Source organism: Terrimonas sp. (assembly GCF_003075435.1).
Taxonomy (GTDB): domain Bacteria; phylum Bacteroidota; class Bacteroidia; order Chitinophagales; family Chitinophagaceae; genus Agriterribacter.
The window spans coordinates 1-57,671 of record NZ_QCZJ01000026.1 but is presented as its reverse complement, the minus strand read 5'-3'; the positions used below and the strand labels follow the sequence as shown (position 1 = coordinate 57,671).

The window sequence follows — 57,671 nt, the reverse complement described above, 5'->3', positions numbered from 1 at the left end:
CAGCAAACTGCAGGCGGCAAATCACATGTTGCTTTACAGGGATATTTTTATCGGCTGAACTATATCTACAAGGATAAATACCTGCTGGAAACTAATGGCAGGTATGATGGCACATTCCGTTTTCCGAAGGACAGCCGTTTTGGATTCTTCCCTTCCATATCTGCAGGGTGGAGGATCTCGGAGGAAGGTTTTATGAGCAACACCCGCAGTTGGCTGGACAACCTGAAATTACGCGCATCTTACGGAACCCTGGGTAACCAGACATTGACGGACGCCAACGGCAACGATATCTATTATCCCTATATCCCTACCATGGGCACAGGATCAGCTCCTTACATTATGTCAAGCGGTTTCATTCCTTATGTTTCTCCGGCCGGACTGGTAAGCCCTACACTAACCTGGGAAAAGGTAATTGCAAAAAACCTGGGCATTGATTTTACCACGCTTAACCAGCGCCTCGACATAACATTTGATATCTATACAAGAGATACAAAAGATATGCTGATGAATGTAAGCTACCCGGATATCCTGGGAACCTCGGCTCCAAAGTCAAATGCTGCAGATCTGAGAACAAAAGGATGGGAACTGTCTGCTTCATGGCGTGATAAAGTGGGTAACGACTGGGGCTATGGTTTAACGTTAGCCTTAGCTGATAATACATCCAAAATCACCAAATACAATAATCCGACCGGCGCCATTGACAATTACTATGTGGGTAAGGATATTGGCGAGATATGGGGCTATGAGACCGTAGGGATATTTCAAACCGATGATGAGGTTGCTGCTGCTGCGAACCAGGACCAACTGGGCGCCGCCTGGAAAGCCGGTGATATTCAATATGCTGATCTGGATCACAGCAGCAGAATTGATCCGGGAGTAAGAACGCTGGATAATCATGGCGATTTGAGAATTATTGGAAATACTACCCCGCGGTACAGCTTTGGATTGAATGGGGATGTGAGCTTTAAGGGGATAGCGCTGAATGTTTTTTTCCAGGGCATTTTAAAAAGGGATTACCTCCCCGACAATGGAAACTGGAATGCCTTCTATCCATATAATGACGGGCATCTTGAAAAATATGCGATCACGGAATCATGGAGCGAAACCAACCGGGATGCTTACTTTGCAGCCCCCACGTTTGGATACAATACCAAAAAGAATATTCAGCCACAATCGCGCTACGTGCAAAACGCAAGTTATATCCGGTTAAAGAATATCAGTGTAAGCTATAACTTTCCCGAGAAGCTGATCTCTAAAATAAAATTGACCCGTGCGCAGATCTATTTTGCCGGCATGAATTTATGGGAGTATACCAAAATGCATAAGCCGCTTGACCCTGAAAGCGTGTTTACGGTAACACAGGAATATTATTTGCAACGAATATTCACCCTGGGAGCGAAAGTAAGTTTCTAAGAGAAGCTAAAACAAAAAATTAAAGACATGAAAAAAGCAATAATAAAGGTTGGGGTATTTCTTTTTGCAGCGTTGCTTCTGAACAGTTGTAAAAGAGATTTCCTGGAAAGATATCCTCTTGATCAAATTAGTAATGTCACCTTCTGGCATACAGAAAACGACCTGATGATCTACAACAATGGCTTGTATAATATGGCAAGGAACAGTCAGAATGTTCCCATACTGCTGGGCTGTGATGATGGTTTCGAGAGCAATTGGTGCGGTTCATGGTATCTTGATCAATATTCAGACAATATTGCTCCAACCCACTCGCGGGAAGCATTTTATGCACGGACCCGCTCCGGCAAACATGCTGTTCCTTCGAGCCCGCAAGAGTATGGCTGGATCGGATGGGATTTCGTCCGCTCCATTAATGTCGGACTTGATCATTATTTTACTGCAGATATTCCCGTGGAAACTATTAATAAATATGCAGCAGAAGCCAGGCTTTTCCGTGGCTGGTTTTATGGTGACAAGGTGTCTAAGTTTGGGGATGTGCCCTGGGTAGGGCATGAGCTCAATGTAGATTCGGATGAATTGTTTGCTGCCCGCACGTCACGTGAGCAGGCAATGGATAGCGTTTTGGCTGATCTTACCTTTGCCTGCGAAAATCTTCCTGCAGACTGGGGCGACGGGAATGCTCCGGGCAGGCTCAACAGGTGGGTGGCTTTGCTGGTCAAATCAAGAATATGCCTGTTCGAAGGTACATGGCGTAAATATCACGGTGGTTCCGATGTCGAAAAATGGCTGCAGGAAGCTGCTGACGCTGCAGAGGATTTAATAGATAACGGACCATACCGGGTATTCAGCACAGGCGACCCGATGCATGATTATAATTCATATCAACGCCCTGCCTACGGAACGGACTTTACCGGGAATTCGGAGATAATCTATTGGAGAAAATTCCAGACAGGCGTTCTCACTAACCACCTGATCAATTACTGGAAAGGATATAATGGCGGCGCTACCAAGAGTATGGTGGAAGATTACCTGTGTACAGATGGTAAGCCTATTTCAATTTCACCCTTGTATAAGGGTGATGCGAAATATGAAGATGTATTTGAAAACAGGGATCCCCGTTTACGCCAGACCATTCTCTATCCCGACGATCAGGCGTATTACAATTATGAAAGAAGTCTTGCTTACAGTTATCCGCGCGTAACCGGTATGGCGGGTGGCAATGTCAGCACAACGGGCTACAGCATAATTAAAACTTATGAGTCAGTAGCCGCTGGCAATGCTTACAATATCTCCACTACCCCGGTCATTGTATTACGCTTAGGTGAAGGCCTGTTGAACTTTGCAGAGGCTAAAGCAGAACTGGGAACAATTACCCAGGCTGACCTGGATAAGTCGATCAATAAGCTGCGCGACAGGGTCGCTATGCCACATATGGAACTGGGCGATATCCCGGTTGACCCGAGATATACGAATGACGGGGTTTCTCCATTAATTGTGGAGATCAGGAGAGAGCGCAGGGTTGAGCTGTTTATGGAAGGATTCCGCTATGATGACCTGAGACGCTGGAAACAAGGCAAAAGACTCGAGATCAAATCTATGGGAATACTTTGGGATGCGGCAGCTATTGCCCGTTATCCCGGTGCAACACCAAAATCTTCAGTTGATCCGGTTTCGGGCAAGACCTATATTGATGTGTATAAAGATTCAGATTGGGACAATCCGGTGTTTGATGAGGGTAAGCACTATTTGTGGCCATTGCCTTTAAGCGCATTATCTCAAAATCCTGAATTAGGGCAAAACCCTGGTTGGGAATAAGTTTTATTATTCCGCGCAGTATTAGTTACTGTGCGGAATTTTCTGTGTTTAGAAGTAAGAGTAATTAAGTTCCCTCTTAATTTTCTTATTGCTTAATGATTAATTATACGCTGGTTATTAAATAAAAAGCATGAAAATAACGATTAAAGTGCCGCTGTTATCCGTAAGTGTATTGCTGTTTTTTTTACAGATCAATGCACAACAGGCAACAGATAATGAAATTATCAAATTGAATAATCCGATATCGGTTCCGTATATTAAAAGCCATCTTAAAAAAGCATCTCCGCGATTGGTATTGACGCCTGTGAATGAAAAAAATCTCCTGAAAAAAATCAAGAACGATCCTGTTGTTAAAAATTATTATGAAGCTGTTAAGCTGAATGCTGAGCAAATACTTAAACAACCTTTTCTTGAAAGAAAACTGGAAGGGAGAAGATTACTGGGGGTTTCAAGGGAAATGCTATACAGGATGAATATTCTCTCGATGGTATACCATATAGAAAAAGACCCTGTTATACTTAAAAGGATCAATGATGAACTGGCAGCTGTTTGCCGGTTTACTGACTGGAACCCATCTCATTTTCTTGACGTAGCAGAAATGTCGCTTGCGGTGGCTATAGGCATTGACTGGGCAGGGAACAAACTTCCGAAGGCTACTGTAGTATCAGCAAAAAGCGCACTTATTGAAAAAGGCATCAATGCAAGTTTTGCAGGAAATGAACCCTGGTGGGTTAATGGAACCAATAACTGGAACCAGGTGTGCAATGGTGGTATGATTGCGGCTGCTATTACAATCGCTGATATCAATCCTGAGCTTGCCGCTAAAACAATTAAACGGTCTTTAGATGGAATGCCAAATGCATTGAAGCAATATGCACCCGAAGGTGTGTATCCCGAAGGGGCCACATACTGGGGATATGGCACCAGTTTTTCCGTAGTTACCTCATCCTTTCTCCGTAGTGCCTTTGGTACTGATTTTGGTATAGCGGCTTACCCTGCCTTTATACCAAGCGCTGATTTCAGGATGCAATGTGTTGCACCTTCAGGCATGTATTTCAACTTTGCTGATTGCGGTGATAGTGCAGGAACAAACGGCGACATTACACTTGCCTGGTTTGCTAAAGAAACAGGTAACGGCGCTTATTTTGAAAAGGAAAAATTTATGCAGCCTCCTGCATCAATGGGAAAACTGCCAAGGCTTGCAGGCGCAGGATTAGTGTGGTTGTCTGAATTTGAAGGAGGAACCAGCAGCAAGCTTTCTGCAGTTTATAAAGGAGACGGGCTTAACCCGGTAGTGATATTCAGGGGAGAAGGAAACGATCCTCATTCTTATTATTTTGGAGGAAAGGGCGGACGAGCTTCGCTTAGTCACGGTAATATGGATGCCGGCAGTTTTGTTTTTGAGCTTGATGGTGTACGTTGGGTATTAGACCCTGGGGTGCAGGATTACAATACCCTTGAGCAGACAGGATTTAACTTGTGGGGAATGTGCCAGGATTGTGAGAGATGGGCATTGCTGACCAAAGGAAATTTTGGACACAGCACTATCTCTATAAATAATGCAAGGTTTAATGTAGCGGGACAGGCAACACTTGCTGATTTTAAAAGCAGCGGTAAACCCGAAGCCACATTTAATATGACCGAAATTTTTCCGGGGCTTGTTGAAAAAGCAGAAAGGAAATTCGTGAAAGATTCAGATCATTCTATAACTATAGTGGATGAACTTGTAATGACTGATTCAGCAAAAACAATAAATTGGGCAATAATGACTACTGCTGAAGTAATACCAACAAAAAATGGGGCTATACTTAAACAGGATGGAAGATCGCTCAATTTGTCTGTTGCTTCGCCGGCAGGCATACAGGTTTCCACGATTATGATGGATCCTCCGCCGATGGCACTCGACAGGAAGATAACGCATTTGAAAAAAGTAGTATTGAATATTCCGGCTTATATTTTTAATAATAAAAAAGCAACCATAACAGTACGCTTGTTTTCACCGGAATAAATGTTTGGAAAAACAGATTAAGATGAATGTTGCAGAGATTAAACTATGAAACAGGATCAGGCTTTCAATATATATAACTATTGCCTAAAAATAATAATTCAATGTTACTGTTTGCTTGTATTGAATAATGCCGTTGCGCAAAATGCAAAAGCTGATGGTTATCGCGGTATCTGGTTTACATTAGGACAGGTTTCAGCATACGGTGATAAATATTCAGGTGGGCTCGGTACTTATACTTCCAGCCATGTGCCGGTAGGGGTATATGCCAAACAAGTGCACAAAACTTTTTTTGTATATGGCGGAACTACACAGCAGGATGAGAAACACCTGCTCATTATGATCGGTTATTTTGATCATAAAAAGAAATCAGTGCCTAAACCTGTTATTGTTTACGATAAAAAAAACGTAGATGATCCGCATGATAATGCTTCACTTTCGATAGATGAGGATGGTTTTATCTGGGTGTTTGTAAGTGGGAGAGGTACCAGTCGCCCGGGACTGATTTTTAAAAGTAATGAACCTTACAGCATTGACGCGTTTGAAGAAATACTGCAAGGCGAGATGACATATCCTCAACCCTGGTCAGTAAAAGGAAAAGGATTTTTATATCTCTTTACAAAATATACAAAAGGAAGAGAATTGTATTGGAAAACAAGTGAAGATGGAAGGAACTGGACAGAAGACAAAAAGCTGGCCGGCATGGGTGGTCATTACCAGGTAACCAACCTGTATAATAAAAAACTGGCTTCTGTTTTTAATTATCATCCTGGTGGAAATGTAGATAAAAGAACCAATATTTATCTCGTTCAGTCTGTTGATATGGGAAAAACCTGGGCAACAGTAAACGGGAAAACCATACAAACGCCGTTAACTGATCCTGTGAACGATGCGCTTATAAAAAATTATGAAGCGGAAGGGAAGCTTGTATACATCAATGATCTGAATTTCGATAAAAACGGCAACCCGGTAATTCTTGCAGTGATCAGTAAAGGTTTTCAACCCGGCCCTGCCGGCGATCCACGTGTGTGGACCATTATGCATTGGATGGGGAATAACTGGCGGTTTGATTCAGTATGTACTTCTACGCATAACTATGATATGGGCTCATTATATATTGAACAGGATAAGTGGCAGATCATAGGTCCTACAGAAACCGGGCCACAGCAGTATGGCACAGGCGGGGAGATGGCATTGTGGGAAAGTACAAACGAAGGAAAGACCTGGAAGAAGCAGGTTGCTCTCACGGCAAACAGTACCCGAAATCATTCCTATGCAAGAAGGCCGCTGAATGCACATCCTGGTTTCTATTCATTCTGGGCTGATGGCAATGCAGATACTTTATCAGTATCGAACTTATATTTCTGCAATAAAAAAGGGAAAGTTTGGAAACTGCCCTATAACATGCAAAATGATGTAGAAAAACCTGAACTTTTATTAAGCACCGGTAAACCATGATCAATATATTCAAAATACAATATTGCTTATGCTAAAACCACAAAAGATTCTAAAAACTATAATTGAATATATTGTTGTACAGCGCTGTCAAAATTGATTACCAAATATGAATAAAGGATGCTGCATCTATTCTCTGCTATCACAAATAAAACAGGCATATATGAAAATATTGGTTTTTAGTTTTTTGTTGATGTTTGCTGTGCAGGTCAGTGCACAGCAAAATGTGTTAAGCGGCAAATATTCAGCGCAGGAGCTTCGGCAACTACTTATCCCGCAAAAGGAGTGGATGCCTTTTCCCCATTTGTCCGACCGGGAAGCCTGGTATAAAGCTGATGAAACGATAATGAAAGCTTACCTGGCAAAAGCTGAATCGTACATTAATTATGAATGGCCTGCCATACCTGCCACTACTTCATTATTGATTGAGCGAACCGGCGAAAGGGCGGGTTATGAAAAAATAAGCTTTGAAAAGAGAAGTGTACTCGGAACATTGGTTTTAGGTGAAGTGTATGAAAATAAAGGACGCTTTATTGATGCTATCATCAATGGCGTATGGTCTGTTTGTGAAGAATCTTTCTGGGGCGTTTCAGCGCATTTACCCCGAACAAAAGAATATGCCGGGCTGATGGATGTGTCAAAACCATTTGTTGATTTATTCAGCGCGGAAACCGCAACATTTTTATCATGGGTAGATTATTTTGTAGGTGATAAGCTTGACCAGGTTTCACCACAAATACGCAGGAGAATATACTTTGAAGTTAACAACAGGATCTTTGAGCCGTTAATGACAAAGCCGCATGGCTGGATGAAGGCTAACGCCAACGGCAGACCACCAAATAACTGGAACCCCTGGATATGCTCCAACTGGCTGAATACTGCACTGTTGCTGGAAAAAGATGATATAAAAAGGACGGAGATGGTAAATAAAATACTGCATGTGCTTGATGAGTTTTTAAATCCTTATCCTGAAGATGGCGGTTGCGATGAAGGACCGGGATATTGGGGAGCAGCGGCGGCTTCACTATACGATAATCTCGCCATGCTCAACCTTGCTACCCGCCAGGCGTTTAAATATGTATACGATAATGAGAAGATAAAAAATATGGCACGCTTTATTTACCGTGCACAGATTGGAAAGGAATATTTTATTGACTTTGCCGATGCTGATCCTAAACCGACAATGGCGGCAAGTATGATATATCGTTTTGGCAAAGATATCCGCGATACTGCCATGATGCAGTTTGGCGCGTTTTACAGGAAATCCGAAGACGGTACGATCGGGAGGTTTCAGTACTTCAGAAATCTTTTTGAATTATTTATGCAGGAGGAATACAGGAGCGTGCCCCAGGCTTTGCCATTGCCTGCTGATGTATGGTTGCCCGGCATTCAGGTAATGGTTGCCAGGGATAGGGAAGGCAGTACGAAGGGTTTTTTCGTGGCTGCAAAGGGAGGGCACAATGATGAAAGCCATAATCATAATGATGTTGGAAATTATATTGTATACTATGATGGACTGCCGGTATTGATTGATATAGGCCGGGGAACATATACCAGGAAAACTTTCAGCGATCAGCGGTATGAGATATGGAATAATTGCTCAGACTACCATAATCTCCCAACCATCAATGGGCACACACAGTCTACAGGCGCTGCTTTTAAAGCCAGGGATGTTTCTTATACAAAAAATAAAAAATTTTCTGAACTGGAACTGGATATCGTGAATGCCTATCCTGAAAATACAGGGATTGATCAATGGCAACGTACGATAAGGCTGAACAGATCAAAAAATGTAGAAATAATTGATAATGCTTCTTTAAAACAGCCGGGAGATTTTACACAGCATTTGATGACCTGTTACCCTGCTGAACTGAAAAAGAACGGGGAAGTTGTCATTCATTATAGAAATGAAAATGGAGAAACGAAAAATTTTATAGTACAATACAATCCTTCACAAATGAAAGCAGTGATTGAAAAAATACCACTTGTTACCATGGAAGATAAAGGTGTAAAAGATAAATGGGGAGATAATATTTACCGTATAAATCTTTCAGGGAATATTCATGAAAAAAATATAATGAAGTTTATAATTAAACCTGAATAAAAAAACTCAGGTCAATCTTTTTATTGGACCAGGATCATGGAAACACGGAAGAACAAAAAAAACGGTAAAAACTCGATACATGATATAGCAAAAGCGTTGCATTTATCACCGGCAACTATTTCAAGGGTACTTAATAATCATCCTCATGTTCATGAAGCAACGAGAAACAAGGTGATGATGATGATAAAGGAAAAAGGATATAAGCGTAATGTAATGGCATCAAGCCTTCGAACCAATAAAACGCATACTATAGGCTTGATCGTTCCCCGCATCTCTATGTTTTTTCATACAGAAGTCATTACCACCATACAAAACCAATTGCATGCCCAGGGGTATAATCTTATCATTTGCCAGTCGAATGATCAGCTTGAAATGGAAAAAGATCTTACACGAACACTATATGCTTCCAGGGTAGACGCAGTAATAGCTTCCTGCACTTTATTTACAACCAACTTTGATCATTTTGATATACTGACTCAAAACAATATCCCGGTAATTTTTTATGATCGTGTTCCAATGCAACCTTATCCTGCCTGTATTGTAAAAGGCGATGACTTCAGGGGAGCCTACCTTGCTGTTTCGCATTTGCTTGAGCTGGGTGCAAAAAGAATAGCCTTTATTAATGGACCGCTGGATTGTAATATTTATGAAGACAGGTATGCAGGTTTTGAAAAAGCAATGCAGCAGTATAATATTCCTGTGATAAATAAATATATTTTTTATCATGAACTTAATGAAGAAAATGCACGCAAGTCACTTCATGCCTTATTTAATAAATCACCTTATCCTGATGCCATTTTCGCAGCTAATGATCTTACTGCGCTAACGGCTTTGCAGTTTGCAAAGGAAGTAGGCATTGCTGTGCCTTCAGCGTTTCGTATCGTAGGATATTCCAATGATCCACGTACATCCATAACTTCACCCTCTATCACCACAATTGATCAGTTTCCGGCATATACCGGAAAAGTTATTGTAAGAGAATTATTGAAGCTATTAAAAAACAATCAACCAATAATGACAGATCAGGCGCCGATTATTACCCCGGTAGAACTAATACGGCGTATGTCAACATAAAAATTACATTTCAAACTTTTAAAGTGATTAATAATGATCAGATTCAAATTTAACCTTGCTGCTATTTGCATAATATTAGTATTATCTGCCGGGGCTCAAAAGAGCAGGCAATCTATGGGGCAATTGGTAGATGAAAATTTGCATTTTGCAGCGGAACAGTATAAGATGCTTATGAAAGATCTGGCGGCAGATGTTATGCCGCGATCTTATGATGATGATGCCAAAAAACTGGTTACCAGCAATACCAAATGGTGGTGCAGCGGTTTCTACCCGGGAACATTGTGGTTATTATACAAAGAAACCAAAGATAAAGCCTTGAAAACTGAAGCTGAAAAACGATTGCAGATACTTGAGGTGGAAAAGTTGAATACCGGAACGCATGATCTTGGTTTTATGATGTTCTGCAGTTTTGGAAATGCCTATGACGTCACGCATAACGAACATTATAAGGATGTAATATTCACTTCAGCCGGTTCCCTGTCGACACGTTTCCGTCCTTCTATTTCCTCTATACAATCGTGGAACAAAAGCGATAAATTTAATTGCCCGGTAATAATAGATAATATGATGAACCTTGAGTTGCTGGAATGGGTGGCAACAAATGGAGGTGATCAGAAATATGCACATATTGCCGCCGACCATGCCAATACCACTATAAAAAATCATTATCGCGCTGATCATAGCTCCTATCATGTTGTGGATTATAATACAGAAACAGGACAGATAATTAAGAAAGTGACGCACCAGGGTTATGCAGATGAGTCAGCGTGGGCAAGAGGGCAGGCATGGGGTTTATATGGATTTACAGTAATGTACAACGCCCGAAGAACCCGGGTCTCCGGCTGACAGCACCAATACCGTAAATGCCGATACCATTTCAAACCATCTTAGGTTTAAGAATGCCAGAAAAATAAACGGGATCATCCCCCAGGGTCCTACAGGCAGTTCTTTAAAAATATCATTTAAAGACACACTCTATCTTGTTGATAAATGGAAACTTCCAATAGAATTTCTGCATGAAGACACAACAAAAGACGTTGCAGGAGTATATATACAGGTACATGTTGGTTCGACCGGCGGAACTTTTTATTATGACGTGCCTGAAGTTCCTGATATTGCTGCCAACGATACCGTATCTATGATACTCGTGGGAATTGATCCGAAAGGATTGGAAGATGCTTCCGGTATACCTCCTGCAGGCGGTCTGCCTTCTTTTGAAATGACTTTTGTGCCTCATGATTCAACCGGTGAGGCGTTGGGCAAAATTACCGTACCTGTTGAAATAGCTGAACCAACAGCAGATATTACAGGTGAATGTGGCCTTATTACAAAAGAAGGGGAGGCCTGGTTTTGGAGTATGTCCTTTATACCTAATACCAGCGAACCCTTCGGGGAAGACCTGTTTTTTAATGCGCCTCATAAAGTGTGGGGTTCCGAAGGTCAGCGTATCTTTGGTTGTTGTCATGGTGGCGCTATCTCCGAATACACAGCGAATTGTGCAGATAAGGATAAAACGTCCTTAATGTTCAGGACTTTTTTTAACTGGACAAATGAATTGTATAAATTTTTTGAAGGTGGCACCTATGCAGGGCTTACAGAGTTTATTTCCGCTGATCCTTATCCTAAAGAAAGTAATTTTTGTGGTGTAGCTCCGGGCGTGGTAAAGGAAGATTTTGATCGCAACTTTTTGGAAGGAAACTGGACGCTCGGATCCAATGCAGTTCTTTCCACACTGGGAACTTCAACACCACAGGCTGGTAGTCTTGCTGCAAGACCGGATGGTATAATAGATATGGTGTCCTGCCGGTTGCTTATTATAGTCCAACCTGACCGCGAAGGGGGTAGCGGCGACCTGGTGAAATTTTATACCCGCGTTACACCGGGTTCATGGTATACATTAAATTAAACTATTGTTTAAGTCGTGTCAGATTCTCTGCAGTGCCTACCCACCATCACACTGCGCATTCCTTAACCCGGAGATTGCTTCAGACCAGCTTATATAGGTTGGCGATGCGCCGGAGAACCCGGCAGCCAGGCTGATGGAGAAAATATTTTCATTGCATTGAAAGGATATTATCGTAGTACAGGCAGAGTAGGAAACCTGGGGATAAAAACGCTCGCCTGTATACATTCTATATGAGAAACTACCCGGGCCAGCCGCGCTGGTATAACATAGACTGATGAAAAACCAGTAGCCTTCGCAAAAAAATGTTAGTGATCTGCGAATGTAATTCCCTGTGTTGTGCATCTTGCGTAGCACAGGGATTGCTATATTATATGATTGCTTGTGTGATGTTAGGCGTTTCGCCTAAAACAGTTTTCCTGTTGACGGTCGCAGTTAGAAAAATGTTCAGTTATAACGTTGATTAACATATATATTTAAAAGAATCCTTTTAATTTTAGCTATACTCACTACATTTAGTATATCTCTGTAAGCACAAACTATATAAACATGAAGAAAATATTTTTGATTACAGTACTTCTTTGTATTGTGGTTTTTACATACGCGCAGGATTTAAAGCCTGTTGTATATAGTGATGGTTCGCAAAAGTTCAATGGACTGGTAACAAAAAATTCAGGAAAAAAATTGCCGGGAGTACTGATATTACCGGCATGGAAAGGTATTGACCAGGAAGCAAAAGACGCGGCTATTGCGCTGGAAAAGCAGGGTTATATAGCTTTTATAGCAGATATATATGGAGAAGGAAATATCCCGGTTGATAACGCTTCTGCTGCAAAAGCAGCAGGTTCTTATCGGCAGAATTATGCTGCATATCAAAAGAGAATTGAGGAAGCATTGGAGCAATTGAAGAAAGCAGGCGCGGACGCTGATAAACTTGCTGTAATTGGTTATTGCTTTGGCGGCACCGGTGCATTGGAAACAGCAAGAGCTAATTTTCCTGTGAAGGGAGTAGTATCTATTCATGGCGGACTGGGTAAAGATAGTGCGAGAGCCAATGGCCTGTTACCGGTAAAAATATTAATTGAAAACCCTGCTGAAGACCGGAGTGTAACACCGGAGATAATGAACAATCTGATAAAAGAAATGAATGAAGGCAAAGCGGATTGGCAGGTGATTACTTATGCTTATTCAAAACATACCTTTACTGATCCTAAATCTCCTGACTATAACGAAGTAATGGCAAAGCGTGCATGGACACATACGCTGATGTTTTTAAAAGAAATATTACAATAACCGTTGAAATTTTTTACTATGCTTACCAGCATTAACCCAAAATTGCCTATGCGCAATAAGAATGTTACAAAGGATTATTATGTAAATCAGTTGGGGTTTACTGAATTTGGAAGTGCGGATTACGATGGATATCTTATGCTGCAAAAAGATAATATTCAAATCCATTTTTTTGAATTTGCAGCGCTTGATCCCAAAGAAAATTACGGGCAGGTATACATTCGCGTTGATAATATTGATTCATTTTATCAATTACTTCTTGATAAAAAAGTAGGCATACACCCTAACGGATATTTACAAATTAAACCCTGGGGACAAAAAGAGTTTTCTCTGCTCGATCCGGATAATAATTTATTAACCTTTGGACAGGGCATTGTGTAAATCATTTGCTTAATAATGAAGAAAATCAATATGTGCATTTTATTGATGGCAGGCTTAGTATTTTTACCCGATAAAATGTATTAACTGCATGAAAAGAATAATTTGTGTTCTCGCCTGCACTTTTATTGTAATGTCATTAATGGGACAGTCACCCAAAAAAGTATTAAAGAAATTAGGCAATAACCCGGTTTTCTTTATTGATAGTATAAATGTTGACAATACTGATTTACAGAAATATGATCCCAGGGAAATTGCCCAGGTTACAGTTTATAAAGGAAAAGAAGCCGAAGCCTTACTCGGAGAAGATGGTAAGGATGGAGTAGTGTATATTTTCACTGTAAAGTACTGCAGAAATAAGTATTGGAATTTTTTCAAATCAAAATCTGAAGAATATAGCAGGATAGTCAAAACCCCGGAAAGTGATAGCATTGTTCAATATATTCTCAATAAAAGAGTTCTTACCGATGATTTTGAAGGGGATCTCTTTTTAATTGATGATACAATCTTTAAAGGAATAAAATTCCTTGATGGCGAAACGCTTGAAAAAGAATTTAAAATAACCGGGAAAAAGTATGGATTTCATATTACTTCTGACGTTCCTGCAAACCTGTATAAGGGTAAAAAAAAGTTTTAGCAGTTGTTTGATAATGTAAGAAGTTGTGCTTCAGGAAGATTAAAATACTTAGCTTTAAAATAAAATTTTCATTTATGTTTCCAAGAGTAATGATATTGACCGTATCATTTTGCTTAACGATCAGCATGCTTAATGCACAACAAAAGCAGGAATTTTACGAAATAAAAGTGTATCACTTCAATACCACAGAACAGGAAAATATACTAGATACCTATTATGAAAAAGCATTCATACCTGCAGCCCATAAAGCAGGCCTTAAATATATAGGTGTGTTTAAACCGCTGAGTAATGATACTGCAGCGGATAAACGTTTATATGTAATCCTTCCATTTGCATCAACAGACCAGATGATCAACCTTACACCGCAAATGGAAAAAAGCCGGGAATATATTAGAGCCGGCAATGATTATATTAATGCTCCATACACAGCGCCGCCATATATAAGGTATGAATCAATTTTACTCAAAGCGTTTACTGCTGCACCGGTAATGCAGTTGCCTAAGCTTGGTTCTCCCAAAGCTGAACATGTATATGAGTTGAGGAGCTACGAAGGACATACTGAAAAAATATACCAAAATAAAGTACACATGTTTAACGAGGGTGGAGAAGTGCCACTGTTTAAACGACTGAACTTTAATGCTGTGTTTTATGGGGGCGTAATTGCAGGAAGCCGTATGCCAAACCTGATGTATATGACAAGCTTTGAAAACATGAAAGACAGGGACACGCATTGGGATACATTCAGAAATGATCCCGAATGGAAAGCGCTATCTGCAAGACCGGAATACCAGAAAAATGTTTCCAAATCAGATATCATATTGATGACAGCAACACCGTATTCGGATTATTAGTTTGTGCTATTTAATTATTGCAGATAAAAATAATTTCATTGTGAATATTAGCAGGTCGCGGGTTATTAATTTTCTTAAATATTTTCCATATTATATCATACTCATTTTATTTTACTTCATCCTGGACGGACTTACTTTTTTCGAACATCTAATCAATTATTCTGCTGCCTTTTACTTATTAGTACTGATTATTGTCATTTTTGGATTATTATTCGTGCTTATTTGGAAAAGAACAAAAAATATAAGAAAAGCTGCTATAATAACTTTTGTGTTAGAGATTGCATATCTTTTCTTCGCTCCAATTTATGACAATGTAAAAGCACTTTCTTTCAATTATATTTCTTATGTTTTTTTTCTTCCACTATATGTACTCGCCATCTTTTATCTCTGTCATAAATTGTATATAAAAAGAGTTTTCTATAGTCGTATCACAGCCTATTTAAACCTTACCATTCTATTAATCGTTATTTATCAATTGTGGCTTTTATGTCAAATTAGGCCGTTGCAAAATTTCGTTAATCCTCGCTATGCAGAAAAATTTGATACAACAAAAATTGCAATTAATAGCAAGCAAAAACCGGATATTTATTTAGTCGTTTTTGATGCTTATCTGAATTCTAAAGGTTTAAAAGAAGAATTCAAATATAATAGTGACCTGGATGATTTTTTAACAGCAAATGATTTTTTCGTATTCAGCAATACAAAGTCGGATTATGTTTTTACTCAATACTCCATGTCCTCAGTATTAAATATGAATTTAATTGATGTTGACAGGATCGAAGATAAAAAAAACTGGAACCAGGCTTATACCACATATCTCCGGATGATAAATAAAAACCCGGTAACAGAAGTACTTAAAAAAGAAAACTATTCATTCGTTAATCTTTCCCCGTTTGTACTTAATGATATTGCGCCTGCATATTATCAGCCTCTGCAGCCTTCAAATAAGAATTTGCTGCTTGAAAAAACGCTTTATAATAAATTAAAACAAGATCTGACAATAGAAGGATTTATTGAAAAATATAAATTGTATTTTCTGTATAATTTTTTTGAACATCCTTTAAAAACATACAATAATTCTACCTTAAAAAAATGTAAAGAAATAATAGAGCAAGTCCCCGGAGCTTCACCACAATTTGTTTATACACATTTTATAATGCCGCATATTCCATATTTTTATGACAGTACAGGCAGAGATGTAAGCCCACAAAATTTTCTTGATAATGATAAGTATTTAAGCTATTCTGTTTATTGTAAAAACAAAATAAAGGAAATAGTTACAATGCTGCGAGCAAAACCCAACACTATCATTATACTAATAAGTGATCATGGACCACATCTGCAACATAGTGGTTACAGAAGCATTAGGCGAAACCTTTTTTCAATATATCTCCCTAATAAACAATATTCCGGGCTAAATGATTCTTTATCAATCAGTAATTGCTTCAGAATTGTTTTTAATAAGTATTTTGGTCAAAATTTTACATTAATTCAATAAAGTTAGGATCAAACAAGTATCATTTTATGAGCCAGGCATTTGTAAAAGAAGGAGAAGAAGAATGGCTGCACGATATCCAGCCTACATTAACCGCTCTTATAAGTTATTTAACAAGAGAGAATAATGGTATTCGCGTGTATGAAAAAAGCAGTTATTTCAGCAGTAAGTATAACCGTGAGTTGCATGTAATGAGCAATGGCTTCAGCTATGCTAAAGACGATAACGGTAAATGGTATATTGCGGAGTAATACAGCCTCAGTGCTTCACTTCCTCACCGTTTTTCCATACCACTTCAATATTCCGCGTATTAAGAATGTTTTTTTCCGGATTGCCGGATAATACAATAAAGTCAGCTTTCCTGCCGGTTTCAATGGTGCCATAGTCTTTGTTACAACTCAAAAACTTAGCGGCATTTTTTGTTGAAATAGTGATGGCCTGCAATGGCGTAAGCCCGGCACTTACCATAAGTTCCAGTTCAAGATGTTCTGCAAAGCCCTCAGCTCTGGCAGGAGTTGCCCCGGAGTCTGTACCCATTACCACCATTATACCGGCTTCATATATTTTTTTAAGATTTTTAATAGCAATCTCAAGTCCTTTTTTATTTCTCACATATCCTGGTGAGTTCTTTATGTTGTTGATATATTCTGGCGAAGTAAGCATTTCATATACACCCGGCTCAAGCGCGGCTTTAAAAAAATCATCATTTATCCATGCAGGATTTTCCGCGTATATAAATTCAAATATCTCTCTTGTAAGTGTTGGGATATAAACAATATTTTTTTCTTTCATTTTTTTCAGCAAAGCATCATCCACCTCTTTATCTCTTACACTATGCGCTAAAACATCCACGCCTGCATCAATCAGCTTATGCGCATCTTCAAGATAATACACATGCGAAGCCACACGCAGCCCATGTTTGTGTGCTTCCTTTATAATTATCCTGTATATATCTTCCGGCATTTTTTTGTTTGATCCGCCAAAATCATCTACCCAGATTTTTACAAACGAAGGCTTAAGTTTAGCGAGTACAGCAACTTGTTTTTCAATTTCAGGATCGGTACCGGAAGTAAATGTGTGATTTATGCCAAATGCTGCGGCAGGCGGGTTGCCGGGCATACCAAATCCAAAACCTGCTGAATACATTCTTGCACCTGGTAATAAGCCTGCAACAGAGGAATCCCTGAACCCATTAAAAATAAGCGGACGGTCGGTGCCCATACATAATAAAGCACCAACACCATATTGCTCATAACGTTTTAAATGATGCAATAAATTATCTCTTGTATAATTAGCAGCATTGCTTTGTGTGCCGGTAATATTACCCGTATGACTATGTCCGCTGATTAAAGCCGGCATAATTGTTTTGCTGGTCATATCTTTTATAACAGCATTATCAGCTTCAAGATTTTTTCCTATTCCGGCAAAGCTGTCTCCTTTTATCAATACATCTGCATCAGCAAGCGGTTTGCCGCCATTGCCATCTATAATAGTTACATGCTTAAGTAAAATGGGTTTTTGTTGTGCATAATTAACAAAAAAGAAAAAACAAAACACAGTGGTTGCAAAAAGAACTTTCATTTTCATTGATTTTTCTTAAATAAAAAGTTTCAAACAGCAACAGGAGAAAACACTTTATCTACCTTAAAATTAAGCACATTCATCGAAAAAAATTGTCAACCTATGGGTATGTATATATTTTCGATATAAGTTTTTATGTACGGTAACCTATGAGCTATATTTTATACAGGAATAATATCGACCCGGCAGGACACTCTTTTCAATACGTAAAAAAGATAAGGAATGGAAAGATTTATTTTACCTCTCATGCGCCGGATGCCAAAAACTTTGTATTTGTGAAAGCTGTTTTTCTTTCACTCAAATTTAACCTGTTGTGGATTTCGCGCAGGTATATACGGTGATTATTTCACCTTATCTCTTCTTTCTTTTAATTCCCTCCATGTAGCTAATACAATGCCTTCTTTTTGCAGGGCTTTTTTAAACTCGGGATCCATCATTGCAAGTAAATCTCCTTTACGTGTGGGGCCTGAGTCGGATATGTGAGGAAAAACTTCAGTAATATGTGTGCAATGCATGATGATCATTGTTACACCAGGCTTAAGAGACTTTATAATATCAATGTATTTCTTTGTTTTCATTTTCCGGAGATTGTCATCAGTAGCGTCAACTCCTTCAGGCAATTTCCAGCTATAACTATCAGCATATAGATCATCAAGTACAGGTAAGCCTGCATTCCATAATACTGTACCGGCTTCCCGCGCTTTAGCCAACAGTTGTGGTGTGCTTTTCATTTCTTCAGTAATAAGCGTGTTATGTCCGCAGGGAAACATCACCGGTATTTTATAATCTATCCCCACTTTAATATACCGTTCTGCAAATGCAGGTGTTGCAAACAAAGTACCCATGTGAGAATCAAGGTGCGTAGGTTCAAAACCCATTGTCTTTGCACGTTCTACCTGCGCTCTTATTTCAGCCTCAACTTCATCCGGTGTTGCATGTTGCACTACATCACCTACACTGCGCCACATAGCGCCTTCAGTATCAACCAGCCCGGGAGAAGCGGGTTTGCCTGTAAGTGGTCCCCAGCGATAATCTTTCCACTCAGAAGTAAGCGTAAGGTGTAGCCCTGCATCTATGGCGGGATGTTCTTTCAGGTAATGCACAAAACCCGGAACCCAGGGGCATGGCATCATTACACTGCATGAATTAGCGACGCCTTTTGTCATAGCTTCTATGCCGCCTGTATTTGATTCGTAAGACATGCCCATATCATCTACATGCAGGATAACCACCTTAGCACCTTTCGGATAACCTAACTTTTCTGCATAGGTTGTTTGGGCATTAAGCTGCTGAAAGCAAAGCGTTAAGAATAGTAAGAAAGATATATTGTATTTCATTGTATGTAGGTATAAGGTGCCAGTACCAGGTATCAGCTATAAAACTGCATAATCATCAACAGCCGATAGCTGATAGCTGACTGCTGATAGCCAATAGCTAATATTTAAACGCTTTTCCTCCTGCCATAACTTCCTGCGTTTTTTCATCAAACGTAACTTTTTGCCCGGTTCTGAATGCCGCGTTCGACATAATTACCGCTTTGGCATGATTGTATCCTGCTTCTATCGGTGCATTGGGCTTCTTACGGTTGCGCACACATTCCATCCAGTTGCGTACATGCGATACTGTTAGGTCATCGCCCCCGGTATTGGCATCTGTGGTTACTTTGGTTGCCATTTCATTCAGCGACATTTCAGGCAGCAGGTTTGCCTGCATGTTCATTGCCTTCGCATACTTTTCTGTTAATCCGCCGTCCGGGGTTATTTTATTCGTATCGAGATTTAGTGTACCACCATTTGAATAATATATTTCTTTTACATCACCTGCGGCATTGTTCATGCGGGAACTGAATATAACCTGGAAACCGGATGAATGATCATTCAGAGGACCATAGTCAAAAACAGCAGTAAGTGTATCGGCATTTTTTCTGCCGTCATTCCAGGAGTATATGCCGCCATTTACTGCAACGCTTCTTGGGTGGGGCAGATTAGCAAACCAGTGTACGGTATCAATCTGGTGGCACATCCATTGCCCGGGTATGCCTGATGAATATGGCCAGAACAAACGGAATTCAAGATATTTTCTCGGGTCAAATTTTTCTACTGGCCTGTTCAGCAAAAATCTTTTCCAGTCAGTATCGCTTTCTTTCAATAAAGGCACCACATCTGGCCTACGCCAGCGGCCGGGCTGGTTTACATTCCATATCAGTTCAACCATTGTTATCGGGCCGAATTTTCCCTGGTTTATAAAATCATATGCCGCTTTATATGTAGCGCCGCTTCTTCTCTGCGAGCCTATCTGCACTATTTTACCACTTTCATTTACGGCTTTTAATACAGCACGCGCATCTTCCATTGTTTCTGCCAATGGTTTTTCTGTGTAGGCATCTTTGCCGGCTTTAACAGCGGCAACCGTATGCAGGGCATGCTGAAAATCAGCGGTGCTGATAAAAACTGCGTCAACATCTTTTGAGGCAAGCAATGCTTCATCGTTGGGATAAACTGCAATATCATGGTTAAGCTTTCCTTTTAAAAAAGCCTGCCCGTCTGCCCTTCTTTTGTTCCACAAATCAGCAAGGGCTATCATATCAAAATTCAATTCTTTCTGTAACTGTAAAAATGATGGCAGTAATGCTCCTCTGAAGCGGTCGGAATATCCTATAACACCAACGTTCACACGATCATTGGCGCCTATTATTCTGCGGTAACTCCGGGCGCTCAGTCCCAATGCTCCCATATAGGTAGCCACACCGGTCATGGCGCTTTTTTTAATAAATGCTCTTCTTGAATTTTTCATGACAAACTTCTTTTATTGAGTATTAATGAAAGAATAGTAGCTTTATCTATCCCGTTACTTTAAAGATATTTAATTAAGAGCGAAACTGAATAAAAGGATACTAATTTTATAAATGTTTAATTATGAGAAGAAACCATTTCTTTTTTAGCTTGTCTTTTCTTATGGCATTAATGTTTGCATCACATGAATTGTATGCCCAGTCAAAAAAAACGCTCCTAAATATTGAAATAACTCCTGTAGAGGCTGATAAAAGAATTACGGTTACTGTTAATGGTAAGCCGTTTACCGAATTAATATATACTGATACACTGGAAAAACATTTTTTATATCCCATATATGCGCCTGATGGCCAATTGGTAACCCGTGGCTTTCCTTTTAAACCACGCCCCAATGAACCTACAGATCATCCGCATCATATTGGCTTATGGCTGAATTATGAAAGCGTGAACGGGCTTGATTTCTGGAATAACTCCTATGCTATTCCTGCAGATAAAAAAGATAAATACGGCTGGATAAGAACCCAGAAAATACTGAAAGCTAAAGGTGGCAAGGAAGGGCAAATTAAAGTAGCTGCTACATGGGAGAATCAAAAAAAGCAGGTGTTGCTTGATGAAACTACCACTTATTTATTTAAAGCAGATGACAACAAAAGGATCATTGACAGAATTACTACACTTACCGCAAAAACCGCTGTAGCTATGCCGGATATTAAAGACGGCATGCTTGGTTTGCGTGTAGCACATGAACTGGAACTTCCTTCAAAAGAGAAGAAAACATTTAAAGATGATAAAGGCAATGTAACAGTTGTGGATGCCAGCGCGGATACAGCGCCTTCCGGCAATTATATAACCAGCGAAGGCATTACAGGCGATGATGTGTGGGCTACCCGTGCACAATGGTGTATGTTATATGGAAAGATTGGAGAAGATACTGCAAGTATTGTGATTATAGATCATCCCCGTAACCCTGGCTATCCTACTTACTGGCATGCCAGGGGTTATGGACTTTTTGCCGCTAACCCGCTTGGTCAAAAGGTGTTCAGTAAAGGAAAAGAAACACTTAACCTTTCTTTGAAACAAGGTCAGTCTGTTACATTCCGCTACAGGATAGTAATAGCATCAGGCAAAGAAAAATTATCAAAAGAAGAAATAGGGTTACTGGCAGGCGACTTCTTTCAGAATACAAAATAAGTTTTGCTAATGTGTGAGGTTATGTATTTTTACTAAAATTTAAAAGCTATACGTATGAAATCAAAAAGTATTGTTTTGATTGTAATTATTGGTGCAATATTATTACTGGGTGGTTGCGGCTGCTCGGGCTATAATAAAATGGTTGGCCTCGACCAGGATGTAAAAGGCAAATGGGGTAATGTGCAGAGTGAATACCAGCGCCGTGCAGACCTGATACCTAACCTGGTAAATACTGTAAAAGGTGCTGCTGATTTTGAGCAGGAAACGCTTACAAAAGTAATAGAAGCAAGGGCAAAAGCTACCTCAGTAAATATTGATGCCGGTGATCTTACTCCGGAAAAGCTGGCGCAGTTTCAGCAGGCACAGGGAGAACTAAGCGGTGCATTGAGCCGTTTGCTTGTTAGCGTGGAAAGATATCCTGAGCTAAAAGCCAATCAGAACTTCCTCAGCCTTCAGGCACAGCTGGAAGGAACAGAGAACAGGATTAAAGTATCCCGCAATGATTTTAACACGTCAGTGCAACAATACAATACTGTAGTTAAATCGTTCCCAAATGCGCTTTTTGCAGGCATGTTTGGCTTTAAAGAAAAAGGATACTTCGCTGCAGAACCAGGTTCAGATAAAGCTCCTGAAGTAAAATTTTAAATTGATCATCTACACCAGATGGGATTATTTTCTTCAAGAATAAAGCATTTTTTTTCTCCGGAAGAAAACCAGCGCATTGTTGCCGCAATACGGGAAGCTGAGCGGCTTACCAGCGGTGAAATACGTATTTACGTAGAAAGCCATTGCCGTTTTGTTAACCCGGTTGACCGCGCCGTAGAATTGTTTTATGGGCTTAAGATGGAAAAAACAGAGCTGCGCAATGGCGTGCTTTTATATGTAGCGATCAGGGATCATCAGCTGGCTATTTTCGGAGATGAAGGCATTCATAAAAAAGTGGGAGATAGGTTTTGGCGTGAAGAAGTGAATCATATATTGAGCGAATTTAACGCGGCACATTTTTGCGAAGGCATTATACAGATCGTTACTGAAGTAGGGGCAGCCCTCCGAGAACATTTCCCTTTTGACGCGCATACCGACAAAAATGAGCTGCCTGATGAAATAGTATTTGGAAAATAACAGGATGGGCATTATAAGATTGTAATGAAGAAATTTTTACTGGTCATATTAGTTTTTATTTCCCTTGGCAGCTATGCCCAGGTAGATAAAATTATTCCCGCCGTGCCCAATCCTCCCAAACTGGTAAATGATTTTACCGGCACGCTTACACAGTTGCAGCAGGAAATGCTGGAACATAAGCTTAAGGATTATGATGATACTACCTCTAACCAGATCGCTGTTGTTATTGTAAAAACGCTGAAAGATTATGATCCTTACGAATTCGCAACAGCATTAGGACGTAAATGGGGTGTTGGAAACAAGGAATTCAACAATGGTGTTGTTTTCCTGATTGCAAAAGACGACAGGAAAGTTTTTATTGCGCCTGGCTACGGGCTGGAAGGTGTGCTGCCTGATATCACCTGCAAACAGATTGTTGATAATGATATTCTCCCCAATTTCAGGGGTAATGATTTTTACCGGGGCATAGATGAAGGCACTACTTCAATAATGAAAGCTGCCGCAGGTGAATATACGCCTCCAGAAGGTTATGCAGACCGTGGAAACTCCGCCAAAGGCGTACCTGTATTTGTAGTACTTATTATCATCTTTATTATTGTAATGATCATTTCGCGAAGCGGTGGTGGAGGCGGTGGTTCTTTCATGAGCCGCCGTGGTTACAGGGATTCTGGTGTTCCGCCAATATGGTGGTTCCCTTCAGGAGGTGGCGGCTCCCGTGGTGGCGGTGGATGGAGCGGTGGCGGAAGCTCAGGTGGCGGCGGCTTTGGTGGTTTTGGCGGTGGTAGCTTTGGTGGCGGTGGCGCCGGAGGAAGCTGGTAAACCAATTTGCCTCTTTACATAAAGCCCTGTAAGGGCGGAGTTTTGGTAGAACCGTTATCTTTTTTACCAAAGCCTCATAGAGGCGGTATTATCTTTCATGTTCCGCAGCAAGGTTTCTATCAGCTCTAAAAATTCTTTGCACATTTAATTTATGACATTGCGGTAAAGAAATTACTTCAACGGCTCTCTTCCCTTTAATCATTTCTCTTTTATTACCCAGATATAAACAAGCGGTAACAATTTATCCGGGCGCATGATTATAGTACAGAGAGATGGTTCCTGGAATGCAGGAACCATATTCGACACTCTTAGAAGGAATAAAATTTCTGATACTAAACTTTAAAGCTATGTTATACCTGGATAAAAAGATCTTACTGCAGTTGTGCGCAGTAATGGCAATGCTTTCTTTATTTTCCTGTAAGCCTGACCCTGAAACGTTCGCTATACACACACCCATCTATCCTGGTTCAGGGGAAAATGTAACATTTTCATTAAAGAAAATAGATGGTAATGTTGAAAATGTAAAGCTGTATGAAACCGTGCAAGCCATTAATGCTTCGGGTGCTGTAACCGGCACATCTGCTACGGTATTACTGCAGGAATGGAATAATCCCGGCTTCCCTATACAGTTTGTGAAAAGCGGAGGATACGCGTCTAACAGGATCGTTAACTATCGCTTTGAAGTATATGGTAACGATAAGCATTATACGCATGATATTAAGTTTGCAACGCGTCCATACCCTGTAAGCAACCAGCCGGCACCCGTTTATATAGTGGGCGATATCAATAATGTTTTGAACCTGGTTTTTATACCAGACACAGATATGAATATCAATACCTTTTACAATGCCGTAAAAGTGGATATTGACGAAGTGTTTCACGGCGAGGATTATATCCGGAGGTTCAGGAACAGCTATAATTTCTTTATTAATCCTTTTACCGGTCATGCGCACGATTATGATACCGAAACAAGGGATCATGAAATACCATCAAACTGGGATCAGTTGAGTTTTGCCCAGGGTAAGGTTATTCTGCACAACAGAGATATCAGGGATTTTGCTGAGCCGGATAAATTGTTGTTTTCTGCCGAGCATTATGTAAAAGGTACTTTACTGCACGAAAGCGGCCATAATTTTTACAGGCTTGCTGATGAATATGGAGGCGGCGTACACTGGCAGGAAAGCGAATTGCCTAATAACTGGAGTAGCTTATCGGCTTGTCAAAGCGCGGCAGCCGGTCGTGGCATGAGTTCGGCAGATGCACACCAGATGGGCACGAGCGGGTGGTATAAACTTTGCCCTGCATCTTGTGTTATGGAGTCTTCAGGAACAGCTATGCACCCTTATGAAAGGCCTTGCCGCGACAGGATATTGTATTCTATTCTTCACAGGGCCGGTGGCGAATAATTGCAAACAAACTTAAATTTATTGTTATGAAATATATTTTCATTCTTCTGATGGTTTCCTGCTTTATTTTTTCATGCACAGGAAATAAGCAGTCTAAAACAAAAAATATTGATAAGGAACTGGCAAAGCTTGATAGTTTGAAGGGCAGTTTTAAACCCGATTATTTTAATGATTCAAATAATGCTCATGAATCAGTAACGATATCTTACAAAGATGGAGCGTTTAGTATAGTACCTGGCAGCCGCGCTATACGGCCTGGAAGAGTTCCTTTTGAGAACGGAGATAAAAGCAAGCCTTTTATTATCCAGTTTAAAGATGTAAATGGAAAAAATTTATTTGAGTACAGCTTTATTCACCCGGGCGTTTTAAGAGTATGTGAAGGTGAAAAACCTGAATACAGCATAAGAGATTCATTTACTTTCGAGATATTGTCGCCGGCAAAAATAAACGCAGCATCTGTGTCGCTGGTAAATAAAGAAAAGAATGTATTTGATTTCAGGTTGCCTCCTTACAGGGATAACCAGGATTCGGTAATAGTTAAATAAAAATTCCCCCGGAAAATAGCTGTACCAGTGATCGGTCAATTAATTGATGCCTGTATACTTTCGTGAGACGTGAGATGTGAAACGAACTTTCATATCTCACGTCTCATATAGTATTATTTAGCCGTATGGTAAACCACCTTGTTCGTCAGCGTTCCAATTTCATCTATTGAAATGCTTACACTGTCGCCGGGTTGCAAAGTAAAATCATTGTCGGGTACAAGGCAGGTGCCTGTCATCAGGAAACATCCAGTGGGAAAATCCATTTCCCTGAAAAGAAATCCTGCCAGCTCAGGCAATGTCCTTTTCATCTGGCTGATTTTAATAGTGCCTTCAAAAATTGGTTTGCCATTCCTGTTGATCACCATGTGAATATTAGTATCAGGATTAATGGGCTGTTCAGGAATATACAAGCATGGACCAAGGGCCGCGCTTCTTTCGTATGTTTTAGCCTGAGGAAGATAGAGTGGGTTTTCTCCTTCAATGCTTCTTGAGCTCATGTCATTGCCAACAGTATAAGCCTGTATACTTCCTTTTGAGTTGATGTATAAAGTAAGTTCCGGTTCCGGCACATCCCATTTGGAATCTTTTCTTATATATACTTCCTGTTCGTGGCCTGCTACGCGATGTGGAAGTGATTTAAAAAATAACTCAGGTCTTTCCGCAACATATACCTTATCATAAAATGTAGCGCCGCCGGATTCTTTGGATTCTTCCATACGTGCATCGCGGCTGCGTAAATAAGTTACGCCTGCTGCCCAAACTTCCTGTGTGCCGATAGGTGGCAGTAACGAGGATTGTATCAATTGCTTTGCATCTTCAGCGGCAATTGTTGCTGGCTTTCCGGGGGATGATAAGTAACCATACAAATTATCCCTGTTTACCAGGGTGTCAAAGTCTTCGTTTGTTGTATAGAATGTATTATTCATTTCTACAATAATTCCACCGGAAGTCTTATATAATCTCATTGGTATTTTATTTTCAGTAATGTATGTATGAGTGTTATTTCAAAGAGAGCGTTATTTCATTTTAATACTATCGAGCTTTACGCCCAGCAGTTGCTGTGCCAGTTGTTCCAATCCTTTATAGTCGCCCTCAAAATGGCAGGTTACCTGTTTGTATTGCTGTGTTTCACCTGGCTTTAAAGGTAAAGCTGAAGATGAAGACTCCAATTCATAGAAAGGTCCTAATTGTGATCCATCTTCCAATGGTCCGTCATTATAAGCATTGACCACATCTCCTTTATATGGTTCTTTTTGCTGCTCCCATTTGGAGTTTACATATGCGCCTTCAGTATTTACAGAAAAGAAAATAATGGTAAGGATATTCCTTTTGAAATCAAAGCTGCCCGCAACAGGCCTGGCAATTACAGGAGAGAGCCCGAGTTTGCTGCGGTGTCTGCCATCACAGCGCAATAGCAAGGCGCTATCACTAACAACTAAACGATCTTCCGGTATTTTACCGAAATAATTATCTGTAATATATTTTTTTGCATCAGGAATATTTTTGAAAGGCACAATGGTTATTGTTTCCTCAGAAGGGGTGAACATGCCGAGCAGCCAGATAGAGAGTAGCCCTGTTTCTTTTTTCCATTCACTGTCACCTGCATTTTTTACATTATTATTTGTTTCATAGGCTACCCATTTTACACCCGCGGGTACATCTGTTTTTAAATGTTCCAGCAATAAAGACTGGTCAAGCAATTGTATAGATCTTGTAATTTCAATGTTGAATGGAGTACCGCTAAAGTTATTTACCATAGCCTGCTGCGAAAATGTTATGCTGCTGCTGTCTTCAGTTACTACATTATAGGCAACAGTATCAATAACAGGCGGTACCTGCCATTGTTTAATAGTAAAGGCATCTCCATTTTTAAAGTAAAAGGAATATTGTCCGCCTTCAGGACCTATCCAAAAGCGTTCTTCACCGCCAACCGCGTGAAACTGCGGTTTAAATTTTTGCGAAGCAATAAGATCATAATTTAACCAGCCAAAACTATTGCCGGTATCATTATTTGCAGAACTGGTCATTACACGTGCCTGGTAATCTCCTGTTACTAAAACACGTGCGCCATCATTGTTTTTAAGCTCAACTATATGTTTCAGGTATTTTTTCAGGAATGCGGCATCGTAAGCGTAACTGCCTTTTTGCGGCACAGTGGTATCATCAGCTTTTTTTTGTTCGGGTTGGTTACATGACATAGACATAATTATTAGGAGAGACAAATAAAATGAAGATTCAGAGAATCGTTTCATACAGCAATAAATTCTATTTGGGGCGGTAAGATAATAACTTTATCAGGATGTTCAATTGAAGTGGAATAACATTTTGAATTAGTATGAAGCGATAATAATCTGCTCTATAGCTAATAAACAAGTATGACGAGACTGCACCGTTTTTTTTTATTGGCATTACTGGTATTGCTGACCTCAGTCGTAACAGCACAGCCTCAATTAGATAGTATTCTGAGTGATTTTCATAATCGTCCTGATAGAATACTGGTAGCCTCACACAGGGCACAGAGTGAAAACAATCCGGAAAATTCTGTGGCTGCAGTAAAAGAAATGATAGCAATGGGAGTAGATATTGTTGAACTGGATGTGCGGGAAACAAAAGATGGTGTGCTGATCATCATGCACGACAAAACAGTTGATCGCACCACTACCGGCAAAGGGCTTGTTGAAGCAATGACATGGAAGCAGCTTAAAAAACTTCACCTGTTGCATAATGGCAAACCTACGGAAGAAAAAATTCCCACATTTAAAGAGATGGTGAAACTGGTGAAAGGAAATGCTATGCTTGATATAGATTATAAAGCAGAAGGGGAGAGAGCGGCAAAATCAACATTAAAGATTATGAGAAAGAAAAAGATAGAACACCAGTGCCTTTTTTTCCTGTATGATTATAAAGACGCGGATCCACTGTTTAAAATGAACCCTCATCTGCAATTTATGACACGTGCATACAACAAAGCTGATGTGGATAGTATTTTTAAATTAACGATGTCCGTACCTGTTGTCCATGCAGATGATAAATTTTATTCAGATTCACTCATGAGTATTATCCGGGCTAAAGGAAAACGGCTTTGGATGAACGCGCTTAATAAATATGATAAAAAGGAATTGGAAAAAAGAGATACAGGTTTTGATGCGTTACTGCATTTAAGATATACCAATATCATTCAAACAGATTTGCCCTGGGCGTTGCTGGAGTACCTGAAGCGGAGAGGACTGCACAGGTAGAGAAATTGCTACGAACTTCATCATGGTTTCTCGCAATGGAGCAGCGCGGTAAATTAACTTTAACATTAAGCAATTAAGGATACCAATTAATTGGTCTTAATGTTTCTTAATTCCTTAATGGTTATACACCTAAATCATCCCACAGACTTGGAACGCAAAATCGGTGACTATCTTTTTCGCGGCATCCCAAACAAAAAGTCCCGGCAACAGCCAGGACCTTTTCTGATTTACTAACCGCAATTATTTTGAAAATTGTTTTCTTATCAGGTTTAATGCACCGCCTTCTTTAAACCATTGTATCTGCTGCTCATTATAGGTATGATTTACAGTAATGGTATCTGAAGTGCCATCTTTGTGATGAAGTACAACGGTTAATGGTTTACCGGGTGCGAAAGTTGTCAGTCCCAGTATATCAATGCTGTCGTCTTCCTGTACTTTTTCATAATCTTCCTTGTTGGCAAAAGTAAGCGCAAGCATACCCTGCTTTTTCAGGTTGGTTTCATGTATACGTGCAAAGCTTCTTACCAATATTGCTCTTACGCCCAGGTGGCGGGGTTCCATAGCCGCATGCTCACGACTTGAACCTTCACCATAGTTTTCATCACCCACCACTATACTGCCTACACTTGCTGCTTTATATGCTCTTGCAGTAGCGGGCACAGCTCCGTATTCTCCGGTCAACTGGTTCTTTACCGTATCGGTTTTATCATTGTAAAAATTGATAGCGCCAATCAGCATATTATTACTGATGTTGTCTAAGTGACCACGGAATTTTAACCAGGGACCTGCCATAGAAATATGGTCGGTAGTACATTTTCCTTTTGCTTTTATCAATAGTTTCAATCCTTTCAGATCTGTGCCTTCCCATGGGGTAAAGGGAGATAATAATTGCAAACGTTGTGAATCAGGATTAACAATTACCTGTACCTTGCTGCCATCTTTTGCAGGCGCCTGGTAACCCGGATCATCAACAGAAAATCCTTTGGGCGGTAATTCAACGCCGGTAGGTTCATCAAGCATTACTTCTTCGCCATTCTCGTTTTTCAGCTTGTCCTTTAAAGGATTGAAAGTAAGATCACCTGCTATGGCAAATGCGGTTACTATTTCAGGAGAAGCAACAAACGCGTGTGTGCTTGCCAAACCATCATTACGTTTTGCAAAGTTCCTGTTGAAAGAAGTGATGATAGAGTTTTTGCGGTTGGGGTCGTCTATATGTCTTGCCCATTGACCAATGCAAGGTCCGCAGGCATTTGCCAGTACAACACCACCTATTTTGTCGAAGGTTTTAAGGAAACCATCTTTTTCAATCGTATATCTTACCAGTTCACTTCCGGGAGTGATAGTGAATTCGGCTCTTGTTTTAAGATTTTTATCAACTGCCTGTTTGGCAAGAGAAGCTGAACGGCTGATGTCTTCATAAGAAGAGTTGGTACATGAACCTATCAATGCCACTTCCAGTCTTTCCGGCCATTGATTAGCTTTTACCGCTTCAGCAAATTTGCTGATGGGCCATGCCAGATCCGGTGTGAACGGACCATTTATATAAGGTTCCAGTTCATCCAGGTTTATTTCAATTAACTGATCGTAGTATTTTGCGGGGTTGGCATATACTTCAGCATCCGGACGAAGGTGTTCTTTAATACCATCAGCAAGTGCTGCCACTTCTGCTCTTTCTGTTGCCTTAAGATAAGCCGCCATCTTTTCATCGTATGCAAAAACAGAGCAGGTAGCACCTATTTCTGCACCCATATTACAAATGGTAGCCTTACCGGTAGCGCTTAAGCTATCCGCGCCTTCACCAAAATATTCAACAATAGCGCCGGTACCGCCTTTTACTGTAAGTATACCTGCCACTTTAAGAATTACATCTTTAGCAGACGCCCAGCCGCTAAGTTTACCTGTAAGTTTTACACCAATAAGTTTAGGCATTTTAAGTTCCCACGCAAGACCTGCCATTACATCCACAGCGTCGGCGCCACCAACACCAATGGCAACCATACCCAATCCGCCGGCATTGGGCGTATGTGAGTCAGTACCAATCATCATACCACCGGGAAAAGCATAGTTTTCCAAAACCACCTGGTGAATAATGCCGGCGCCGGCTTTCCAGAAACCGATGCCATATTTATTAGAGATAGAGGCGAGAAAGTCGTATACTTCTTTATTTACATCAACGGCAGTTGCCAGATCCTGCACAGCACCAACTTTTGCCTGTATAAGGTGATCACAATGTACTGTAGAAGGAACAGCCACTTTATCTCTGCCGGCTGTCATAAACTGTAAAAGTGCCATTTGCGCGGTAGCATCCTGCATGGCTACGCGGTCTGGCGCAAAATCAACATAATCTTTACCTCTTTCGTATGGTCTTGTAGCAGGTTCAAACAGGTGAGTATATAAAATTTTTTCTGCAAGCGTAAGGGGAGTACCGGTTAGTTTACGTGCAGCCTCAACTTTCGCAGGCATTGCTTCGTAGGTTTTTTTAATGAGATCAAGATCGAAAACCATAGATTATATTATTTAAGATTTATTGATTTAGTTGGACCTATCAATCGCCGTGTAGTGGGCAGGAATTGCATCCTGACGTGAAAATCCGTGCGAATTTATCGAAAAATAACGGCTTTAATAACATGCAGGTAATAAACCCGTTATTTATTTTTTATAATTTTGTGTTATGAACAGATTTAAGCAGTTTATCGAATGGCAGGTGTTTGGAGTATGCTCCTACATTGGTGAAAAGATAGGCATCGCCAATACTGTTATCCGCAAGCACTTTATCTATATTTCCCTGCTCACAATGGGCTCGCCTATTATTATATATATGTTTATTGCTTTTTGGATGAATGTGCGCAATTATATCTGGAAGCGAAGAAGAAACCCACTTCGATATTAATTATAATTACAGCCTGCTGATTATTGATTTTTTAAAGTGTAGAAGGATTTTTGACTTCTACAGATTTCAACCTGCGTTTTTAGGGGTATAACTCACCTTGCATATACGGTAACCATTACCTGAAAATTTGAAATATTATAATAAAACTCATTGTAAATCAAACTTTTTACAAAAAAAGATAAAGGCTTATGCAATTTATCGTAAGATATGCGTTATATATCTGCAATTAATATTGAGCAAATTTCAGATAGCTTATTGCTTTTAAACCTTATCTGATTGAAATATTTGAGCTATTTATTCTGTGGAAAACCTGAAAATCCAATCATCCTGTTGAAGAGCACGTTTTATCCAATTTCTATTGACTAACCATCCTATGAAAGCTCCTGATCCTCTATCCTAATGTACGAGCCGGGAGCTTTTCTTTTTTTTGCTATCAGCGGTCAGGTATCAGCTATCAGTCTTCAGCAAGCGTAAGGAGGAAGGTGTAGGATAGAAGGTGTAGGATAGAAGGTGTAAGGAAAATCCGAAACCACAAACTATAAACTTCCAACCTGCAATCTCAAATTTCAAATTTCCAATCTCACCACCCCAGCAAATCCAATTTTTCTTTCTGCTCATATTTTACCGGGCGGGTAATAAAAACGCCGGATCTACCCACTTTTACGTTCCCATCTAACCGTATCAAAACTGAATCTTTGAGCCCCAGGGCAAGGGCATTTCCCAAAACATTTCCCATGTTAAGGTTTACCGCAATAGGCACGGTAAATGTGTCTGATTTGGCTATATGAATGGTTGAGTCTAATTCCGTATGACCCAGTAAACGGTTGTCAACATAAATGTCGAGACTGCCCGATTTGAATGTGAGATTTGATTTATTGGGATTGTACAATTTCACATCTGCCGATAAAACCGTTTTCGAAAAACTTTCTCCGCCAAATTGAATATTATCTATGGCAACATACTCCGGTGCGACAATTTGTCTGCAAGAATAAAAGCTCATAACAAGCGAAAAGAGTAGGAGAGAAGATATTGTTTTTTTATTCATATAAATATTTAGAACTGCAATTTATAGCATCTGTTTAAAAGATGTAGAAAAGAGGAGGGTTAAATCTTCGCCAATTTGCCGCTAAAAATATTAGCTTTAGAGGAGTAAAAGTTACAAAATTTTAGAAAATTTGTTTACTCAAAAATTTAGTTCAATTATATATTTTAATATTTTGTAAACCAGTTTTTTAAAATAATTATTTATTATTTAATTATCAATTTTACAGCGTCTGTTTATATATAAATTGAACTTTTTGAAGCGATTTAGAAAATATTCTATTTAATTTAAAATAAAATAATGTTAATTATTGATTTACAATATTTTGGAAATGTTATTTACTATAAAAATTTAATAAATTCAAAGTATATAATAATAGAGCAATGTGAACGCTGGCAAAAAATGAGTTTCAGGAACCGTTGTTCTATTGCCGGGGGTAATGGGAGGATTGATTTGAGTATTCCCATAATTGGTGGGCGTAATTCAGACGAAATGATACGCCAGGTGAAAATTGACAATCTGCAAAAATGGCAGAAGGTCCACTGGCGTAGTATTACCTCTGCTTATAACCATTCTCCGTGGTTTGAATTTTATAAAGATGGCCTTGAAATTTTTTATAACAAGCATTATACTTTTTTGTGGGACTTTAATTTTGACCTGATGCAATGGGTGCTGAAACAATTAAAAGCACAGGTTGAAATTGCTTTCACAAATGAGTATAAAAAAATATATGATGAGCCGGGAATGATAGATATGCGGAACAAAATATTACCCGGAACCCTGGATAGTTTTGCGGGAGAATCTCCTGTTTACCGGCAGGTGTTTGAGGAAAAGCTGGGCTTTATACCCTGCCTCAGTATTTTGGATCTGCTGTTTTGCGAAGGCAATAATGCCCTACATTTACTTACCTGAAAAAACGCATATGGAATTTATCCAAAACGAAAATCTCAAAATAGCTGTTAATCCCCGGGGTGCAGAACTTACCAGTTTGTACGATAAAATTACAAATACCGAATATATGTGGGGCGGCGATCCGGCTTTTTGGGGCAAACATTCGCCGGTGCTTTTTCCTGTTGTAGGTACACTAAAAAATGACACTTATTATTATGAAGGGCAAGCATACCACCTCAGCAGGCATGGTTTTGCAAGAGAAATGCAGTTTACTGTTGCGGATAAAACGGGGAGCAGTATAACTTTTTCACTTGTCTCAGGTACCGAAACATTACAAAAATTTCCATTTTCTTTCAGGTTTTATATTACCTATGCGCTTCAAAGCAAAAGCCTGTCGGTTACTTATTATGTAATAAATGGAGGCCCCACTCCAATGTATTTTTCAGTTGGGGCCCACCCTGCGTTTAAAGTGCCTATTGCAGAAGGTACAAGATATGATGATTATTACCTTGAATTTGGCAAAGAAGAAGATGCCGGGCGCTGGCCAATCTCAAAAGACGGGTTGATTGAAGAACAACCGGCTCCGCTTTTATCCGGCAAAAAGCTGCCACTCACCAAATCATTATTTTATAAAGATGCGCTTGTGTTCAAACATTTAAGATCAGGTTCGGTTAGCCTGAAGTCTGATACAACAGATCGGGGCTTTAATTTTCAGTTTCCTGGTTTTCCTTTTATGGGTATTTGGGCGGCTAAAGATGCCGATTTTGTTTGTATAGAGCCCTGGTGCGGTATTGCCGACAGTGTGAATACCAGCCAGGATCTCACACAAAAAGAAGGTATTAACCGGCTGGAAGCAGGTGGCGTTTTTGAGCAGGGGTGGAAAGTAGAGGTGTTTTAGAATAAATCATTTAACAAAATATACCAGCGATATAAAATTTCAGGAATTATGTAGATTTGCTGTATGCCTAAGAAAAATATTATATTAAAATCTGCAAAAAAAAGTAAGGATGCTGTTACAAGGGCAAAGGCTAAGGAGGCTATTGCTTTTGTGAAAAAACAAGGAGCAACAAAATACAAAGCTTCTTCACAGGTTATCATTAGCCCAACAAAAGCTGCATAACGCTTATTCCAAATATAGCTTCTAACCTTATGCAATCACCAAAATATGAAGATTCGGTTTTTATCAATTGCCCATTTGATAAAAAATATCAGCCCATCCTTCATGCAATAATTTATTCCGTTTATCGCTGCGGATTTTACCCTCGCACAGCAACGGAGGAAGATGATGGCACAGATAGCCGCTTGCATAAAATAATGCGCATTATACGTTTTTGCAAATATGGTATTCATGATATCTCACGCATTCAGCTTACTGCTAATAAATTTCCCAGGTTTAATATGCCCTATGAATTAGGACTTTTCTTTGGGGCTAAATATTACGGAGTTGGCGAACAGAGAAAAAAACAAACGCTGGTATTTGAAAAAGATAAGTTTTCTTACCAAAAATTTATTTCTGATCTGAATGGAATTGATACCAAAGCGCACGAAGATAATCCGCATGAAGTTATTCTAAAAGTAAGAGATTGGCTTAAAACAAACTCCAGAAGGCCTTCTATTCCCGGCTCCGCCCTTATAAGCAAAGAATACAAAGAATTTTTAAAAGAACTACCCGTCATTGTCAAAAGAATGAATTTAAATCCCCGAAGCCTTTTAATGACAGACTATACCATCATTGTGGAAGAATTTATTGCGGATAAATTGAGGTGACCTTTTTCCCGGAAATTTCTGGATATCTGCCGGTAATTAGCATTATTATTAATAGGCAGGCTTAGGATATACTACCGAAGTTCTTTCATTGTTTCCAAAATTTTTCGGGTGTGAACTGTATTGCTGCCTACGGTGACAGCTTTGCGTTTGGCAGGGTGAAGGCGTGCTATTGGCTTGCAATAATTTGGTGTCAAATACTTTCATAATCGTTATTTTATTACATTCAAAAGCATTGCCCGGTTTGCCAATATGCTTTTTTAGCTTTTTAAGTTCATTTTCAAGTTTCATCATTTTTCTATATTTCCACCACTCTCCCTATAAAATTTTACATTCGCACGTATTAAACCAACCGACCGGCATGATATATTCACCCCAATCAGCTTTTCAGGATAAAATTACCATCAGCGCAATGCAGAATAAAAAGCTGGGTGAAATGCTGCGATACATCAATACGCATTCTCCCCATTATAAAAGATTGTTTCAAAACAATAATATTGATATCTCCGCAATACAATCCGTAAAAGACCTTGTATTGTTGCCGGTTACCAATAAGGAAGACCTGCAGCAGAATAATGATGATTTTTTATGTGTAGGTAAGAACAGGATCATTGAATATACATCAACCTCGGGCACATTGGGCAGCCCGGTAACGATTGCCTTAACCGAAAATGATTTGCAACGGCTGGCTTATAATGAGTATAGCTCTTTTGTTTGTGCCGACAGTAAACCGGATGATATTTTTCAACTCATGCTTACGCTCGACCGTCAGTTTATGGCAGGCATGGCTTACTATTCCGGAATAAGGAAACTTGGGGCGGGTGTGGTAAGGGTTGGCCCGGGTGTACCTTCTTTACAATGGGAAACCATTGCCCGGCTGAAACCAACAACTATTGTAGCGGTACCTTCATTTATTGTAAAGCTTATCCAGTTCGCGGCAGAACATAATATAGCCATCAATAAAACTTCCGTACAAAAAGCCATTTGTATTGGTGAAAATATCCGTAATACAGACTTTTCTTTAAATGTGTTGGGCAAAAAGATTACAGGGCACTGGAATATAAAGCTTTATTCAACCTATGCTTCTACAGAAATGCAAACCGCTTTTACGGAGTGTGGAGAAGGCAAAGGTGGGCATCATCAACCTGAGCTTATTATTATAGAGCTGCTGGACGAAAATAATCAGCCTGTTCCTGCGGGTGTGCCCGGTGAAGTTGTAATAACCAGTTTAGGAGTGGAAGCTATGCCTTTGCTTCGCTATAAAACCGGCGATATATGCATGGCTTTTGATGAGCCATGCAAATGCGGGCGCAGTACTTTACGGCTTTCCCCGGTGATTGGTCGTAAAAAGCAAATGATCAAGTTTAAAGGAACCACCCTTTTTGCCCCTGCACTTTTTGAATTGCTGAATGGTATGGCAGAAGTAAGAGAGTATGTGGCTGAAGTATACTCTAATGAAATAGGTACTGATGAAGTACTTTTATACCTCGTTCCTGTAAGAAATACGGAAGAGTGCGATCACCAGATCAGGGCATACCTGCAGGCGAAACTTCGTGTATCGCCACATATTAAATATATGCTGCCCGAGGAAATGCAAAAGCTGCAGTTTCCTGAAACAAGCCGTAAACCTGTGAAATTTATTGATAAGCGAACAGGGGGGTAACCTGTCACATCGGTGTACTATTCATGCGGAGAATGGCACACGGACGAAACGGATGATACTGATGAACACGGAAATAAAATCCGTCAGCTTCCGTAACATCCGCGTATTCCATGTGCTATTTCCCGGTATGTATAGAAATATTTGATACATTTAGCTTTATTTATTTTTTTTGCGGTCGCTTGTAAGTTAACAGATTATAATTTCTTTCAATGACAAATGTTGGAGCCAGTACGCTTTCCTTAGATGATTTTTCAGAGATTGTTATTAAAAACGGAAAGGTAGGAGTAGATAAAAAAGCCCTTGAGAAAATGGAAGCCAACTTCCGTTTCCTGGAACATTTTTCTGACCAGAAACTGATATATGGTATCAATACCGGTTTTGGCCCGATGGCTCAATACAAGGTCAGCGCGGAAAATGTGCTGCAACTGCAATACAATCTTATCCGCAGTCATAGTTCCGGCAGCGGCAAATACCTGGACCCTGCACTGGTAAGGGCATTAATGGTAGCGAGGCTTAATAGTCTTTCGCAGGCATACTCCGGCGTACATCCCGAAACAGTAGAAGTGCTTACGGCGCTCATTAATAATAATATTACACCCTGTATATTTGAGCATGGCGGCGTAGGTGCCAGCGGTGACCTGGTACAACTGGCCCACCTGGCATTGGTATTGATCGGAGAGGGTGAAGTAATAGTTGATGGTAAACCCCAGCCTACTGCAGAAGTTTTCAAACAGTATAATATTAAACCCCTTTCCATTCATATACGCGAAGGACTGGCAATACTGAACGGTACATCTGCTATGACGGGGATCGGCTTACTTAATATTATATATGCCAAAAAGCTGTTGCAATTTTCAGTATTGCTTTCTGCAATGACCAACGAAGTGGTAGAAGCGTATGATGATCATTTCTCACACGAATTAAATGTTGTGAAAAAGCATAAGGGGCAAAATCATATTGCCGCCATGCTACGCAGTTTGCTGAAAGACAGCAAACTCATCCGCAGCAGATCGGAGCATTTATATAATCCTGAAAATATAAAACACGATGTGTTTGAAGATAAAGTGCAGGAGTATTATTCTCTCCGCTGCGTAACGCAGGTATTAGGCCCGATATATGATACAATAATGAATGCCGAAAAAGTAGTGGTGGATGAATTGAATTCTGTGAATGATAACCCGGTGGTTGATCACCAGAATCATAATATATTTCACGGTGGTAATTTTCATGGCGATTATGTATCGCTTGAAATGGATAAATTAAAAACAGCCATCACCAAACTTTCCATGTTGTCTGAGCGGCAGTTGAATTATTTGCTGAATACAAAACTGAATGAGAAGTTCCCGCCGTTTGTAAACCTTGGTGTACTTGGTTTTAATTTTGGTATGCAGGGTATGCAGTTTACGGCTACATCAACCGTGGCGGAAAATCAAACACTTTCTTTCCCGATGTATGTGCACAGCATTCCTAACAATAACGATAACCAGGATATTGTGAGTATGGGGTGCAACGCGGCATTGATCTCCAAAAAAGTAATTGACAATGCTTTTGAAGTGTTATCTATCCAGATGGTAACCATTTTGCAGGCAATAGATTTTCTGGATTGCGCTTCAAAGCTTTCGCCTGCTACAAAAACAGTGTACAATACCGTCAGAAGTATATTCCCGAAGTTTGTTGAAGATAAACCGCGTTACCGCGAGATGGAAAAAGTGAAAAACTATTTTGTTGAAAACGATATTGCCGCTTTTGCATAATTACCGGCACAAAAATTTTATTTAAAAACATTATTTTACAACAAATTTTATCTTATAAATGAAATGCGCATTAGTTACGGGAGGTTCAAGGGGCATTGGCAGGACTGTGTGTGTAAAGCTTGCCGGTATGGGTTACTATGTGCTGGTAAATTATAAGGGCAACCAGGCAGAAGCGGAAAAAACTTTGGAGCTGATAAAAGAAAAAGGTGGCGATGGGATGCTGATGAAATTTGATGTATCAGACCGCGTGCAGGTAAGTGAAATATTGGGTAAATGGATCGAAGAAAATAAGGATAATACGATTGAAGTATTGGTAAATAATGCCGGTATTAAGGATGATGTATTATTAATGTGGATGAAAGATGAGCAATGGGATAATGTATTGAATACAAGTTTGGGCGGATTTTTTAATGTTACCAGGCTTATTGTGCAAAATATGCTGATGAAACGTTATGGCAGGATCATCAACATCGTTTCATTATCCGGTTTAAAAGGCTTGCCGGGACAAACCAATTATTCTGCCGCAAAAGGTGGTGTAATTGCAGCAACCAAAGCATTGGCACAGGAAGTAGGAAAAAGAAATATTACGGTTAATGCCATAGCCCCGGGCTTTATTAAAACCGATATGACGGAAGGTTTGGATGAAAAGCAATTGAAAATGCTGATTCCTGTAAACCGCTTTGGCGAACCCGAAGAAGTAGCACATGCGGTCGCGTTTTTCGCATCGCCTGAATCAGGTTATATTACAGGAGAGGTTTTATCAATAAATGGGGGGATGTATAGTTAATTTGAAAATGGGTTAATTTGAAAATTTGAAAATGAGGGAGAGATAATGTGGAAATGTGAGAATGTGGAAATGTGAGAATGTGGAGGTGTGGAAATGAATTTGAAAATGAGGAAGGATGATGAAACGCAAAGCCCGGATTTATTCAATAGAAGATGTGGAAGATATTAAGTTTGGATATATGCAGTAGTACCGTTCCTCCCTGCAGGAGAGTGGTAAGATGATGAAGCTTTCTTTTTTTAATTTATATGTACAGACGAGTAGTCATAACAGGAATTGGTATTTACTCCTGCATCGGGAAAAATCCTGATGAGGTAAAAGCCGCTTTATACGCTGGTAAGTCAGGCATTATACTCGATCCTGTACGTAAAGAAATGGGCTACCGTTCCGGGCTTACAGGCTATGTAGACAGGCCTGCATTAAAAGGTTTATTAGACAGGCGTGCAAGGATAATGCTCCCTGAGCAGGGTGAGTATGCATATGTAGCTACGCTTGAGGCCTTGAATCGGGCAGGTATTGACCAGGATTATATTGACCGGCATGAAATGGGTATACTCTATGGCAACGACAGTTCTGCCAAACCTGTTATTGATGCTATAGATGTTTTAAGGGAGAAAAAGGATACGATGCTTTTAGGGTCGGCTTCTGTTTTTCAAACGCTCAATTCAACCATCACCATGAACCTTTCAACCATTTTCAGGTTAAAAGGAGTGAATTTTACCATCAGTGCCGCCTGTGCCAGTGGCTCTCATGCTATAGGTTTAGGCTATCATTTTATAAAAACAGGCTTGCAGGACAGGATCGTTGCCGGTGGGGCGCAGGAAATAAATGCTTATTCCATGGGTAATTTTGATGCGTTATCTGCGTTTTCTGTTCACGAGTCAGCGCCGGAAAAAGCTTCCCGTCCGTTTGATCGCAACAGGGATGGATTAATACCGAGCGGGGGAGGAGCAACAGTTATTTTGGAATCACTGGATTCGGCACTGGCAAGAGGAGCGAATATATTGGGTGAAGTGATAGGATATGGGTTTTCTTCAAACGGAGAGCATATATCTAACCCCACTGTGAGTGGCCCGGTAAGATCTTTGGAAATGGCACTCAGAGATGCAGGGTTACAGGCAAACGAAATTGATTACATCAATGCGCATGCTACCTCAACCCCGGCAGGCGATGCGAGCGAGGCAAGAGCAATAGCAGAGGTTTTTGGTGCAGCTAAAACGCCCGTAAGCTCAACCAAATCAATGACAGGCCATGAGTGCTGGATGGCAGGTGCAAGCGAAATTGTGTATTCTTTGTTGATGATGCACAACGATTTTATGGCGCCAAATATTAATTTTGAAAACCCAGACGAAGACTCCGTCAAATTGAATATTGTAAAAACAACTACGGAAAAAGATATAAACGTATTTTTGTCGAACTCTTTTGGCTTTGGAGGAACCAATTCAACGCTGATCGTTAAAAAGTGGAGTAAATAGAGATGCTTATGAAACAGAATGAACAAATCATTGAGAAGATAAATTATTTCCTTGCTGAAGAATTTGAGGTAGATGAATCCGACATTACCCCTGAAGGTAATCTTAAAGAAGTGCTTGAATTAGATAGTCTTGACTATATTGACCTCGTTGTAGTTATAGAGAATAATTTTTCTTTTAAAGTAAAACCTGAAGATTTTAACGGCATCGTTACATTCAATGATTTTTATAACTACGTTATCTCCCGTGTAAATTCTAAAGAAACTGCCTGATGCCTTCCTGGCATGGAAAATCTACCGGCAATAAACTAGGTTACAGCATTTTCATTACTGTACTGCAAAAGTTAGGTGTGCGCTCTGCGTATATACTGCTTCGTTTTGTATCCTGCTATTATTTTCTGTTCGCGTGGAAATCATCCAGGCATATTTTAAACTATTTCAGGCAGAGGCTGGGGTATAGTTATCTTAAATCTTTGGGAGCATTATACAGGAATTATTATGCTTTTGGTCAAAGCCTTATTGATAAAATAGCCATTATGACCGGGGGTGCAAAGCAATTTACTTTTGATTTTGACGGTGAAGAACACCTGCATAAAATGGTTAGTCTGCAAAAGGGCGGCTTATTGTTAAGCTCACATGTTGGCAACTGGGAGGCTGCCGGGCATTTGCTGGAAAGGCTGAATACAAAAATCAATATAGTGATGTTTGATGGAGAACATCAAAAGATAAAAGATTATCTCACTTCAGTAACCGGTGGCAGAAATGCCAATATCATTGTAATTAAAAACGATCTTTCACATATTTACGAAATAGACCAGGCATTTAAAAATAACGAATTGGTTTGTATGCATGCGGATCGTTTTGTGGATGGAAGCCGTACAATGGAAATCAATTTTCTTGGTGCCCCTGCAAAATTTCCCGCAGGACCTTTTATAATAGCCGCACAGTTTAAAGTGCCGGTATGTTATGTTTTTGCCATGAAGGAGAAAACAACGCATTATCATTTTTATTCCACAGATATAAGAACATACGATTACAGCAATAAGCAAACTGCCATGCGCAAAATGCTGGAAGAACTTACACATGAAATGGAAGAAAAACTAAAGTTATACCCTGTGCAGTGGTATAATTATTATGATTTCTGGAGAAAAGGATAAGCTTTATTTTTTATTATAATCAAAACAGTGATAAACCTTTTCTTTATTCCTTCCCTGCCAATAAACGGATTGTTATTTATGCTGTCGAAGTGTTTTGACATGAAAAACGTAATGTTCGTATTGGGTTATCTATTGATAAGGAGTAAAAACTATTAATCAAATAAAATTATTTATCGCTTGCTTCTTGCGGTAAAAATATTTTTATAGCGTAAAAAAAGAAATAAGTTTTCCACTTTTAGCAGCTTAATTAGCTTTTGGTATAATCCTTGTCAGAATTTTGCAGAATTTTTTACATATCTAAATCCTAATAACTATGTGCAAAAATCTACTCTGTATTTGCTCCTGGAAAAAGTCTGCCATTGCTTCGGCAGTCTTTAAAATCTGATGACTTTTTTGTTTTACTTCTTCATCACGTATGCTTATTGTGACCAAAATAATTGGGCCGGATAAGTATTATCTATTAAATATTTCTAAATCTGAAATCATGAACCAAAACAATTCGAATCCTTATGCACATGTATTTTACACGTTGCTTCTTTTTTTATTTTCTTTTTGCCTGAGTTCCCGGCAAACTTATGCGCAAACAATGCAAACTACGCAGCGTGCAGTATATTCAAGTATATACACAAACGTTGGTGGTTTTTTTGAATCATTACCTAATGATTACAGTAGCAATCCTTCCAAAAAATATCCTTTGATAGTGGCACTTCATGGTGTAGGAGAATTGGGGAATGGGTCTCAGGGGGTTCTGGAACTGGTTGCCAAAAACGGTATTACAAAGTTACTGAATGATAAAAAATTCCCCGCTACATTTTCATATGGAGGGCAAAGTTTTTCATTTATAGTGTTATCGCCGCAAATGAAGGTTGACAATGATTGGCAAAACTCAATACAGGCAACAATAGATTATGCAAAGAAAACATATCGGGTAGATGAACAAAGAATTTACCTCACAGGTTTAAGTATGGGCGGAGTTGCTGCTTTTTCATATGCTGCCAGCACTGTAGAGAGGGGGAAAGGTTTAGCTGCAGCAGTATTAGTTACCCCGGGCTGGGCAGGAAATTCTTTTCAATTAAACAATATCAGTGCTTCACAATTACCAATCTGGGTTACAAATAACTCTGGCGATCCATATAACTCTCCGAGTACTGCACAGGAGTTGGTAAATAATTTAAACAGTCTGGTGCCCCCACCTCCCAAAGCTATTCTTACCATTTTTGATAAATCTGGACATGATGCCTGGACAGCTACTTATGACCCGGGTTTCAGACAGGGCGGGCTAAGTGTTTATGAATGGATGTTATCATATAAGAGGGGAACTACAACACCGGTGCTTACTGCAAATGCCGGATCCGACAAAGTAATTACACTGCCTACAAACACTGTTACATTGGATGCCGGCGCTTCCAGTGTTAGTTCGGGGTCAATTACATCATATAGTTGGGCAAAAGTGTCGGGGCCTTCAGGAGAAACAGTTACACTGCTGTCAAATGGATTGCAGGCTAAACTTACCGGGCTTGTAGCTGGCGTATACGAGTATAAACTGACAATCAAAGATAGTAATGGCAGCACAGCAACGGACAATGTAATTGTTACTGTAAATTCCTCCGGAACATCTACTGATCCGCCCGTTGCAAATGCGGGAAAAGAACAAACAATTACATTGCCTGTGAGTTCCTGCACTTTGGATGGTTCCTATTCAAAAGCGTCAACAGGTAATACCATTGTTTCTTATAAATGGACAAAATATTCGGGTCCGTCAGGAGGCGATATCACCAGTCCTTCGAGCGTAAAAACTACTATAACCGGGCTTATTGCCGGAACATATATTTATAGCCTTACGGTAACGGATAGCCGCGGTCAATCGAAAACCGGAGGAACTGTGGTTACAGTAAATGGTACACAATCTACTGACCCGCCCGTTGCAAATGCGGGAAAAGAACAAACAATTATATTACCTGTGAGTTCCTGCACTTTGGATGGTTCCTATTCAAAAGCGTCAACAGGTAATACCATTGTTTCTTATAAATGGACAAAATATTCGGGTCCGTCAGGAGGCAATATCACGAGCCCTTCGAGCGTAAAAACTACTATAACCGGGCTTATTGCCGGAACATATATTTATAGCCTTACAGTAACGGATAGCCGCGGTCAATCGAAAACCGGAGGAACTGTGGTTACAGTAAATGGTACACAATCTACTGACCCGCCCGTTGCAAATGCGGGAAAAGAGCAAACAATTACATTGCCTGTGAGTTCCTGCACTTTGGATGGTTCCTATTCAAAAGCGTCAACAGGTAATACTATTGTTTCTTATAAATGGACAAAATATTCGGGTCCATCAGGAGGCAATATCACGAGCCCTTCGAGCGTAAAAACTACTATAACCGGGCTTATTGCCGGAACATATATTTATAGCCTTACAGTAACGGATAGCCGCGGTCAATCGAAAACCGGAGGAACAATAGTGTATGTAAATGCTTCCGGATCTGCCCGTGTTGTTTCCGGAATAGCAGGCAATACTGATTCTTTAAGCGCATCGCTCAATAAGTTTGAAGGTATTAAAGAAACAGCCGATAAAAATTTTGATGTAATTATTGCGCCGAATCCGGTAACAACTAATATGAATCTACAGATAAAAGGGAATGTGAAAGGCAAAACCAATATTCTTATTTATAATCTTGGTGGTGCACTTCATAAGCAACAGGAATTTACCAAAGACAATGGAGTAATAACCAAGCAAATTGACATGTCAGGGTTGCCATCCGGTATTTACCTGGTTAAGGTTATGGTTGATGGCAGGTATAAGAAGATCGTGAGAATAGTGAAACGCTAAAACGCTTATATTATATGTATAAAAATAAAGGCTGTCTTATGGCAGCCTTTATTTTTGGACGTACGGCACTATGTGCTTTGCGTTGCAGTAAGGTTGTCTTCTTTAACTAATCATAACCTTTCATATAGTTATTTGCCCGGATAACAACAATGCTGTTTATATATCTTCATCTATAAATTAATTTGAGTGTTATTTATGATTATTTATTGTATACTATGACCCATATAAAATATTCTTTTTTTTCAATCATAATGCTTGTTGTATTGCTGGTCTCCTGCAAATCCGGCAATACTATTATTGTTGATGATGGTTTTAACAGAAAAGAGATAAAATATTATGGTGATATTTCATTCAACGATGACGAAACTGCCGTTGAAAATATTACCCCCGGCGGATACCTGGAATTTCGCAGCAATGGAAGAAAATTAATTGCAGAGAATAATTATCATGGTGGCGTTCATTACAAAATGTACAGAAATGGCAAGAGGCTTTATGAGGATGAAACAGAAGGGCAAAAATTCTTGGCAGAAGCAATAGATCAAATGCTCTCTATGGGATTTAATACCCAAAAAAGATTAGAAAAATTATACCGGAAAGGTGGAAATCCGGCTTTGTTAAGAGCAGCCGTTAACGCAAATGGTAATTACCTTAAGCAATCATATATAGATTATATACTTACACACGGCGATCCTGATGATGATGACCTGGTTGATATTGCAAAAATTGTAACTTTTAAAATGGATGGTACATTCGAAAAAGTGCAGGTATTAAAGCAATATACATCCAATGCTTTTAGTAATCCTGAAGTATCTGCTGCATGGTTTGAAGCAATAGAAACTATAGATGCTGATTTTGAAAAAGCTAATCTGCTCAAAGCAGTTCCTGCAGAACAATTTAAATATCCGGCTGTAGCAACAGCATGGATGGATGCTGTAAAAGCTATACACGCTGATTTTGAAAAAGCTAATACTTTGAAAACAATATTGAAGCAGCCGTTGACTGAAGATCAATACAGGCAATCAATTGTTGTTTCAAATACTATAACAAGTGATTTTGAACAATGTAATTTTCTTAAAGAAATAATAGAGAAGGAAAATATTCCCCGGGACAAGGAGAGCTTTGCGGTATTAATGCAATCTCTTCATAATGTGGAATCAGGGTTTGAAAGATCGGGTATACTGAAAAAGGTTTTAGAAAAAGGGTTGTATACGGAAGAACAGTGGCTTTTGTTTTTAAAAGAAGTTGCTTTAATAAAAGAAGATTTTGAAAAAGCAAGCATACTTACTGCTGCAGCGCAAAAAATGCCAAGAACAACTGACTTAACAGCGGTTTATGCCGAAAGTGCTAAAACTATTTCATCTGAATTTGAATATGAGAGCGTATTGAAAGCAATACAGTAGGGAAAAAGAAAGCAACAGAAAATGAAAAATAAAATGGATAGTTTTTAGGATCGGTTACATGTGGTAAGCACATGTCTCATTTTCTGTTGCTGTGCAATGTTTTACCTGGACGGGGAATACATGCAGTCTTCTTTAAGATATAGGATTTGTCTGGTCGTTTCACAGGATATAAGTCGTTCACAGGATAGGTCTTTAGGAATTGGACTAAAACGGTTAATCAAAGGATGTTTTTCGGATAATGGATCTAAGTTTTTCAGGATTCAGGATTTAGTTTTTCTGGATCTGGATTTTTTTGGATCTGGATTTAATTATTGGATTTGTTACACAAAGAAAGCTCACAACTTCATAATTACAAATAGGTAAAGGTTTGATTAAACTGTAGCCTCTGCACTACACATTCGGAAATCTACGTTATCATATATCTACACTACTAAAGCAGCTAACATATTAATAGAACTATCGCCTATAAATCATAAGTGTAAACAAATAGCTGTAGATATTTTGTTTAATATGCTGATCGTAGATTAACGATACCACAATTGCTCAGAAATTTTCCAAAATTTTCTTTTTGCTCATTAAGTTGCGCTAAATCAACAAGATTTTCATTAAAACAGCACCGTATTTTTACTGAATTAGGCTGATTTTACTGTTTTTGCACTTTCCGGTAGTATAAAAATCAGCTAAGAAGAATGCCCATTTTAATAAATCCGGGTTAGATTATTTCATTTAAAGGCCTGTATCTCGAGCTTTTGATGTTTCTTGTAAATGTTTCTATTAAATATCTGTTCCTGCATCTATTGAAATTTGCTATAGCTTAGCGGGAAACAATTTCCATTTATGCGCGGACTTATTTTTTTATTGTTGATAGCAAGTCCCCCTTTATCTATTGCACAAAAAGACCTTGAATTATGGTATACTGCACCGGCACAAAAATGGACTGACGCTATGCCTGTAGGCAATGGGCGTATGGGGGGAATGGTTTTTGGAAGATGGAACCACGAAAGAATACAATTGAATGAGGAGAGTATATGGGCGGGATCGAAGATCAACAATAATAATAAGCAGTCTGCAACGCACCTGCCCGAAATACAAAAAGCATTATTTGAAGGGGATTATAAAAAAGCGTTTGAATTAAGCAGCGCATACATGGTTGGTACCCCTCCGCGGGTGCGTTCTTATGAGCCACTCGGAAACCTGTTTATTGATTATGCCTGGAAATCAGAGCCGGAACAATACAAGCGATCACTGACACTTAATACCGGCATTGTAAACACAACATATAGTATAGGAGGAAAGAAAGTTAAGCAGGAGGTATTTGTTTCTGCTCCGCAGGATATTATGGTAGTTAAAATTTCATCTGAAGCTCCTGCTGATGTGAACATAGCTATTTCGAGGGAACAGGACATTGATGTATATAAAAGTGAAAGAGACATTGCTTATTATAGCGGTCAGATCAATGATACCTACGATTCTCTTTTAGGCCCCGGGGGCAAACACATGCGTTTTGCTGCTGCAATGAAAATAGTTGCAACAGATGGTAAAGTAGTACCCGTACAAACAGATTCTTCAGCGGGCTACCATATTAAGCATGCAAAAAAAATAGTATTGATTATAACCGGTGCAAGTAATTACAATATTAAAGGGCTGGATACAGATAATGCTATTAATCCTCTTGTGGTATGTAAAGAAAAACTAAGCAGGGCCGCAGCATTTAAACCTGATGTTTTACAACAGTTGCACGAAAAAAACCATCGTTCCCTGTTTGACAGAGTAGCTTTTAACCTGGGGGAAGATACAAACAAGAACATACCAACCAATGAACGGCTTGAAAAAGTAAAAGCCGGAGCGCAGGATAATGGTTTGATCGCATTGTATTACCAGTTTGGCCGCTATCTGTTAATGGGCTCTTCGCGCAGCCCGGGCGTATTACCTGCTAATTTGCAGGGTATATGGAATGATATGTATAAAGCGCCGTGGAATGCGGATTTTCATACCAATATAAACCTGCAGATGAATTATTGGCCCGCCGAATCGGGTAACCTGCCGGAAACAGTGTTGCCGCTGGCAAATTTTATGCAGCAGCTTATTGTACCCGGGGGGCTTACCGCAAAAGAAATGTATAATGCGCATGGGTGGACTTTACACCATCTTACCGATGTATATGGCAGAACCGCCGTTGCAGATGGCGTATGGGGCGTTTCACCAATGGCTGGTCCGTGGATGACATTCCCACTTTACCGGCACTATGAATTTACAGGAGATAGCGCCTATCTGCGTAGTGTAGCCTATCCCGTTATTAAAGGGTCGGTTGAATTTGTACTTGACTTCCTGGTGAAATCCCCTGGAGGATATTTGGTTACCAATCCTTCACATTCGCCGGAAAATGCATTTTTTGTACCGGGTACTGACAGGAAAGAACAATCGCAGCTGTCTTATGCAGCAACCATAGACATTGAGATCATCAACGGGCTGTTTAATAATTTTATTAATGCAGCAAACATCCTGAAAACAGATACAGATCTGGTAAATAAAGTGCAGGCAGCTCAAAAAATGCTTCCACCATTACAGGTTGCTGCCAATGGTACTTTGCAGGAATGGATAAAAGATTGTGAAGAAGTTGAGCCCGGGCACAGGCATATATCCCACTTGTTGGGGTTATATCCGCTGGATCTCATCTCACCAAATACACCTGCGCTTTTTACCGCAGCACAAAAAACCATTGAAAGAAGGCTGGCTAACGGTGGCGGTCATACGGGATGGAGCAAGGCATGGATCATCAATTTTTATGCAAGGTTGTTAAATGGTGATGAAGCGGGCAGGCAGGTGCAATCTTTATTACAAAAAAGTACTTTACCCGGTTTATTAAGTACACATCCGCCATTTCAGATTGATGGAAATTTCGGGGGCGCAGCTGGCATCGCGGAAATGTTGCTGCAATCGCAGCATAATGAAATACATGTTTTGCCGGCCTTACCATCCAATTGGTCTTCGGGAAGTGTTAAAGGTCTTAGAGCGAGAGATGGGTATACAGTAGATATAGATTGGAAAAACGGGACATTGATAAGGTTGGTCATTCAATCAGACAGGGATGCTGTTTGTAAAGTGCGATACAAAGAAAAGCTGAAAGCAATAAACCTCAAAAAAGGGAATAATAATATCATTTTCTGATCATCTCCGTAGAAGAATTTTCGCATAGCCATATTAATGGCTATTGATACTTACATGGCATGATTTGTGAAAACATTGTATAAAGGGTAGAATATAAAATTTCTATACCCGGTATAATATGAAAAATAAGAACTCAGGATTTTCGCCGGTATTTACCCGTATTTCAGGATGGATTACCCGAAAAGCAGGTAGCCCTGCGGCATTTATAATTGCTTTTGCGCTGATAATATTATGGGCTGTATCAGGGCCTGTGTTTGATTATTCAGATACCTGGCAACTGGTGATAAATACGAGTACAACCATCATTACTTTTTTAATGGTTTTTATTATTCAGCAATCGCAAAACAGGGATACCGCGGCAATTCATTTAAAATTGAATGAACTCATCGCAAGCGAAGCAAAAGCAAGCAACCGGTTAATAGATGTCGAAGATTTGTCGGAAGAAGAATTAATGGTGCTGAAGAAATTTTATATCAGGCTTTCTGAAAAAGCAGCAAAGGAAAATGATCTTCATTCTTCTCACTCTCTTGATGAGGCAGATGTGAATCATACGGAGAAAAGGATTAGAAGGTTGAAGACGTAGGGGGCTAGTAGCTTTTAGCGGTCAGGTGTCAGGTGTCAGCTTTCAGCAATCAGTTGCGACTCTCTTGCGCTAATGGCTGATTGCTGAAAGCTGACAGCTTTCTCACATCCTGTTTGTTTTAACCCACTCAACCGTTAAACGGATACCTTCATCCAAAGAGCGGATTTTATAACCTAATTCATTTATCGCTTTGGAGCTGTCGAGTGCCCAGTCGTATTTGTATTTGGCAACCCAGTCGGGAGTAATTAATGGCGGCTTGCCGGTGATGTTTGCATTGAGCAGCATCATGCGGCTTACAATATTCAGTGCAAAGAAAGGAACATGTTTAAGCTTTTTTTCAATACCGCTATGTTTTTGTATCAACGCCATCAGCTCGTTAAATGTAGCATTCACTCCTCCAAATATATATCGTTCACCATTTCTTCCTTTTTCCATTGCGGCAATATGTCCATCTACCACATCATCAATATAGGGGTAAGAACCGGTATCGTTCCCGCTGCCAGGTATGATTTTCCAGTTTCCCTTCATATACATTTCTACAATCTTTGTAACCGGGTTGCTGCCGGTATCAAAGCCTGGCCCATATATTCTTGAAGGATTTAAAATAGATATATCCAATCCGTTTCTGCTATAGTCCAAAGCCAGTTTTTCTGATTCGCTTTTTGTTGATTCATACAGGTTGAAAAAGCCGGTAATACGCGGATCCTTTTCCGTCATCGGTTTATCTTTTGACGGACCAATAACACCGGCGGTTGAAGTATAAACTATTTTAGAAACGCCGGACGTTTTCGCAGCCTTCAATACATTTTCCAATCCTTTTACATTGAGTTTATAAAAAGTAGATGGATCTTTTGCCCACAGTCTTGCATAGGCGGCAAGATGATATACTTTATCAACATTTTCAAGCGCTGGTTGTAAAGAGTCAATATCGGTAATATCGCCAATAAAAATTTTGATATTGGGACTATTGAACTCCGGCAGGGTGGGAGCAGTTCTGCATAAAAGATGAATGATCTCTCCTTTTTCCGCCAGCGTTGCGGTGAGCTTTGAGCCTATATAGCCCGTAGAGCCTGTTATCAGTATTGCCATTGATTGATAGTTGAATGGCCTCAAAGGTAAAGGAGCTGTGAAAAACCTTTATAAATATCTGTTATAACAGCATGGCCGGCATCGCCGGCAGGTAAAAATAAGCAGGCTGCTATTTTTAGCCCGGTGCCGGCGACAGGGCATTAGAAAGCGTATAAACAGTAATAGTTTTCACTATTGTGTATAAGTGTTTGCAATTATAACGTGTATCTATTGTAAACAACTTATCCATATACATAATAATTCTCTTAAATTATTTTGATCGTATTTCTTTTTTTCCAAATTTCGCGCAGCGATTTGGAAAATACCTGTCGTTCAACCCCCTGCATGAGATCCCTTTTAACTGCTGTATTCAGCCTGTATTTACTGATATCACACGCACAGGAGCGTAATGCAGACTCCGTTATAAATATCCCTGGTAAATACATCGGCAGCGTTGATGATAAAGTACAATTCCTCGATAAACAGCTCACCCGTCAGACTGAAAAATATTTAAACAGTCTTTCAAAACAGGAGATGCAGCTCAAAAAACATTTGAGTAAAATTGATTCCTCTAAAGCCGCAGAAATATTCGGGGATGTAAAAAAGAATTACGAGAACCTCTCTGACAAATTAAACAATGCCACCGGTAAATTTGATAAGCTCACTTCCGGGGAATTTATGGCAGGTCTTGATTCGGTGCAGGGCTCATTAGCCTTCTTAAAAGATGCCGCAAATATTGTTTCCAAAACCAAAGATATCCGGCAAAAGCTTGGGAACTCGCTTAACCAGGCAAACCAGCTGCAACACAAGCTGAAAGAAGCAGGTGATATACAAAGCTACCTGCAAAGCAGGCAGCAGCAGATCAGAGAGCTCCTGTCTCAATATACTGATCTGCCCAAAAGTGTAAGCAAATGCTTTGGTAAGTACCAGCAACAGGCCTATTATTATTCGCAAACCCTTCGGGAATATAAACAACTGCTCAATGACCCGGATAAGCTGGTACGGAAAACGCTTGAAGCGCTACAGCATATACCGGCTTTTTCAAAATTTTTCAGCCGCTACAGTATGCTGGCTTCATTATTTCCTGCACCCGATAATTATGGCACGCCTCAGGCTCTGGTTGGATTACAAACAAGATCAGGCGTGCAACAGTTAATGCAGCAGCAGTTAGCCCTGCCTGCAACAGGCGGCGCCAATGCCAGTCCCGCCGGGTACCTGCAGCAGCAGATGCAGCAGGCGCAGGGAGAGCTAAGCAAGCTGAAAGACAAGTTGAACCAATTGGGCATTAATGGAGGGGGTAGCAGTGATATGGCAATGCCGGAGTCGAAAATAAACCCTGAAAAAACGAAAAGCGTATGGAAAAGGATCCGGCTGGGAACCAATATCAGCACACAGCGCTCCAACCAATATTACCCTAACCGTATGGCTATAGCTGTTACGGCAGCTTATAAGCTGTCTGCTAAAACACAGGCAGGTGTTGGGCTTTCTGCAGCGATAGGCCTGGGGCAGAGCTGGAAACATATCAGGCTTACAGGAGAATCAATAGGAACACGTGCCTTTATAGATTGGAAAGCGCCTGACCTGTTCAGGACCAACAGCCGTTTTATGGCAAGCCTGTGGTTTACCGCCGGAGCGGAGCTGAACTATAACCGGACGATTGAAAGCCTCGCCGTATTTAAGAACTACAGCAACTGGACAAAAAGCGCTCTTGCAGGGTTGACGAAAAAATACAGCATGAACTCACCCTTGAAGAAGGGAAAGAAGGTGGAGGGGGCGATGAGTCTATCGTATGATTTTTTATATAGCAGACATGTACCGCCTACTCCTGCGGTGGTGTGGAGAGTGGGGTGGGGGTTGTAAAAAAATGGTATAACTAAAATGAAACAGATTCCACAAATAGTGCAGAGCATACAAAGGCAAATAATCAGTGAAATATTAAAATCCGGAAAACTCTTAATTCAGAATGAAAATAAATATGTAACCCATACTTCTTTGCGTTGAAGTAGGATATAGATTTAAACTATTCAATAATATTAACTATTTATGATTCTTATTAGACGATTATTACTTATATCCCTAAGCCTTTTTTTAATTAAAGTGAGCTATTGTCAACAAAATATCATTTCTGCAACACCAGAAGCAGCAGGCTTTAATCAGTTTATTAACTATCCTGTCAGTTTAAATACAGGTATTCCTTCTATTTCAATCCCTCTATATACTATAAATGTGAATGGGATTTCATTACCAATTGAACTTCGCTATCACGCATCAGGAATTAAAGTTAATCAACAATCATCCTGGGTTGGACTGGGTTGGGATTTAAGTATAGAACCGCAAATTACACGCAGTATTAATGGTAAACCAGATGAGGAATCTTATCTCACTAATTCCCATGTAGGTGCATGGGGTTCTTATTATCCACGAGATGCTTATTATCTTAATTTATTAGCTGATGGTGTCGTGGATGAGCAACCGGACGAATACAGCTTTAACCTTTTAACTGGGAGTGGGGGGTTTATGTATCGAAAAACATCCACAAATACATCGGAGATATCGACCATTCCCTTTAAACCCATTAAGATTACATCTTCGGGCAGCTTTACTATCATTGATGAACTTGGGAGAGAATATACTTTTAATAAAGTAGAGCAAACAAATCCAAACATATACAATGGTAGTAATTCATGGGCCACTTGTTGGAAATGCAGTAAAATAATATCTGCATCAAAGAAAGACACCATTTTCTTTGCCTATAATGATACCCGTGGAATTTCGAAATACTTTGCGAATGAACGAACAGAAATTATTGATATGGTTTCAGACCCGACCATAACTGCACATAGGGCAACTATTAATAATTATAGTTATTCTAGTGGTTACGGAGGAACTCTTGCTGGATCTAATCCGGGATATCCTTATTCAATTGGTGAAACAAATTGGGGAGGTCCCGGTACCTACATATTGGATGTAATAGAACCAACTGGAATTGGGTTTCATTATGGCTACACTTTTCAGGGAAATAATCTTGCCAACACTCATCATGATGTAATGGGAATAAGTAACACAACCAGTTTAACTCTTAATGAAGTTATATTCAGGGGGGGAAAGATATCCATATATTCCAGAACCAATAATGGAGTTGGTAGCAGAATTGATTCGATAAAAGTGTTTAACGATAAAGGGGATATAATAAAAAAAATTCAATTCGCAATGCGATATATACATCCAGATGCTGTAAATCAAACTTATCCAACTCAAAGTGACTTTCGCATGTTATTGGATTCAGTAATTATTTATGGAGCCAAATCTGAAAGAGAAAAGTATGCTTTTGAGTATATTTCCAATGGACCTAATGATAACTGGGGCCATAGTTTTGGGAAAATCTCAGACTTTTGGGGATATTACCAGGGAGGGTTGTCTTCAGATATTTACTATGGAACTTCGGTTCCGGCTTTTAAGGATGTTAACATTATTGATCCCAATGCTCCTGAAGTTTTTTTATCCAACTATACTGCGAGCTTCGGGGGGGCACCAGCTACACCATATGAGCCAAGCATGCAAATTTACACATTAAAAAAAATGATCTTTCCCACCGGAGGTAAGACTGAATTTGAATATGCCTCAAACAGGTATATTGATAATGGAGAGATAAAGATTGCTGGAGGATTAAGGATTGAGAAAATAAAAATGTACACTGATACAAATGCTGTTAATACGGCTTTGGAGAAAATATACAAATATGGAGAAGATGAAAGTGGTGCAGGAGACATTAAATTAAACCCTGATTATGCAGTCTATTCCTACAGTCAATCTACCCACGACGCTGTTGGGTCATCAAATATCACAGCCCGAAAAAGAACCTATCTAAGTAACGCTGTTGGGGATGTTTTTTATCAGAATGGATCAGCCGTTAATTACAGAATGGTCACTGAATATCAAAAAGATAATGGTATATTCTCCGGAAAAACGGTTTATAGATATGCTCCTTATGATGCGAGTAGTGGAGTAGCCTCATATTATAACGGAAGCAGGATTGAAAACACAGACATAACTACACATCGTATTGAAATCAACGGAGGGGAATTATTATCTACAACAAAATATGTGTTTAAAAATAATCAGTATATATGGATTGAAAAAGATTCTAATACTTATATTAAATACGTAGATACAGCAAAAATTTATATTGGGAAAGTATTTAGAACAAAAGTGTATGGATCTCCATCCCTTTTTAGTACTTATGGAACAATAGCAGATTTTAATTATGTTTCTTATGCTCAGGAAGTGGGGACCATGCTATTAGCCAAGAATATACTTCAAAGCAGATCTACAGATTACCTTAATAATATAATCAGCAAAACAACCAATTTCTATTATGATAATGCAGCTCATTTTCAGAAAACCAGGATAGAAACAGAGAATACCGACGGAAGCATGGAGACGGTTTTGAATACTTATCCACCAGACTATTCTTCGGGTAACTCTGCTATAGATAATATGAAAACCAATAATCTGGTCTTATATCCTGTTGAACGAGTAAGGTATCTCAAACGTGGCGACAATACTACTATTTTGTCAGGAATGCTTAACTGGTACAATAGTGCTGGTAACGGATTAATAGATACAATATATACTATAGAAACAACTGGTCCTGTGAGTTTGGCATCATTTAAATTTTCTAGTAGAACGATAGGGGTGGTGCCTCCTTCGGGTACAGCTACCAGTCTTTTAAAAGATGAGAGCTATAAACTAAAAGTAATAAATAATAATTATGATAGCCGCTCTAATTTATTAAGCATTACACCGCAAAACAATATTTCAACAAGTTATTTATGGGATTATGATCAAAAATATCCAATTGCTAATGTAACCAATGCTGTACAATCTGATATTGCATATACTTCTTTCGAGGCAGATGGGAAAGGGAATTGGATGTATACATATCCGGACGAGCCTCAAGTTGTTGGAGCTGTTACCGGAATTAGATATTTAAATGTTAATTCAAGGGATGGGAATGCAACAATTTCAAAAGATAATCTGCAGTCCGGTAAGAAATATATTGTCTCTTATTGGTCCAAAGTAAATACTCCTTTTTCAATAATTGGTGGAACTGGATCTCATATATTAGGACGCAATGTATCGGGTTGGCATTTTCATAAACATATTGTTAATGCTACAGCTTCTACCATTTCAGTTATTGCAAATGATGATATAGACGAACTCCGTCTTTATCCCCTCACCGCCCAGATGACCACCTACACCTACGAGCCTTTAATCGGCATGACCAGCCAGTGCGATGCTAATAATAAAATTACTTATTACGAATACGACAGTTTCGGCAGGTTAAAAACGGTAAGAGACCAGGACAAAAACGTGATCAAGACCATGGACTATCAATACCAACAACCCAACAATCAATAAACCCTCAATAACTGCTATATGCCACGCACCATACATACACCGGTAAAACTATTGAGCTGTTTATTGATCTGTGTTCTATACATTACTGTTCAGGCACAGCATTCGCTTCCTCCTGCATATCCCGGTTCCACAACGGTCAACTATATCCGCGTATGGGATGCTAAAGCCCCTGAGCAGAATGACATTACATTAACGACAAGAGGACTTCGCGATGTACAGCAAACCACCCAATACTTCGACGGGCTGGGCAGACCCCTGCAAACCGTAGTAAAGCAGGGATCGCTGGTAACCAACCCTGCGGACCTGTTGTCTTCAAGCAATGCGGCAGACCTCATAAGCCCTGTGATATACGATGAGTTCGGCAGGGAACAGTATAAATACCTACCCTTTGCATCAACAGCAACCGATGCCACAAAGAGCGACGGGTTGTTCAAGCTCAACCCATTTGAGCAGCAGGTAGCGTTTTATAATACAGAGCTATCGGGTCAGGCAGGCGAGACCAATGTAGGAACCAACGGAGAGAACTGGGCCTACAGCAAAACCAACTACGAGCCATCGCCGCTGAACCGTGTAGACAATACTTATGCTCCGGGTGCAGGCTGGGTAGGCAGTGAAGGCGGCAGCACAGAGGCGTTGAAGAAAAACCTGCGCATAAAGTATTATG

General features: G+C 39.8%; 49 protein-coding genes (1 of these 49 running past the window's edge). 40 read left to right on the top strand and 9 right to left on the bottom strand.

Features of this window, described 5'->3' with window-relative positions; translation table 11 throughout:
- From DC498_RS21220 to DC498_RS21150, 14 genes are all read left to right on the top strand, one after another.
- On the top strand, window positions 1–1,413 hold the 3' portion of the coding sequence (locus tag DC498_RS21220) for a SusC/RagA family TonB-linked outer membrane protein (RefSeq protein ID WP_206197718.1). Its footprint begins 1,791 nt before the window's first position; only the last 1,413 of its 3,204 coding nucleotides appear in the window; the start codon falls outside the window, past its left edge; the stop codon is at window positions 1,411–1,413.
- A gap of 27 nt (window positions 1,414–1,440) precedes the next feature.
- Window positions 1,441–3,228: a RagB/SusD family nutrient uptake outer membrane protein gene (locus DC498_RS21215; protein ID WP_116876172.1), complete on the top strand. Its 1,788-nt coding sequence runs from the start codon at window positions 1,441–1,443 to the stop codon at window positions 3,226–3,228.
- A 130-nt stretch (window positions 3,229–3,358) separates the two neighbouring features.
- Window positions 3,359–5,236, top strand: a complete 1,878-nt coding sequence (locus tag DC498_RS21210; RefSeq protein ID WP_116876171.1) for a heparinase II/III domain-containing protein — start codon at window positions 3,359–3,361, stop codon at window positions 5,234–5,236.
- 111 nt (window positions 5,237–5,347) lie between these two features.
- Window positions 5,348–6,691, top strand: a complete 1,344-nt coding sequence (locus DC498_RS21205) for a BNR-4 repeat-containing protein (protein WP_240628068.1) — start codon at window positions 5,348–5,350, stop codon at window positions 6,689–6,691.
- 160 nt (window positions 6,692–6,851) lie between these two features.
- Window positions 6,852–8,792 (top strand): heparinase II/III domain-containing protein, encoded by a 1,941-nt coding sequence (locus DC498_RS21200; protein WP_116876184.1) that lies wholly within the window; start codon window positions 6,852–6,854, stop codon window positions 8,790–8,792.
- Window positions 8,793–8,828: 36 nt separating this feature from the next.
- Entirely contained in the window at window positions 8,829–9,866 is a 1,038-nt protein-coding gene (locus DC498_RS21195) for a LacI family DNA-binding transcriptional regulator (RefSeq protein WP_116876169.1), read from the top strand.
- Between the two features lie 33 nt (window positions 9,867–9,899).
- Window positions 9,900–10,712, top strand: coding sequence for a glycoside hydrolase family 88 protein (locus tag DC498_RS21190; protein WP_240628067.1), 813 nt, complete (start codon window positions 9,900–9,902; stop codon window positions 10,710–10,712).
- A 250-nt stretch (window positions 10,713–10,962) separates the two neighbouring features.
- Window positions 10,963–11,772 carry a hypothetical protein gene (locus tag DC498_RS21185; RefSeq protein WP_116876168.1) on the top strand — a complete coding sequence of 270 codons (810 nt, stop codon included), beginning with the start codon at window positions 10,963–10,965 and terminating at the stop codon, window positions 11,770–11,772.
- A 546-nt stretch (window positions 11,773–12,318) separates the two neighbouring features.
- Window positions 12,319–13,062 carry a dienelactone hydrolase family protein gene (locus DC498_RS21175; protein ID WP_116876166.1) on the top strand — a complete coding sequence of 248 codons (744 nt, stop codon included), beginning with the start codon at window positions 12,319–12,321 and terminating at the stop codon, window positions 13,060–13,062.
- An 18-nt stretch (window positions 13,063–13,080) separates the two neighbouring features.
- Window positions 13,081–13,440 carry a bleomycin resistance protein gene (locus DC498_RS21170; protein ID WP_116876165.1) on the top strand — a complete coding sequence of 120 codons (360 nt, stop codon included), beginning with the start codon at window positions 13,081–13,083 and terminating at the stop codon, window positions 13,438–13,440.
- An 88-nt stretch (window positions 13,441–13,528) separates the two neighbouring features.
- Complete coding sequence (locus DC498_RS21165; RefSeq protein ID WP_133176931.1) at window positions 13,529–14,074, top strand: hypothetical protein; 546 nt, start codon at window positions 13,529–13,531, stop codon at window positions 14,072–14,074.
- 74 nt (window positions 14,075–14,148) lie between these two features.
- Entirely contained in the window at window positions 14,149–14,925 is a 777-nt protein-coding gene (locus DC498_RS21160; RefSeq protein ID WP_116876182.1) for an NIPSNAP family protein, read from the top strand.
- Between the two features lie 502 nt (window positions 14,926–15,427).
- Complete coding sequence (locus DC498_RS21155) at window positions 15,428–16,423, top strand: sulfatase-like hydrolase/transferase (RefSeq protein ID WP_133176930.1); 996 nt, start codon at window positions 15,428–15,430, stop codon at window positions 16,421–16,423.
- A gap of 26 nt (window positions 16,424–16,449) precedes the next feature.
- Window positions 16,450–16,671: a hypothetical protein gene (locus DC498_RS21150; protein WP_116876162.1), complete on the top strand. Its 222-nt coding sequence runs from the start codon at window positions 16,450–16,452 to the stop codon at window positions 16,669–16,671.
- A gap of 7 nt (window positions 16,672–16,678) precedes the next feature.
- Here the strand turns inward: DC498_RS21150 and DC498_RS21145 are convergent, their stop codons facing one another.
- Entirely contained in the window at window positions 16,679–18,001 is a 1,323-nt protein-coding gene (locus tag DC498_RS21145) for an amidohydrolase family protein (protein ID WP_165813919.1), read from the bottom strand.
- A gap of 149 nt (window positions 18,002–18,150) precedes the next feature.
- On the opposite strand from DC498_RS21145, the gene DC498_RS21140 reads away from it, so the two are divergent.
- The gene (locus DC498_RS21140; RefSeq protein ID WP_116876160.1) at window positions 18,151–18,342 is read left to right on the top strand and encodes a hypothetical protein; all 192 of its coding nucleotides are present in this window, start codon (window positions 18,151–18,153) and stop codon (window positions 18,340–18,342) included.
- Here the strand turns inward: DC498_RS21140 and DC498_RS21135 are convergent, their stop codons facing one another.
- Entirely contained in the window at window positions 18,343–19,338 is a 996-nt protein-coding gene (locus DC498_RS21135; protein WP_116876159.1) for a polysaccharide deacetylase family protein, read from the bottom strand.
- Between the two features lie 97 nt (window positions 19,339–19,435).
- Window positions 19,436–20,794, bottom strand: a complete 1,359-nt coding sequence (locus tag DC498_RS21130) for a Gfo/Idh/MocA family protein (protein ID WP_116876158.1) — start codon at window positions 20,792–20,794, stop codon at window positions 19,436–19,438.
- Window positions 20,795–20,916: 122 nt separating this feature from the next.
- On the opposite strand from DC498_RS21130, the gene DC498_RS21125 reads away from it, so the two are divergent.
- From DC498_RS21125 to DC498_RS21100, 6 genes are all read left to right on the top strand, one after another.
- Window positions 20,917–21,984, top strand: a complete 1,068-nt coding sequence (locus tag DC498_RS21125; RefSeq protein WP_206197717.1) for a PmoA family protein — start codon at window positions 20,917–20,919, stop codon at window positions 21,982–21,984.
- A gap of 54 nt (window positions 21,985–22,038) precedes the next feature.
- The gene (locus tag DC498_RS21120) at window positions 22,039–22,629 is read left to right on the top strand and encodes a LemA family protein (protein WP_116876157.1); all 591 of its coding nucleotides are present in this window, start codon (window positions 22,039–22,041) and stop codon (window positions 22,627–22,629) included.
- 18 nt (window positions 22,630–22,647) lie between these two features.
- A complete protein-coding gene (locus DC498_RS21115; protein WP_116876156.1) occupies window positions 22,648–23,106 on the top strand; it encodes a TPM domain-containing protein in 459 nt (152 codons plus the stop codon).
- Between the two features lie 24 nt (window positions 23,107–23,130).
- Complete coding sequence (locus DC498_RS21110; RefSeq protein WP_116876155.1) at window positions 23,131–23,925, top strand: TPM domain-containing protein; 795 nt, start codon at window positions 23,131–23,133, stop codon at window positions 23,923–23,925.
- A 347-nt stretch (window positions 23,926–24,272) separates the two neighbouring features.
- Complete coding sequence (locus DC498_RS21105; RefSeq protein ID WP_133176929.1) at window positions 24,273–25,331, top strand: hypothetical protein; 1,059 nt, start codon at window positions 24,273–24,275, stop codon at window positions 25,329–25,331.
- A 26-nt stretch (window positions 25,332–25,357) separates the two neighbouring features.
- On the top strand, window positions 25,358–25,876 hold the full coding sequence (locus tag DC498_RS21100) for a hypothetical protein (protein WP_116876153.1): 519 nt from the start codon (window positions 25,358–25,360) through the stop codon (window positions 25,874–25,876).
- 113 nt (window positions 25,877–25,989) lie between these two features.
- Here the strand turns inward: DC498_RS21100 and DC498_RS21095 are convergent, their stop codons facing one another.
- Window positions 25,990–26,841 carry a fumarylacetoacetate hydrolase family protein gene (locus DC498_RS21095; RefSeq protein ID WP_116876152.1) on the bottom strand — a complete coding sequence of 284 codons (852 nt, stop codon included), beginning with the start codon at window positions 26,839–26,841 and terminating at the stop codon, window positions 25,990–25,992.
- Window positions 26,842–26,892: 51 nt separating this feature from the next.
- Complete coding sequence (locus tag DC498_RS21090; RefSeq protein WP_116876151.1) at window positions 26,893–28,074, bottom strand: DUF6786 family protein; 1,182 nt, start codon at window positions 28,072–28,074, stop codon at window positions 26,893–26,895.
- A gap of 177 nt (window positions 28,075–28,251) precedes the next feature.
- Here DC498_RS21090 and DC498_RS21085 point away from each other — a divergent pair, with 177 nt between their 5' ends.
- Window positions 28,252–29,115, top strand: a complete 864-nt coding sequence (locus DC498_RS21085; RefSeq protein WP_116876150.1) for a glycerophosphodiester phosphodiesterase family protein — start codon at window positions 28,252–28,254, stop codon at window positions 29,113–29,115.
- 240 nt (window positions 29,116–29,355) lie between these two features.
- Here DC498_RS21085 and DC498_RS21080 read toward each other — a convergent pair whose 3' ends face one another.
- On the bottom strand, window positions 29,356–31,620 hold the full coding sequence (locus DC498_RS21080) for an aconitate hydratase (protein ID WP_116876149.1): 2,265 nt from the start codon (window positions 31,618–31,620) through the stop codon (window positions 29,356–29,358).
- Between the two features lie 166 nt (window positions 31,621–31,786).
- Here DC498_RS21080 and DC498_RS21075 point away from each other — a divergent pair, with 166 nt between their 5' ends.
- Window positions 31,787–32,005: a PspC family transcriptional regulator gene (locus tag DC498_RS21075; protein ID WP_116876148.1), complete on the top strand. Its 219-nt coding sequence runs from the start codon at window positions 31,787–31,789 to the stop codon at window positions 32,003–32,005.
- A gap of 580 nt (window positions 32,006–32,585) precedes the next feature.
- Here DC498_RS21075 and DC498_RS21070 read toward each other — a convergent pair.
- The gene (locus tag DC498_RS21070) at window positions 32,586–33,050 is read right to left on the bottom strand and encodes an LEA type 2 family protein (RefSeq protein WP_116876147.1); all 465 of its coding nucleotides are present in this window, start codon (window positions 33,048–33,050) and stop codon (window positions 32,586–32,588) included.
- A gap of 297 nt (window positions 33,051–33,347) precedes the next feature.
- Between DC498_RS21070 and DC498_RS21065 the strand changes: the two genes are divergently transcribed.
- The 4 genes from DC498_RS21065 (at window position 33,348) to DC498_RS21055 (ending at window position 35,705) form a co-directional block, all read left to right on the top strand.
- Window positions 33,348–33,959, top strand: a complete 612-nt coding sequence (locus tag DC498_RS21065) for a WbqC family protein (RefSeq protein WP_116876146.1) — start codon at window positions 33,348–33,350, stop codon at window positions 33,957–33,959.
- Window positions 33,960–33,969: 10 nt separating this feature from the next.
- On the top strand, window positions 33,970–34,836 hold the full coding sequence (locus DC498_RS21060) for an aldose 1-epimerase family protein (protein ID WP_116876180.1): 867 nt from the start codon (window positions 33,970–33,972) through the stop codon (window positions 34,834–34,836).
- Window positions 34,837–34,899: 63 nt separating this feature from the next.
- Window positions 34,900–35,058, top strand: coding sequence for a hypothetical protein (locus DC498_RS26250; RefSeq protein ID WP_165813918.1), 159 nt, complete (start codon window positions 34,900–34,902; stop codon window positions 35,056–35,058).
- 29 nt (window positions 35,059–35,087) lie between these two features.
- The gene (locus DC498_RS21055) at window positions 35,088–35,705 is read left to right on the top strand and encodes a hypothetical protein (RefSeq protein ID WP_116876145.1); all 618 of its coding nucleotides are present in this window, start codon (window positions 35,088–35,090) and stop codon (window positions 35,703–35,705) included.
- Window positions 35,706–35,753: 48 nt separating this feature from the next.
- Here the strand turns inward: DC498_RS21055 and DC498_RS21050 are convergent, their stop codons facing one another.
- On the bottom strand, window positions 35,754–35,996 hold the full coding sequence (locus DC498_RS21050) for a hypothetical protein (RefSeq protein WP_116876144.1): 243 nt from the start codon (window positions 35,994–35,996) through the stop codon (window positions 35,754–35,756).
- A gap of 67 nt (window positions 35,997–36,063) precedes the next feature.
- Here DC498_RS21050 and DC498_RS21045 point away from each other — a divergent pair, with 67 nt between their 5' ends.
- From DC498_RS21045 to DC498_RS21000, 10 genes are all read left to right on the top strand, one after another.
- A complete protein-coding gene (locus DC498_RS21045; RefSeq protein ID WP_116876143.1) occupies window positions 36,064–37,365 on the top strand; it encodes a phenylacetate--CoA ligase family protein in 1,302 nt (433 codons plus the stop codon).
- 209 nt (window positions 37,366–37,574) lie between these two features.
- Entirely contained in the window at window positions 37,575–39,119 is a 1,545-nt protein-coding gene (locus DC498_RS21040; RefSeq protein WP_116876142.1) for an HAL/PAL/TAL family ammonia-lyase, read from the top strand.
- 58 nt (window positions 39,120–39,177) lie between these two features.
- On the top strand, window positions 39,178–39,906 hold the full coding sequence (gene fabG / locus DC498_RS21035; protein ID WP_116876141.1) for a 3-oxoacyl-ACP reductase FabG: 729 nt from the start codon (window positions 39,178–39,180) through the stop codon (window positions 39,904–39,906).
- Between the two features lie 245 nt (window positions 39,907–40,151).
- Window positions 40,152–41,378 carry a beta-ketoacyl-[acyl-carrier-protein] synthase family protein gene (locus tag DC498_RS21030; RefSeq protein ID WP_116876140.1) on the top strand — a complete coding sequence of 409 codons (1,227 nt, stop codon included), beginning with the start codon at window positions 40,152–40,154 and terminating at the stop codon, window positions 41,376–41,378.
- A gap of 8 nt (window positions 41,379–41,386) precedes the next feature.
- Window positions 41,387–41,647 carry an acyl carrier protein gene (locus tag DC498_RS21025; RefSeq protein ID WP_116876179.1) on the top strand — a complete coding sequence of 87 codons (261 nt, stop codon included), beginning with the start codon at window positions 41,387–41,389 and terminating at the stop codon, window positions 41,645–41,647.
- Entirely contained in the window at window positions 41,647–42,531 is an 885-nt protein-coding gene (locus DC498_RS21020) for an LpxL/LpxP family acyltransferase (protein ID WP_116876139.1), read from the top strand. The genes DC498_RS21025 and DC498_RS21020 overlap by 1 nt, the downstream gene beginning before the upstream one ends.
- A gap of 484 nt (window positions 42,532–43,015) precedes the next feature.
- Window positions 43,016–45,367 (top strand): PKD domain-containing protein, encoded by a 2,352-nt coding sequence (locus DC498_RS21015; protein WP_165813917.1) that lies wholly within the window; start codon window positions 43,016–43,018, stop codon window positions 45,365–45,367.
- 215 nt (window positions 45,368–45,582) lie between these two features.
- Window positions 45,583–46,767 carry a hypothetical protein gene (locus tag DC498_RS21010; protein WP_133176928.1) on the top strand — a complete coding sequence of 395 codons (1,185 nt, stop codon included), beginning with the start codon at window positions 45,583–45,585 and terminating at the stop codon, window positions 46,765–46,767.
- An 837-nt stretch (window positions 46,768–47,604) separates the two neighbouring features.
- Entirely contained in the window at window positions 47,605–49,935 is a 2,331-nt protein-coding gene (locus DC498_RS21005) for a glycoside hydrolase family 95 protein (protein WP_116876136.1), read from the top strand.
- Between the two features lie 118 nt (window positions 49,936–50,053).
- Entirely contained in the window at window positions 50,054–50,518 is a 465-nt protein-coding gene (locus tag DC498_RS21000) for a low affinity iron permease family protein (protein WP_116876135.1), read from the top strand.
- A gap of 102 nt (window positions 50,519–50,620) precedes the next feature.
- Here DC498_RS21000 and DC498_RS20995 read toward each other — a convergent pair whose 3' ends face one another.
- Entirely contained in the window at window positions 50,621–51,607 is a 987-nt protein-coding gene (locus tag DC498_RS20995) for an NAD-dependent epimerase/dehydratase family protein (protein WP_116876134.1), read from the bottom strand.
- A 324-nt stretch (window positions 51,608–51,931) separates the two neighbouring features.
- On the opposite strand from DC498_RS20995, the gene DC498_RS20990 reads away from it, so the two are divergent.
- The 3 genes from DC498_RS20990 to DC498_RS20980 form a co-directional block, all read left to right on the top strand.
- Window positions 51,932–53,446: a hypothetical protein gene (locus tag DC498_RS20990; protein ID WP_116876133.1), complete on the top strand. Its 1,515-nt coding sequence runs from the start codon at window positions 51,932–51,934 to the stop codon at window positions 53,444–53,446.
- Window positions 53,447–53,629: 183 nt separating this feature from the next.
- A complete protein-coding gene (locus tag DC498_RS20985) occupies window positions 53,630–57,007 on the top strand; it encodes a hypothetical protein (protein ID WP_133176927.1) in 3,378 nt (1,125 codons plus the stop codon).
- Between the two features lie 18 nt (window positions 57,008–57,025).
- Window positions 57,026–57,671: DUF6443 domain-containing protein (locus tag DC498_RS20980; RefSeq protein WP_206197716.1), on the top strand; the 646-nt coding region annotated here is incomplete at its 3' end.

Coding starts and splice junctions, on each gene's coding strand:
- DC498_RS21115 (WP_116876156.1), top strand. CDS start 22,648: ATGGGATTATTTTCTTCAAGAATAAAGCATTTTTTTTCTCCGGAAGAA.
- DC498_RS21195 (WP_116876169.1), top strand. CDS start 8,829: ATGGAAACACGGAAGAACAAAAAAAACGGTAAAAACTCGATACATGAT.
- DC498_RS21210 (WP_116876171.1), top strand. CDS start 3,359: ATGAAAATAACGATTAAAGTGCCGCTGTTATCCGTAAGTGTATTGCTG.
- DC498_RS21025 (WP_116876179.1), top strand. CDS start 41,387: ATGAAACAGAATGAACAAATCATTGAGAAGATAAATTATTTCCTTGCT.
- DC498_RS21135 (WP_116876159.1), bottom strand. CDS start 19,338: ATGAAATACAATATATCTTTCTTACTATTCTTAACGCTTTGCTTTCAG.
- DC498_RS21030 (WP_116876140.1), top strand. CDS start 40,152: ATGTACAGACGAGTAGTCATAACAGGAATTGGTATTTACTCCTGCATC.
- DC498_RS26250 (WP_165813918.1), top strand. CDS start 34,900: ATGCCTAAGAAAAATATTATATTAAAATCTGCAAAAAAAAGTAAGGAT.
- DC498_RS21110 (WP_116876155.1), top strand. CDS start 23,131: ATGAAGAAATTTTTACTGGTCATATTAGTTTTTATTTCCCTTGGCAGC.
- DC498_RS20985 (WP_133176927.1), top strand. CDS start 53,630: ATGATTCTTATTAGACGATTATTACTTATATCCCTAAGCCTTTTTTTA.
- DC498_RS21050 (WP_116876144.1), bottom strand. CDS start 35,996: ATGATGAAACTTGAAAATGAACTTAAAAAGCTAAAAAAGCATATTGGC.
- DC498_RS21075 (WP_116876148.1), top strand. CDS start 31,787: ATGAACAGATTTAAGCAGTTTATCGAATGGCAGGTGTTTGGAGTATGC.
- DC498_RS21060 (WP_116876180.1), top strand. CDS start 33,970: ATGGAATTTATCCAAAACGAAAATCTCAAAATAGCTGTTAATCCCCGG.
- DC498_RS21005 (WP_116876136.1), top strand. CDS start 47,605: ATGCGCGGACTTATTTTTTTATTGTTGATAGCAAGTCCCCCTTTATCT.
- DC498_RS21140 (WP_116876160.1), top strand. CDS start 18,151: ATGAGCTATATTTTATACAGGAATAATATCGACCCGGCAGGACACTCT.
- DC498_RS21215 (WP_116876172.1), top strand. CDS start 1,441: ATGAAAAAAGCAATAATAAAGGTTGGGGTATTTCTTTTTGCAGCGTTG.
- DC498_RS21145 (WP_165813919.1), bottom strand. CDS start 18,001: ATGAAAGTTCTTTTTGCAACCACTGTGTTTTGTTTTTTCTTTTTTGTT.
- DC498_RS21015 (WP_165813917.1), top strand. CDS start 43,016: ATGAACCAAAACAATTCGAATCCTTATGCACATGTATTTTACACGTTG.
- DC498_RS21105 (WP_133176929.1), top strand. CDS start 24,273: ATGTTATACCTGGATAAAAAGATCTTACTGCAGTTGTGCGCAGTAATG.
- DC498_RS21100 (WP_116876153.1), top strand. CDS start 25,358: ATGAAATATATTTTCATTCTTCTGATGGTTTCCTGCTTTATTTTTTCA.
- DC498_RS21125 (WP_206197717.1), top strand. CDS start 20,917: ATGAGAAGAAACCATTTCTTTTTTAGCTTGTCTTTTCTTATGGCATTA.
- DC498_RS21150 (WP_116876162.1), top strand. CDS start 16,450: ATGAGCCAGGCATTTGTAAAAGAAGGAGAAGAAGAATGGCTGCACGAT.
- DC498_RS21085 (WP_116876150.1), top strand. CDS start 28,252: ATGACGAGACTGCACCGTTTTTTTTTATTGGCATTACTGGTATTGCTG.
- DC498_RS20995 (WP_116876134.1), bottom strand. CDS start 51,607: ATGGCAATACTGATAACAGGCTCTACGGGCTATATAGGCTCAAAGCTC.
- DC498_RS21190 (WP_240628067.1), top strand. CDS start 9,900: ATGATCAGATTCAAATTTAACCTTGCTGCTATTTGCATAATATTAGTA.
- fabG (WP_116876141.1), top strand. CDS start 39,178: ATGAAATGCGCATTAGTTACGGGAGGTTCAAGGGGCATTGGCAGGACT.
- DC498_RS21055 (WP_116876145.1), top strand. CDS start 35,088: ATGCAATCACCAAAATATGAAGATTCGGTTTTTATCAATTGCCCATTT.
- DC498_RS21090 (WP_116876151.1), bottom strand. CDS start 28,074: ATGTCATGTAACCAACCCGAACAAAAAAAAGCTGATGATACCACTGTG.
- DC498_RS20990 (WP_116876133.1), top strand. CDS start 51,932: ATGAGATCCCTTTTAACTGCTGTATTCAGCCTGTATTTACTGATATCA.
- DC498_RS21200 (WP_116876184.1), top strand. CDS start 6,852: ATGAAAATATTGGTTTTTAGTTTTTTGTTGATGTTTGCTGTGCAGGTC.
- DC498_RS21120 (WP_116876157.1), top strand. CDS start 22,039: ATGAAATCAAAAAGTATTGTTTTGATTGTAATTATTGGTGCAATATTA.
- DC498_RS21130 (WP_116876158.1), bottom strand. CDS start 20,794: ATGAAAAATTCAAGAAGAGCATTTATTAAAAAAAGCGCCATGACCGGT.
- DC498_RS21040 (WP_116876142.1), top strand. CDS start 37,575: ATGACAAATGTTGGAGCCAGTACGCTTTCCTTAGATGATTTTTCAGAG.
- DC498_RS21010 (WP_133176928.1), top strand. CDS start 45,583: ATGACCCATATAAAATATTCTTTTTTTTCAATCATAATGCTTGTTGTA.
- DC498_RS21070 (WP_116876147.1), bottom strand. CDS start 33,050: ATGAATAAAAAAACAATATCTTCTCTCCTACTCTTTTCGCTTGTTATG.
- DC498_RS21045 (WP_116876143.1), top strand. CDS start 36,064: ATGATATATTCACCCCAATCAGCTTTTCAGGATAAAATTACCATCAGC.
- DC498_RS21000 (WP_116876135.1), top strand. CDS start 50,054: ATGAAAAATAAGAACTCAGGATTTTCGCCGGTATTTACCCGTATTTCA.
- DC498_RS21095 (WP_116876152.1), bottom strand. CDS start 26,841: ATGAGATTATATAAGACTTCCGGTGGAATTATTGTAGAAATGAATAAT.
- DC498_RS21160 (WP_116876182.1), top strand. CDS start 14,149: ATGTTTCCAAGAGTAATGATATTGACCGTATCATTTTGCTTAACGATC.
- DC498_RS21065 (WP_116876146.1), top strand. CDS start 33,348: ATGTTAATTATTGATTTACAATATTTTGGAAATGTTATTTACTATAAA.
- DC498_RS21175 (WP_116876166.1), top strand. CDS start 12,319: ATGAAGAAAATATTTTTGATTACAGTACTTCTTTGTATTGTGGTTTTT.
- DC498_RS21020 (WP_116876139.1), top strand. CDS start 41,647: ATGCCTTCCTGGCATGGAAAATCTACCGGCAATAAACTAGGTTACAGC.
- DC498_RS21165 (WP_133176931.1), top strand. CDS start 13,529: ATGAAAAGAATAATTTGTGTTCTCGCCTGCACTTTTATTGTAATGTCA.
- DC498_RS21080 (WP_116876149.1), bottom strand. CDS start 31,620: ATGGTTTTCGATCTTGATCTCATTAAAAAAACCTACGAAGCAATGCCT.
- DC498_RS21170 (WP_116876165.1), top strand. CDS start 13,081: ATGCTTACCAGCATTAACCCAAAATTGCCTATGCGCAATAAGAATGTT.